Origin of the sequence: Pseudomonas tehranensis (genome assembly GCF_014268615.1) — a bacterium.
GTDB lineage: Bacteria > Pseudomonadota > Gammaproteobacteria > Pseudomonadales > Pseudomonadaceae > Aquipseudomonas > Aquipseudomonas tehranensis.
In genome coordinates this window covers 1-56,418 of record NZ_JABWQV010000002.1, presented here as the reverse complement: position 1 = coordinate 56,418, position 56,418 = coordinate 1, and the positions used below count along the sequence as shown (strand labels likewise).

Below are 56,418 nucleotides of genomic sequence, written 5' to 3'. Positions count from 1 at the left end.
AAGACAGGCCGTGGAAGGTTCAAGTTCGCTAGTGTAACGGCAGCGGCCACAAAAAAGGGCGGCCAAAGCCACCCTTTTGATGTTCGCATCGACGGATTAATCGAGCGTTAACGTTGCAAGAGATGTAAACCCTCACAACGCCCTGCCAACGGTCTTAGTGCAGGCCCTGAATGTAGCTGGCCACCGCCGCGATCTCTTCGTCGCTCAGCTTGCGGGCAATGGTGCGCATCATCGCTTCGCCATCATTGGAACGACCGTCTGCTTCCTTACGGAAATCAGTCAACTGCTTGGCAACGTACTGAGCGTGCTGGCCCCCAAGGTGAGGAAAGCCGGCCGCCGCGTTACCTTTGCCGTCAGGCGAGTGGCAACCGGTGCAGGCTGGAAGCCCCTTTTCCAGGTTGCCTCCGCGAAACAGCGCTTCACCACGTGCGACCAGATTAGGATCGGCGGCGCCAACGCTGCCCTTCTGGCTGGCGAAATAAGCCGCCATGTCCGCCAGGTCCTGATCGTTCAGGTTGGTCAGCAAGCCGGTCATTTCCAGCACGACACGCTTGCCGTCCTTGATGTCCTTCAACTGCTTGGTCAGGTAACGCTCGCCCTGGCCCGCCAGTTTCGGAAAGTTTGGTGCCATGCTGTTGCCATCCGGACCATGGCAGGCCCCACATACGGCGGCTTTCGCCTGGCCGGCGGCGGCATCGCCAGCGGCATGGGCTACGCCGGATATCCCCAATGTCAACAGCAGACTCACGATCAGTTTGTTCATCAGCTAATCCAACTACGGCTAAGGGTTAAAGAGTTATGGACCGGGTTTACTCGCTCATCCACTGGATGATGGCTCGGTAATCCTCGGCACTGCAGTCCATGCACAAACCACGCGGCGGCATCGCCTTGAAACCCTGGGTCACGTGTTGCACCAGCGTCTCCATACCTTTCGCCAACCTCGGCGTCCAAGCTTCCTGATCACCCTTGCGGGGTGCCATGGGGAGTTGGCCGGAATGACAGGCACCACAAACACGGTTGTACACAGCTTCCGGATCCTGTGTAGCCTGAGCGCTGTAAAGCGGCATCAAGACACCGGCAGCTAGCAGCCATTTCGTCATAAAACGACCTTTTCAGGGTTGAGAGCGAGCTGCGTTCTAGTGCGCAATTTCAGTCGGTCGCTCCCGTGCGCTTCATCCTACGCTGGGACAAAGCGCACACAAAATCTGCGGCATTATATACTGGCGTCACTGAAACGGAAACGAACAGCTTGCCGCGTCCATTCCTGACGCCACCCACATCGGAAATCCCATGCAACTGAAGAACCCCATCCTCGGCCTGTGCCAACAGTCCACCTTCATGCTCAGCGCCGCCAAAGTCGATCAATGCCCCGACGATGAAGGCTTTGAAGTGGCTTTCGCCGGGCGTTCCAACGCCGGTAAATCCAGCGCACTGAACACCCTGACCCATGCAAGCCTGGCGCGCACCTCGAAAACCCCGGGTCGCACGCAGCTCTTGAACTTCTTCAAGCTAGACGATGAACGTCGTTTGGTCGACCTGCCCGGCTACGGCTATGCCAAGGTGCCGATTCCGCTGAAGCAGCATTGGCAGCGCCATTTGGAAGCCTATCTGGGCAGCCGCGAGAGCCTCAAGGGTCTGATCTTGATGATGGACATCCGTCATCCAATGACCGACTTCGACCTGCTGATGCTGGATTGGGCCGTGGCCAGCGGCATGCCGATGCACATTCTGCTGACCAAGGCAGACAAGCTGACCTACGGCGCGGCCAAGAATACGTTGCTTAAAGTGCAGTCGGAAATCCGCAAGGGGTGGGGTGAGGCGATCACCATCCAGTTGTTCTCGGCGCCCAAGCGCATGGGCCTGGAAGAGGCCTACACTGTATTGGCCGACTGGATGGAATTGGCAGACAAGGGCAGCGAAGAGGCGGAATAAGCCAACTCGCAGGCAAAAAAAACCCCGGACTTCTTATGGGGAGGGGGAAGTTCGGGGTCCAAGTTCCGGACCGCTAGGGCGGGGTCCAGATATCTGCCAACACTTAACACAACATAGGAGCATTGAAGGGCTTCACCAGCCTTTCAGAAACTCTGAGTAGCGATTCACGGTTTTAGTTCAGATTATTTTTGGAAATAACCTTAGGAATTTTCCGAACTAAAGACATCGCTCGCGGGTTTTCAGTGAGCCAATGTGGCGAGGGAGCTTGCTTCCTCGCCACGGGACTTGCGCCAGCTTCAGAGCACTACGACTCAGTGCGCCTCGTCCCAGTTATTTCCCACGCCCACTTCCACCAGGAGCGGCACATCCAGCGTGGCAGCAGCGCTCATGTGCTGGCGAATTTCCTCGCGCACCTGATCGACCAGGTCTTCACGCACCTCCAGCACCAATTCGTCGTGGACCTGCAGAATGACCTTGGCATCCAGTCCCGACGCAGTCAGCCAGCGATCCACCGCCACCATGGCTTTCTTGATGATATCTGCCGCTGTGCCTTGCATCGGCGCGTTGATGGCCGTGCGTTCTGCCCCTTTGCGCAAAGCAGGGTTTTTCGCATTGATATCCGGCAGGTACAACCGGCGACCAAAAATGGTTTCGACATAACCCTGCTCGGCGGCCTGGGTGCGAGTGCGCTCCATGTAGGCCAGTACACCTGGGTAGCGGGCAAAGTAGCGGTCGATGTAAGCCTGGGACTGCTTGCGATCCACACCGATCTGCTTGGCCAGACCGAAAGCACTCATACCGTAGATCAGGCCGAAGTTGATCGCCTTGGCGCTGCGACGCTGGTCATGAGTGACGGCGTCCAGCTCAACGCCGAACACCTCGGCGGCGGTGGCCCGGTGCACATCCAGGTCATTGCGAAACGCATGGAGCAGGCCTTCATCCTTAGCCAGGTGCGCCATGATCCGCAATTCGATCTGCGAGTAGTCCGCCGCCAGCAGCTTGTAGCCTTTCGGCGCAACGAATGCCTGGCGAATCCTGCGGCCTTCGGCGGTGCGAATCGGAATGTTCTGCAGGTTGGGGTCGATCGAGGACAGTCGCCCGGTAGCGGCGACAGCTTGCTGATAATTGGTATGGACGCGGCCCGTGCGGCTGTTGATCTGCTCCGGCAGGCGGTCGGTGTAGGTGCTCTTGAGCTTGCTCAGCGAGCGATACTGCATCAATACCTTAGGCAGCGGATAATCCTGCTCGGCCAGCTCGGCCAGCACCGCTTCGGCGGTAGACGCCTGGCCCTTGGCGGTTTTACTGAGCACCGGCAAGCCAAGTTTTTCGTAGAGGATCACCCCCAGTTGCTTGGGTGAGCCCAGGTTGAATTCCTCCCCGGCGATGGCAAATGCCTCACGCTCCAAGGCCACCAGCTTCTCGCCCAACTCGACACTCTGCACCCCCAGCAGGTTGGCATCGACCAGCGCACCCTGGCGCTCAATCCGCGCCAGGACCGGCATCAGCGGCATTTCGATTTCGTTGAGCACCTTGCCCAGACTGGGCGTGGCGGCCATTCTTTCCTGCAGCGCCTGGTGCAGACGGAACGTCACGTCCGCGTCTTCGGCGGCGTAAGGGCCGGCCAGTTCGAGGGAGATCTGGTCGAAAGTAAGCTGTTTGACGCCTTTCCCAGCGATGTCCTGGAAATCGGTCTTGCTTTGGCCCAGGTACTTGAGCGCCAGGCTGTCCATGTCGTGGCGGGTCGCCGTGGAGTCCAGCACATAGGACTCAAGCATGGTGTCAAAGGCGACGCCTTGAACCAGGATGCCATTGTCCTGGTCACCACCGATGGCGCAGTTGGCCAGGATGTTGGTTTCAAACTTGGCATGCTGGCCGACCTTGAGCTTGTTCGGGTTTTCCAGCAGCGGCTTGAGAGCCCTGAGCACTGTGTCGCGGTCCAGTTGCTCCGGCACGCCCATGTAGGAGTGGGTCAGTGGGATGTAGGCTGCTTCAAACGGGGCGACGGCAAACGACAATCCCACCAGTTGCGAATGCTGGGCATCGCCGCCGTTGGTTTCGGTGACAAAGGCAAACAGCGGCGCTTTGTCCAGTTTGGCCAGCCACGCCTCGAAGCGCGCCTGATCGAGGATGACCTCATACCGGGCCTCGGCAGCGCCGGGCTGTTCTTCGGTGACTTCGACGATCTCCTGACCGGCACGCTTGGCATCGCGCTGGTTTTCTTCAAACCAGCTCTTGAACTCCAGCAGCGTATACAGCTCGGCGAGTTTCTCGTGATCCGGCTGGCCCATTTTCAGGTCGTCGAGACCGACATCCAACGGCACGTCGGTCTTGATGGTCGCCAACTCGTAGGAGAGGAGGGCCATTTCCTTGTGTTCTTCGAGTTTGGCGGCCAGGGTCTTGGCGCCACGAATCGGCAAGGTGGCGACGATGTCCAGTTGCGCATACAGCTCCGTCAGGCCGCCATTGACGCCCACTAGCAGGCCGGAGGCGGTCTTCGGCCCGATGCCCGGAACACCGGGGATGTTGTCGGAAGAATCGCCCATCAGTGCCAGATAATCGATGATCTGCTCCGGAGCGACGCCAAACTTCTCCTTCACGCCAGCCACGTCCAGCGCGCTACCGGTCATGGTGTTGACCAAGGTAATGTGCCCGTCGACCAGTTGCGCCATGTCTTTGTCGCCAGTGGAGATCACCACCGGACGGTCGGCTGCGGCGCTGCTGCGGGCCAGGGTGCCGATCACGTCATCGGCTTCGACGTTGTCCACGCACAGCAGCGGGAAGCCCAAGGCCTTGACGCTGGCATGCAGCGGCTCGATCTGCACGCGCATGTCGTCGGGCATGCTGGGGCGGTTGGCCTTGTATTCGGCGTACAGCTCATCGCGAAAGGTCCCACCCTTGGCATCGAACACCACGGCGAACGGGCTGTCCGGATACTGCTTGCGCAGGCTCTTGAGCATGTTCAGCACGCCCTTGACCGCGCCCGTCGGCAGGCCTTTGGAGGTGGTCAGCGGTGGTAGCGCGTGAAAGGCGCGATAGAGGTAAGAAGAACCGTCCACCAGGACGAGGGGGGCTTGGCTCATGAGCAGGATCAACCTTTTCGGCGGGTCCGGGGCTAGAATAGCGGGACCGTTGACGACAAAGGGACAAGGTTATCATGCGTACACTAAATCGCCTGTTACTGGCTGGCTTGTTTGCAATCACCCCGCTGGCCGTCATGGCGGCGGACGACGCCCCCTCGGCGGACCCGGATGTCACCATCCGCACCGAAGGCGATAGAACCATTCAGGAGTACCGGCAAAACGGCTTTTTGTACGCGATCAAGGTCACGCCCAAAAACGGCAAGCCTTATTTCCTGGTACGTGCCGATGGCAGCGACGGGAATTTCATCCGCTCGGATCAGCCGGATATGCTGATTCCATCGTGGAAAATCTTTGAGTGGTAATACCGCTCTCGACTTCAACCGGCGCTCGCTGATGGGCGCCCGTACTGGCAGTTTTTAACCATGTCTGTGTTCACTCCCCTGGCTCGGCCCGAGCTGGAAACCTTTCTCGCCCCTTATGGGCTCGGCCGCCTGCTTGATTTCCAGGGGATCGCCGCCGGCAGCGAAAACACCAATTTTTTTATCAGCCTGGAGCAGGGTGAATTTGTCCTGACCCTGGTGGAGCGCGGCCCGGTGCAGGAAATGCCGTTCTTCATCGAGCTGTTGGATGTACTGCATGACGCCGACCTGCCGGTGCCTTACGCCTTGCGTACCACCGACGGCGTTGCACTGCGAGAACTGGCCGGCAAGCCGGCGCTGCTGCAGCCGCGCCTGGCCGGCAAGCACATCAAGCAGGCCAACGCACAGCATTGCGCCCAGGTGGGGGAGTTGCTGGCCCATCTGCACCTGGCGACCAAGGACAATATGATCAAGCGTAAGACCGATCGCGGCCTGGACTGGATGCAGGAGGAGGGTGCGAAGCTGTTGACGCACCTCGATACCGAACCCCGTCGGTTGCTGGAAGCTGCGCTGGATGAAATCGCGCAACAAAAGGTAAAAATCCTGGCACTGCCCCGGGCCAACATCCACGCGGACCTGTTCCGCGACAATGCGATGTTCGAGGGTACGCACCTGACCGGGTTGATCGACTTCTACAACGCCTGCTCCGGGCCCATGCTGTATGACGTTGCCATCGCCCTGAACGACTGGTGTTCGGATGACAACGGTGTACTCGATGGCCCACGGACGCGGGCATTGTTGGGGGCTTATGCGGCGCTGCGTCCATTCACGGCCGCCGAGGCCGAGTCATGGCCGACGATGCTGCGCGTGGCCTGCGTGCGGTTTTGGCTGTCGCGGCTGATCGCCGCCGAATCGTTTGCCGGGCAGGACGTGTTGATTCACGACCCGATGGAGTTTCAGCAGCGCCTGGCGCAGCGGCAGACGGTCAGTGCGATGTTGCCGTTCGCCCTCTGACGCAATTGAATGCCTCTGTGGCGAGGGAGCTTGCTCCCGCTGGGCCGGGCTAGCGCTCCAGTGCACAGCAGCCCTAAGATTTTGCGGTCGCTGCGCAACCGAGCGGGAGCAAGCTCCCTCGCCACAGGTTTTGCGTTATAGCGACTCCAGGCACCCAGCCAAGTCATTCCCCAGCTTCTCCAGCAACTGCTCATACCCTTGCGCCGTCGCCGGGGTGTAGCCGCCCAGCGCATCCAGCTCCGCCAGTTTCACCGGCAAGCCGGCCACCAGGGTTTCGGCCAGGCGCGGACGCAGGGGCGGTTCGCTGAAGACGCATGTCTTGCCCACGGTCTGCAAGCGATTGCGCATTGCCGCCACATGCTGGGCACCCGGCTGGACTTCGGCGGCCACGGCAAATACCCCGGCGTGCTTGAGGCCGTAGTGGTCTTCGAAATAGTCGAACGCCTCGTGGAACACAAAATACGGCTTGCCCGCGACCCCGGCCAGACGGCTCTTCAAACGCCCATCCAACGCATCAAGACGCTGGTTGAAGCCCTTGAGGTTGCTTTGATAGCGACTGGCATTGGCCGGATCGGCCGCGCTCAGGTCGGCAGCCATTCTGGCGGCAATCACCCGGGCATTGGTTGGCGAGAGCCACAAGTGGGCATCAATGGTGCCGGGGCGATGGTCGTGATCATGCTCATCGGCGCCATGCTCATCTTCGGCGTGGGAATGACTGTCCTGGGCGAAGTGACGCAACGTGAGCCCCGGCACATCCTGTACCGCCACCGAAGGACGCGTACGACCGTTCAGCACACGCGGCAGGAAGCTTTCCATGTCGGGGCCAATCCAGTAGAGCAAATCCACCGACTGCACCTTCCGTACGTCGGATGGCCGCAAGGCGTAATGGTGAGGCGAGGCACCAGGCGGCAACAGCACCTCTGGAACGGCCACGCCGTCCTGCACGGCGGCGGCAATCAGTTGCAGGGGCTTGATGCTGGTAAGCACTTTGACTTCGGCCTGGGCCGGGCCGATCAGTAGAAAACTGGCGACAAAAGCGACAAAGATCGAAAAATTTCGGGACACGATGACCACTCGAAGAGGCGAGAACGGGTAACATAATAACGTCTCTCACTAAAATCGTCGCTGCCCATGCCTATTACGCCCCTTGCCAGTCGTCCCCATGATCACTCTCACTGCGTGCACACTGCGCTGTCCGAGGCCGACGCCATCTGCGCACGCCAAGGGTTGCGCCTGACCGCTTTGCGTCGACGCGTGCTGGAGCTGGTCTGGCAAAGCCACAAGCCGCTGGGCGCCTACGACATACTCGCAGTGCTCAGTGAGCAGGACGGCCGCCGCGCCGCGCCGCCCACGGTTTATCGGGCGTTGGATTTCCTGCTGGAAAATGGCCTGGTGCATCGCATCTCGTCGTTGAACGCTTTCGTCGGCTGCAATCACCCGGAGCACGCCCACCAGGGCCAGTTCCTGATCTGTCGCGAATGCCACGCAGCCATCGAACTGGAGCAGAAGTCCATCAGCGATGCCATCGTTGCCAGCGCCAAAGAAGTGGGTTTCGTGGTGGATACCCAGACCGTCGAAGTGGTCGGGCTCTGCTCCGGTTGCCAGGGGGCCTGATGAGCAATGCGTTGATCCGTCTCGAGCACGTAGCCGTGACGTTCGCCGGCCAGAGCGTGCTGGATAACATCCACCTGAGCGTCGAGCCGGGGCAGATCGTCACCCTGATCGGCCCCAACGGCGCCGGCAAGACAACCCTGGTGCGTGCCGTGCTGGGGTTGCTCAAGCCCGACAGCGGCACCGTCTGGCGCAAGCCGAAGCTGCGGGTCGGTTATATGCCGCAAAAGCTTCATGTCGACCCGACGCTGCCCCTGTCGGTACTGCGCTTCTTGCGCCTGGTGCCTGGCGTGGATCGCGAACGGGCCCTGGCGGCGCTCAACGAAGTCGGCGCCGAGCAGGTAATCGATAGCCCGGTACAAAGTGTTTCCGGCGGTGAAATGCAGCGCGTGTTGCTGGCTCGCGCGCTGCTGCGCGAGCCTGAGCTGCTGGTGCTCGACGAGCCCGTGCAAGGGGTCGACGTGGCCGGTCAGGCCGAGCTGTACAGCCTGATCACCCGCCTGCGCGACCGTCATGGCTGCGGCGTGCTGATGGTTTCTCACGACCTTCACCTGGTCATGAGCACCACTGACCAGGTGGTCTGCCTCAATCGCCACGTCTGCTGTTCCGGGCATCCCGAGCAGGTTAGCGGCGATCCGGCATTCGTCGAACTGTTCGGAAAGAACGCACAAAGCCTGGCGATTTATCACCACCATCACGACCATGCCCATGACCTGCATGGTTCGGTGGTCAGCGACTCATCTGTTTCTACCCATGTTCATGGAGATGGCTGCAAGCATGGCTGATTTTCTGTTGTACGCCCTGCTCGCAGGCCTGGCCCTCGCGATGGTGGCCGGCCCTCTGGGCTCGTTCGTGGTCTGGCGGCGCATGGCCTATTTCGGCGATACCTTGTCCCACGCGGCCTTGCTGGGCGTGGCCCTGGGCTTTTTGCTGGATGTCAGCCCTGCCGTGGCGGTGACCGTCGGCTGCCTGTTGCTGGCGGTGCTGCTGGTGACGCTGCAACAGCGTCAACCGCTGGCGTCCGACACGCTGCTGGGCATTCTGGCGCCCAGCACCCTGTCTCTCGGGCTGGTGGTACTAAGCTTCATGCATGACGTGCGGATTGATCTGATGGCCTACCTGTTTGGCGATCTGCTTGCCATCAGCCCCATGGATCTTTCGTGGATTCTGGGTGGCAGCGCGGCCGTCCTTCTGCTGCTGGTAGCGCTCTGGCGCCCGTTGCTGGCGGTTACTGTGCATGAGGAACTGGCGCGGGTCGAAGGCTTGCCCGTGGTGGGTTTGCGGCTGGCGTTGATGCTGTTGATTGCGGTGGTCATTGCCGTGGCGATGAAAATCGTCGGTGTGTTGCTGATTACTTCTTTGCTGATTATCCCGGCGGCCGCAGCACAGCGGCACGCCCGCTCCCCGGAGCAGATGGCTCTGGGTGCAAGCCTGCTGGGCATGCTCGCAGTGTGCGGTGGGCTGGCGCTGTCGTGGTTCAAGGACACCCCGGCCGGGCCGTCGATTGTGGTCAGCGCCGCCGCGCTATTTCTGCTGAGTTTTGTCCTGCCCCGTCGAGGGGTGTAGACTTGCTCGCTTTTTGCGCAAATAGAGAGTCGCAGGAATGAAGCCGTTCGCCTCCCGTTATCTGCTCCTTGTCGCATTTTCCCTGCTGCTGGGCGCCTGCCAGAGTTCGCCACCGGTCGCCGAAGCCCCCGATACCCGAGGCCCGGCCATCGCGCAGTTTGAACAGAGTCTGGCCGGCAATGAGCTGGCCACCGCTGAAGATCAACTGGCCGCACTGCAAGCCCAGACGCCCGAGGATCCGACGCTGGAACCCTATCAGCGGCGCCTGGCCGAGGCGTATTTGCGCCGCAGCCAGATCGATCTGCAAAAAGGCGACGTCAACGCCGCCGCCACCGCACTGAGCCGTGCCCGCGCCTTGATGCCCAAAGCGCCTGCGCTCACCGGTGAGGTCAACAGCGAAATTGCCGAAGCCCGCAAGGCCGAGCTGGAAAAAGCCGAGGCCGCCCTCAAGGCCGCCGAAGCCAAACCGGTTGCCAAAGTGATCGACCCGAGTGCTGAGAGCACGACAGTTGCGCTGAATATCGGCGATATCCAGAAAATGCGTCGACAACTGGATGCCATTGCCGCCGACGTGGTGAATTTTCAATGTGACGTCAGCATCCAGGCGCCGCGCACTGACGATTATCCTTGGCTGGCTACGCTGCTGACCAAGCGGGTCAAGAAGCTTGATCCCGGGTTTGATCTGAAAGTGCAAAAGCAGATTTTGCGCAGCGTGCCGGCGCAAATGGTGCTGACTCCACGCAGGCCTTGAAAAGCATCGCGGGCAAGCCTTGCTCCCACAGGAGATCGAATTAACCTGTGGGAGCAAGGCTTGTCTCCACAGGAGATCAATACCTGTGGGAGCAAGGCTTGCCCGCGATAGCGTCCTATCAGCAACAAAACTCTTTCAGACTACCCTCAAGCCGGAATCGCCTTGGCCTTAGGCTCCCGCGCCCACACCCGATGCTGGGCAATCGCGTCGAAGAACGTCTGGAACTTGCCAGCATCCGCGTCAGGAATCAGCCCCGCGTCCGCGTCCAGCTTCAACAACACCAGCAGTTGCCGCGCTTCGCCATTGAGGGCGATGGCCTTCAGGTGCTTGTAGGCCTCCAGCACGTAATGCAACGCCACGCCGTCAGCGCTCAACGCCTTGATCGATTCCGCGCCACCCGGCACGAATACTGCGTCAAAGGCTATGGACGGCATGCCTTCCATGGACGCATCCACCGGCAGCGTCTGCCCATCGGCGGTAGTGACCGGGGCAGAGGTTGGCCCCAGCACTTTGGCGTGAGCACCCTCGGCTTCCAGGGCCTGCTTGAACGCATCGATAATCGCCCCATCGACGCCGTTGGCCACCAGAACGGCCACCTTGCGCGTCTTGATGTCCCCGGACAGCAGGTTCGCCTGACTCAAGGCGGGGGATTGCTCCAGCGAAGGTTTCGGTACATCCACGGTGCAGGTGGTTGGCGCTGGCAGCCCAAGGTTTTTCGCCACCCGCGCAGCCAGTTCCAGGTCGATGTTGGCCAGGATCTCGTTAACCTGCCGCGCCCGAATAAACTCCCGCTCCACCTTGCCCAGTTCGAAGCTGTAGGCCGCGATGATGTGCTCCTGCTCGTGGGCGCTCATGCTCTTGTAGAACAGCCGCGCCTGGGAAAAGTGATCGCCAAACGACTCGCTGCGTTGACGGATCTTGTGGGCATCGATGCGCTCTGGATAACTTTCGAAGCCGCCGTCCGCAGGACCTGGCGGGGTTTCCTTCGGCCAGCCGCCATCGATAGAGTTCGGCTCGTAGGAAGCGCGTCCCTTGTCGATGGTGGTGCGGTGCATGGCGTCACGCTGGCCGTTGTGCACCGGGGTAATCGCCCGGTTGATCGGCAACTCATGAAAATTCGGCCCACCCAGTCGGCTGATTTGCGTATCGGTGTAGGAAAACAGCCGGCCTTGCAGCAGTGGATCGTTGGTGAAATCGATGCCCGGCACAATATGCCCAGGGCAGAACGCGACTTGCTCGACCTCGGCGAAAAAATTGTCCGGATTACGGTTCAGTACCATCTTGCCCAGCGGCGTGATGGGAACGAGCTCTTCGGGAATGATTTTGGTGGGGTCTAGGAGGTCGAAGTCGAACTTATGCTCGTCTTCCTCAGCGACAATTTGTACGCCGAATTCCCATTCCGGGTAGTCCCCCATCTCAATCGATTCCCAAAGATCGCGACGATGGTAGTCAGTATCTTTACCGGCGAGCTTCTGCGCTTCGTCCCACACCAGCGAACAGGTGCCAACTGTGGGGCGCCAGTGAAATTTGACGAAGCTGCTCCGTCCCTCAGCGTTGATCATGCGGAAGGTGTGTACGCCAAAACCCTGCATGGACCGCAGGCTCTTGGGAATGGCCCTGTCAGACATGGCCCAGATCACCATATGGGCTGACTCTGGCACCAGCGAGACAAAATCCCAAAAGGTATCGTGGGCCGAGCCGCCCGTAGGAATTTCATTGTGGGGTTCGGGTTTCACCGCATGGACGAAGTCTGGAAACTTCACCGCATCCTGAATAAAAAACACCGGCATGTTGTTGCCCACCAGGTCGAAGTTGCCTTCGTCGGTAAAGAACTTCACCGCAAAGCCACGCACATCTCGCACGGTGTCGCCGGATCCCCGCGGGCCCTGCACCGTGGAAAAACGCACGAACACCGGGGTTTTCTTACTCGGATCCTGTAGGAAACCAGCCTTGGTCAGCGCGGAATGCGCTTCATAGCATTGGAAGTAACCATGGGCCCCAGTGCCGCGGGCGTGGACGATGCGCTCAGGGATGCGCTCATGGTCAAAGTGCGTGATCTTCTCACGCATGATGAAGTCTTCCAGCAGCGAGGGGCCACGGGCCCCGACCCGCAGGGTGTTCTGGTTATCGGCGATTTTCACCCCCTGATTGGTGCGCAAAGCCTGTTCGGTGGCGTCGGAGCGAAATTGCTCCAGGCTCTCGAGCTTGGCGTTGGTGTTGCCGCGATCCAGGGTGTCGGTCCCGGCCAGTTGGCTCTTGTTGACCGTGGGCTTTTTGGTACTCATCAGGCATAACTCCTCTTTGCGATCCCGGAGGCCAGGACTCTTGAGTTCGATACCGCAGGTTCCATACCCGGGCATTTTCGAGTGGCTTAATGAGTGACCGATGCCGTTTGGCCGTGTTCCTTTTTTATGGCCTTTGATCGCCTTATTGCCAAATGGCTGATTCAATCGCAAATAAATGCTAAGAACCTCTATACGGACAGGCTAAAATGCGCGCCCGGCTAACCGCTGATCCTTTTCCAACGCGCCCCACAAGGTTCGCTACGTGATCGAGTTTCAAAACGTTTTTAAAACCTACCGGGTTGCCGGTAGGGATATCCCCGCCCTGCACCCGACCAGTCTGACGATTGAGAACGGTCAGGTCTTCGGCCTGATTGGCCATTCCGGTGCGGGAAAAAGTACCCTGCTGCGCCTGATCAATCGCCTGGAAGACACCAGCGGCGGCAAGATCATCGTCGACGGCGAGGAAGTCACCGCCCTGGACGCCAGCGGCCTGCGGCGTTTCCGTCAGCAGGTCGGGATGATTTTCCAGCACTTCAATTTGCTGGCGTCCAAGACCGTGGCCGACAACGTGGCACTGCCACTGACGCTGGCAGGCGAATTGTCCCGCAGCGAAATCGACCAGCGCGTCGCCGAATTGCTGGCGCGGGTGGGCTTGTCCGACCACGCCAAAAAGTACCCGGCGCAGTTGTCCGGGGGTCAGAAGCAGCGCGTCGGCATCGCCCGCGCCCTGGCGACCAAGCCCAAGATCCTGCTGTGCGACGAAGCCACCAGCGCACTGGACCCGCAAACCACCGCATCGGTGTTGCAACTGCTGGCGGAAATCAACCGCGAGCTGAAGCTGACCATCGTGCTGATCACCCATGAAATGGACGTGATCCGTCGCGTCTGCGATGAAGTGGCGGTGATGGACGCCGGCGTGATCGTCGAGCAGGGGCCCGTGGCCGAGGTGTTCTTGCATCCCAAACACCCGACCACCAAGCGTTTCGTCCAGGAAGACGAGCAGATCGACGAAAGCGAACAGCGCGACGACTTCGCCCACGTACCGGGGCGCATCGTGCGTCTGACGTTCCAGGGCGAAGCGACCTACGCGCCATTGCTCGGCACCGTCGCCCGGGAAACCGGCGTGGACTACAGCATTCTGGCGGGGCGTATCGACCGCATCAAAGACACCCCCTACGGACAACTGACCCTCGCCGTCACCGGCGGTGACATGGAGGCGGCGTTCGCCCGCTTCACCGCGGCCGACGTCCACATGGAGGTGCTGCGCTGATGGAACTGTTGAATTCATTCTTCGCCAACATCGATTGGCTGGAAATCTGGCTGGCGACTGGCGACACCTTCCTAATGCTCTTCGGTTCGCTGTTGTTTACCGTGCTGCTCGGCCTGCCGCTGGGGGTGCTGCTGTTCCTCTGCAGCCCGCGCCAGTTGCTCGAAGCCCGGGGCGTTTATGCGCTGCTGTCGCTGATCGTCAACATCCTGCGCTCGCTGCCGTTCATCATCCTGTTGATCGTGATGATCCCGTTTACGGTATTGATCACCGGCACCTCCCTGGGCGTAGCCGGCGCGATTCCGCCACTGGTGGTCGGCGCAACACCGTTCTTCGCCCGCTTGGTGGAAACCGCCTTGCGCGAAGTCGATCGCGGCATCATCGAAGCGACCCAGGCCATGGGCGCGACGACCCGGCAGATCATCGTCAACGCCTTGCTGCCGGAAGCCCGCCCGGGCATTTTTGCCGCGATTACGGTGACAGCGATTACGCTAGTGTCCTACACGGCCATGGCCGGTGTGGTCGGTGCCGGTGGTTTGGGTGACCTGGCAATCCGTTTCGGTTACCAGCGTTTCCAGACCGATGTGATGGTGGTCACGGTGGTCTTGCTGCTGGTGCTGGTCCAGGTCCTGCAAACCGTGGGCGACAAACTGGTTGTGCATTTCTCTAGAAAATAAGGCCTCGCGGCCAATAAACCATGAGCCGGCCATTCGCTGGCAGGCGCCGAGAGCGGGCGCCTAAAAAGGAGTTAGCTGAATGAAAAAATTACTGGTTGCCTTCGCTGCCGCCGCAGCATTTTCCGCCCACGCCGCCGACACCCTAACCGTCGCGGCGACGCCGGTGCCGCACGCGGAAATCCTCGAATTCGTCAAACCGGCGCTGGCCAAAGAAGGCGTGGACCTCAAGGTCAAAGTCTTCACCGACTACATCCAGCCGAACGTACAAGTCGCCGAAAAGCGCCTGGACGCCAACTTCTTCCAGCACCAGCCGTACCTGGATGAGTTCAACAAGGCCAAGGGCACGAATCTGGTCAGCGTGACCGGCGTGCACCTGGAACCTCTGGGCGCGTACTCCAGCAAGTTCAAGACACTGGCAGAAGTTCCAGGCGGTGCCAACGTGGTCATCCCTAACGACGCCACCAACGGCGGCCGTGCGCTGTTGCTGCTGGCGAAGCACGGGGTGATCACGCTGAAGGATTCCAACAACATCCTGTCGACTACTAAAGATATTGTTGAGAATCCGAAGGATCTGAAATTCCGTGAGCTGGAAGCCGCGACCATTCCGCGGGTGCTGACCCAGGTGGATCTGGCGTTGATCAATACCAACTATGCGTTGGAGGCCAAGCTTGATCCGTCCAAGGATGCGTTGGTGATTGAAGGTAGCGACTCGCCGTATGTGAATATTCTGGTTGCCCGTGAGGATGACAAGGACAGCGAAGCCATGAAGAAACTGGCGGCGGCGCTGCATACGCCGGAAGTGAAGGCTTTTATTCTTGAGAAGTACAAAGGCGCGGTTTTGCCGGCGTTTTGAGCTGATCGGGTGATGAAAAAACGGGGCTGCGTGGGAATGCAGTCCCGTTTTTTGGTTTGGAATGTCGATGGGATGGTGGGCAGAAAGTTTACTTCCACTCAGTGAGATGAGTAGATCAAGCTTCTTTGATTTATCTTCTATCACAGCCTGGGTGGTAAGACCAATGTGGCTTATCAGCCAGTCTGTCTTAACAGCCAAAAACGGCCAGATGCGTGCGATTTGCCCGCTCAATTAAATCTTTCGATTGTTGCGCCGGTCGCGCATAGTTACGCGGATGGTGGAAAAATTCCATACCAGGCACTTGCAACCCAAAATACACCTGATGTAAGACCCGTTAGTCCAGCCGTTACTCTGGTGAATTTATCCGGCGCTCGTATATTATCTCCTGGCTTTGGAGGTGAAAAATACTCACTACCGACACACATAATAGCAAGTATAGCCAATAAGCCTGCTCCGAGATTTAGCCAAGCTGCGGTTACACTTGAGGGAGGAAATGATTTAAAACAGACCAAAATTAACGCAAAAGAAGATAAAGCAATTGAAAGCAACGCTACTTTTTTTGAGCTTCTCATATGCGGTCCTTGCGACATCGTTTATTGCCGTTCGAAATGAGGCAAAATATAAATACAATTTTCCCCACCATAATCTACCTGCTCCATTTTCATTGCTAATCAGAAATCGGACAGGGCAACATTTTTCCAAATTATTCAATTATCGGTTTATAGACCATTTTTCTATTTGTTTGTACCCCACATACAGAAGTAGCCCCACGAAGGTCGAAGTGAGAAAAGCAATCCAGATAAACCAAGTTGCCCTTCGGGCAGCCTCATAGAAGCTCATCGTATCTGTGTAGTCGCGCTGATTCAAAATAATATTTGATAAAAGATTAGTCGCAAGACCAGCCGTGAAGAATGGAATAACATAAAGTGCTACTTGATACTCACTTTTTAAATCTCTATCACTAATAGTGTCCTCTGGTAACACATTAAAAATAGACTGTACCAAGCCTAAAAAAAGTGCCGCCAACAGCAGTAAGGTAATTGCAACTGCAACATCTAACCACTTTGGCGTTTTTGGATCACGTATAAGAAACATTAAGGATACGGAGCAGACACCCACACCAACAGTTGCATATACATGAAACGCATTGACTGAACCCCACGACATTTTGTACTCCCTATGTAATTTATCGATCTTTACGCAACCAAATAACTCACGCAGAATATCGGCTGCTTTGCGTTTAGCTTTAGTCCGAAACACCAAAAAATTCAATAAGTTTAACAACGCAAACCATCGCGACTCCGGCTTACTTTATTTTGAGGGTAGTCCCTGTCGGAGCTTACTTGATTTGGACAAGGACCCTGCAAACATGATGGTCTTCGAATTTAGTAGTCAAAAGCATCCTCGGCATTAAATAATGCTCTACGGATCTTAGAAGAAGCAAACAGTCCTGAGATTGTCGAGGCTGCGTGGCTGGCGCGGGCTGAGCCTCGGCAACTTTAGGAAAGTTACAGTACGCTGGTTGCCGGCCCGAAGCGGAAACGCTCTTTTTTGGCCGAAAATAGCTTCTCACAATCGCCCCTCCTCGTAGGTTAACGCTCCTTCATGCGAAGGTGAAAAAGGCGCGACACTCAGCTGAAAAAGGGGTGGCAGCTGTACGCAGGTTAGTAGACCGGGGACTAAGGGGCTAGACGGGTTTGCAATTGGGGGGTGAAGTGGGTGATACGGTTTTGTCTGTAAGAATTTTTCGGGGTGGGTGGGGCTGCTTTGCAGCCCAGCGGGAGCAAGCTCCCTCGCCACGAATATTTGACCGGCTTGGAGATGCCCGCTCGCTCGATACGTGATGGTTGCTTGTCTTTCGGTCCGAAAAAGGTGGGGAACGACGACGCAGCCTTTTTCAGCGATCACTTGCTCCCGAACCCCTATCAGCATGTGACCCTTGTTCGGGCCGAATGAACCATAGGATCCGCTTCATTGTTCTACAACCCTCATGATAAATTCCTCACCGCGACCTCTAATGGATAGAGGGCATTCAGGGAGTGAAGTGAGTGATCAAGTCTTTGTTGGTTGGGACATTGCTGGCAATGGCATCAGCATCGGCATCTGCGATGAGTTGCGATAACCCTAGAAACGCCTATGACAGGACCTATTGCGCGTCGCTGAAAATGGTTCAGTCGGATCAGGAAATCAACGAGCAATACAAGAAGACGATGAGCGCTCTGAACCCGGAGCAAAAGAAAAAAGTGAAAGCCGCTCAAATCCAGTGGATCAAGATTCGTGACAACGCCTGTTCCAACGATGGCCTGCTCTACCTGGACTGTGCCAATGAGAAGACCGAGGCGCGTATCGTCATACTCAAAGCTGTCGAGCGCGAGTGCCGTGCTGCCGGTTGCGACGACGCCAAGCTGTCGCAAGTCGAGTAACCCGTAAACAATGAGCGCGTTGGGCTTGCAGTCGTATCCCACGAAAAACCCGACGTAACGCGTCGGGTTTTTCTTTGGCGGGTTCACCCGCTATCGCGAAGGGGATGCTTCGCAGCCCAGCGCGAGCACGCTCCCTCGACACGGGGTTTTGGTTCAATCGGGGCCGTGGGTGTAATTCAGTTGTTTGCGTTGGTGGCAGGGTGCCACAATCGTTCTTTTTCAGTTGCGTCACGATCAGGTGGATCACATGCATGGCCCAAGATCTCGGAATGACCAGGCGCTTTTCATAGCCGAGCAGGTGCGAACTGACCGATTGCAGCAACTGTTTCGCCAATCCGTGTCTGCGGTTTTTGGTAGCTACCTCGCTGCCATCATGCTGAGTTGGCTGTGCTGGGATCGTTTTGAACACAACGTCATCTTTTGGTGGCTGGCCATATTGACCGGATCGACGTTGTTGCGCATCTCGCTGTTTATTGCCTATGTTCGCAGCGACGAAAGTGAGCGTACGCCTGAACGCTGGGAGCGCAAATACTGGATCACGCTCGTGTTGTCCGCCAGCATTTGGGGAGGCGGCGCATTCGTTGTCATGCCGGCAGACGATCTCTTGTCGCAGGCATTGGTCATGCTCTTTACTGTCGGGATGTCCGTCAGTGCGGTGTCTTGCTACTCCGCTTACCGCGACATGACCCTGGTCTCCATAGGCCTGGTCCTATTGCCGTGCACCGCCTGGCTGCTGTTTCAACCGTCCCCGATTCAAGTCGGCATGGCACTGTCAATCATGGTGTTCACCGCATTTGCTGCCCGCGCTACCAGCAAAATGTCCCAGGCACTGGAAACCGCTTTTCGACTCACCCGCGAAATGGAACAGGCGAACAGCATTTCAACCCGTGCCGCCCAAACCGATGAACTGACGGGCCTGAAGAGTCGGCGGGCCTTTTTCGAGCATGCCCAGCAGCTTTATGACGAATGTAAGACCAACCGGTTGGGGTTGTGCGCGGTCATGTTGGACATGGATCACTTCAAGCACATCAACGACACCTACGGCCATCAGGTCGGGGATCAGGTTTTGCGCAAGATGGGGGCGGTCATCAGTTCGTCGTTTCGGGCGACGGACATTCACGGCCGGCTGGGTGGGGAAGAGTTCGCCATTCTGCTTCCGGACACTTCCATCGAAGTCGCTACCCAGATTGCAGAACAGCTCATTGATACGATTGCAGGTTTGATGATCGAACCTGTTCACTGCATATCCGCCAGCCTTGGCGTCGCGTCTACGGAGGCCTGTAATAAGGATCTTCACAGCTTGATGAACGATGCGGATAAGGCCCTGTATCGGGCGAAGGCGCTGGGGCGCAACCGAGTGGCTGTGGCTTAGTCGGGTTGGCTTTGCCTCATCAGTCGGAATTGATCGTGTCCACGCTCTGCGTCACCTTCCAGAAGCGGGACGCGGAGCGTCCATGGCGGCATTCCCACGCAGCGCGTAGGAACGATCCAGAAGACCATCATGTGCTTTGACCCCCTCTCTCCGAAGGCCTGCAATTGGGCTGGCCCAGCTGATACCCCCTAGCTCCTCCTTCCCCTTGGTTCACCTCGGACCCACACAAGCTGGCGACACTGCGCCCCCTGAAAAATAAATATCTTTTAAGATCAAATAGTTAAATCAAAACTGATAAATTCTTAAAAATTTATCTTGCGCGCTAACTATTTGTCCGTTAATTTTATCTCAACTGGTTAGCGCACAAACATTTAGCGCAAATCAAAGTCGATCAAACCTAACAGCAAGAGAGGAAACACCATGAACGTTCTCTACACCGCAGTCGCAACCTCCACCGGTGGCCGTGATGGCCGTGCTGTTTCCAGCGACAAGATTCTCGACGTGAAACTGGCCACACCAAAAGCCCTGGGCGGCGCCGGTGGTGAAGCCACCAACCCTGAGCAGTTGTTCGCCGCCGGCTACTCGGCTTGCTTCATCGGCGCACTGAAGTTTGTCGCCAGCCAGAGCAAACGCAGCATTCCTGCCGACGCCTCGATCACGGCACACGTCGGCATCGGCCAGATCCCTGGCGGTTTCGGTCTGGACATCGACCTGCACATCAGCCTGCCAGGTCTGGATCAAACCGATGCTCAAGCGATGGTCGACGCGGCTCACCAGGTTTGCCCGTACTCCAACGCCACACGCGGCAACGTCGACGTCCGTTTGCACGTCACCGTCTAACTCACTTCATCTACGAATAAAAAGGATCAAGACATGAACACTTTCAGCAAAACGCTCGTTGGCTCGCTTCTCGCACTGGCGCTCGGCAATGCATTCGCAACTTCTTTTGTTCAACCTACGGTCGCTGAGGGTGGCTCGGACCGGCTGATCGAAAAACGTGTAGCCGAAGGCGGCTCGGATCGACTGATCGGAAAACGTGTAGCCGAAGGCGGCTCGGATCGACTGATCGAGAACCGTGTGGCCGAAGGCGGCTCGGATCGACTGATCGAAAAACGTGTTGCTGAAGGTGGCTCGGATCGCCTGATCGAAAAACGTGTAGCCGAAGGCGGCTCGGATCGACTGATCGGAAAACGTGTAGCCGAAGGCGGCTCGGATCGCCTGATGGAAAACAGAGTGGGCTGAACAATCCCTTCACCGCTCCGAAAATCGGTTGAATCAACCCATGTTGCTGCCAAAACAAAAAACGCCGCTTATCTCTCATGAGTAAGCGGCGTTTTTTTGCAATGTGTCATGGGATCCTAAACGATGCTATCCACCACCCCCCCATCAACACGCAGCGCCGCTCCGGTGGTGGCCGAGGCCTGCTCCGAGCTGGCATAAATGATCATGTTGGCAACCTCCTCGACACGCGCCGCGCGCTGGATGATCGAGGTGCTACGGTGCTCATTGACGAAATCCGCCGCGACTTTTTCCAGGCTTTCCCCCGTGCGCTCGACGTCTGCCTTGAGCATCTGGGCAACCCCTTCGGAAAGCGTCGGCCCAGGCAGCACCGAATTCACCGTAACGCCCGTGCCGGCAAGGCGCTTGGCCAAGCCGCGAGCAATGGAAAGCTGGGCGGTCTTGGTGAACCCGTAATGGATCATGTCGGCAGGAATATTCAGGCCAGATTCCGACGAGACAAACACAATCCGCCCCCAACCGCGCTCGACCATGCCCGGCGCGTACGCCCTGGAAACACGCACGCCCGACATCACGTTGGTTTCGAAGAAACGTTGCCATTCGCTGTCCGGTGTTTCGAAAAAATCTTCCTGTTTGAAAATGCCCAGGTTGTTGATGACGATATCGAAGCTTGGGTGTTTGGCGATCAGTGCCTGGCAGCCAGCCTCATGACTAAGGTCACCCACAAAGCCAGCGGCATTTGAAGCAAGGTCGCCCAACCGCTGCAACGCGTCCTCCACGCTACTCTCGCTGCGACCATTGATGAGCACGTGGGCGCCGGCTTCCAGGAAACCTTTGGCTGTGGCAAAGCCGATACCGCTGGTGGAGCCGGTGACTAAGACGTGGCGTCCGGTGAAGTCGATTTTCATGAGGGGACTCCTTGATTAATGAACCAGAGGGACTGTGCGATATGCCTGGCTGGACGGTCATCCGACGGATTCAGGCATGACTTTTCCATCCCAGCGTCATCGATATCGCAAGCCTTTAATCATGGACACGATTGAGGCTTTGCGCCTGTTCATGCGTTTTTTGCACGATGTCACTCACCGGTAAATTGCCTTCTCTTGACCGATTAGGATAAGCGTCCTACGATCAGATCCAACGATTAGGTCAATTGTCCTAATCACCCGCTAAAGTAATTGAGCGCATCTGGATGGCTGACATGACTACCCGCGAACGCATTGTCGCGGAGGCGGACAGGCTGTTTTATGAAAGGGGTTATGAACTGACCTCTTTCTCGGACATTGCCGATGCCGTGGGCATTTCCCGTGGCAACTTTTACTACCACTTCAAGAGCAAGGACGAGATTCTGGATGCCGTCATCGGGAAACGGATGATGAACACTTCAGGGATGCTGGAGACATGGGAGACCCAAAGTCATTCCCCCTCCGAGCGCATCAAATCTTTCATCCTCATCGTGGTCACGAATCGAGCGCAGATCATCCGCCATGGCTGCCCGGTCGGCACGTTATGCAGCGAGCTGGCCAAGATTGGCCACCCCGCGCAGCCACAATCCAACCAGCTCTTTGCCTTATTCCGCACTTGGCTATGCCAACAGTTTGTTCTGCTGGGGCATGAAACGGACGCGGATTCGCTAGCGATGCATGTATTGGCGTTCAGTCAGGGCATTGCCTTGCTTGCCCAGGCATTTCAAGACGAGCGCTTCATTCAACGCGAGGCCGAACGCATGTGTGCATGGCTTGATGGCGTCGCTGATGAAGTAAGGGTTTAGATCAAACCACCACAATGATTTTCAGGAAGGACAACCATGTACGTCGTTTTTCTAAGATTTTCAGCTGGACGTGATCAGGCAGGCCGGTTGATGCAAGCGCATAAAGATTGGCTGCAGCGCGGATTCGATGAGGGTGTTTTCCTCTTGGCCGGTAGCATCCAGCCACAGGCCGGAGGGATGATTCTGGCTAGTGGGGTCACGCTAGCCCAGCTTGAGGATCGGATCGGCAGCGACCCCTTCGTGGCGGAAGATGTCGTGCACGCCGAGATCGTGGCGGTAACACCATCTAAGGTGGATCCTCGCTTGGCGTTTTTGCTCAGCCATCAGGAAGCCGACCACACCGCCAGTTCATAGCCGTCCGGATCGATAAAGTGGAAACGTCGGCCACCCGGGAAAGCGAACACTTCACGACTGATGATCGCCCCTGCGGCTTCGAGCCTGAGTTGGGTACGCTCAAGGTCATCGGCGTACAGGATGATCAACGGGCCACCCGGGCGTACAAGTTCACCGGTCGTGAAACCACCGGTCAGGCGACCGTCGCTGAATTCGGTGTAGGTCGGGCCGTAGTCGACGAAACTCCAGCCGAATGCGCTTGCATAGAAGGCTTTGCTTCGGGCGATGTCGCTGACATTGAACTCGATGTTATCGATCTGGCGGTCATTACCTCGAATGCCCATTGACGCGTCCTTGGCTGATTGGGAAGAGGCAAGCTTAGGGCATTCGGCTCTCAACACTCCAAAATTTATCGCGTCTTCAACGACGGTTGCGGTGACAGTCCGTTAGATAGAACGAACCCTTGGTTGGGGCTGCTGCGCAGCCCAGCGGGGATAAATCCCCTCGCCACAGGAGGGGGAGGCGGTTGATTCAGCGGCCGCCGTCAGGGCGCAATCGTGAGCAGGCTCGCTCCCACAGTTTTTCCGGGTTGTTCACAAACATCGCATCCATCACAAATCCCTGTGGGAGCTGAGCTTGCTCGCGATAGCGGTGGGTCTGCTTGCATTGATGTTGCATGTGCTGCCGTCATCGCGAGCAAGCTCGGCTCCCACCTGGGTTTTTGGGGTCCCAGTCCTGCATTCACCACAAATCCTGTGTCGCTCATATGAAGCAACAAGCCTTTAATACCACCGCGCCTCGCCCGGCGGGCGTTTCTTGAAGCGTTTCATGCTCCACATGTACTGGCTCGGGTAGGCACGCACGTAACGCTCTACCACTTGGCTCATGGCGGCGCAGGCGGTTTCGGTGTCGGTGCTGTACATGGCGTCTGGCGCCGCTTCAAGGATGACTTTGTAGCCGGAGCCGTCCGGCAGGCGCAGGGCGTGGAGGAAGACGCCGACGGCTTTGCCGCCGGCGAGCATGTTCGGTACGAACTTGCTGGTCAGGGCCTGGGTGGCGAAGAAGGGCACGAAGATGCCGGCCGATTCGGACGGCTCCGGGTCGGCGGGGATGCCCACCTGGCCGCCCTTGCGGACCTCTTTGATGACGCTGAGGATGCCTTCTTTGGTGGAGGCCGCAACTTTGTTGCCCAACTGTACCCGCTGCTTTTGCAGCAATTCATCCACCGCCTTGAGCTTGGGCGGGCGGTAGAAAATGATTGGTTTGCACTGGCTGCAATAGAAGTGGTTGAGCACTTCCCAGTTGCCCAGGTGGCTGGTGATGCCGACCACGCCTTTGCCGGAGGCCAGTGCGTCTTTCAGGACCTCCAGGCCTTCGACTTCGCGCACCAGTTCAAGAGAGCGCTGGGCCGGCCAGATCCAGGCGCAGGCGCTTTCGGTCAGGGATTTGCCGATGTCCTTGAGGCTCTGGCCCACCAGGCGTTCGCGCTCCGCCGGGTCCATCTCGGGAAAGCATTTGGCGAGGTTGATCTGTACCACGTCGCGGGAGCGGTTGGGCAGCTTCCACATGAGCCAGCCAATGGCCGAACCCGATGCCTGCACCGCGCGCCAGGGCAGTAGCGCAAACAACCGCAGAGCGCCGACCAGCAAGGCGCCTTTCAACTTATCCACAGGTCACTCCTGAATTCATGGGCGTGTTGCGAGGCGGCTATTCTAACCACCGTTTGCCAGCTCGGCGTAACGGTCGCAGTCCTGGGTGTGGTCCATGACCATGCCCGAGGCCTGCATCAAGGCGTAACAAATGGTCGGCCCGACGAAGGTGAACCCGGCTTTTTTCAGGCCCTTGCTCATGGCAATGGCCTGGGGCGTGATGGCCGGCACTTCGGAGCGGTCCTTGAAGTGGTTGATGACCGGCTTGTCGTCCACGAACGACCAGAGGAACGCCACCGGATCCTCCAGGGCCAGCCAGGCTTGGGCATTGCGCCGGGCCGCATTGAGCTTGAGGCGGTTGCGGATGATGCCGGGGTCGAGCATCAGGTCGTCGATCTCGGCATCGCTCATCTGCGCCACCCGCTGTACGTCAAAGCCGAACAGCACTTGCCGATAGCGCTCGCGTTTGCGCAAAACGGTGATCCAGGACAGCCCGGCCTGGAACCCTTCGAGCAAAAGCAACTCGAACAAACCCTGCGCATCGCGCAGCGGCGTGCCCCACTCCTGATCGTGATAAGCCATGTACAACGGATCGTCAGAACACCAAAAGCAGCGTGGCATAAGGCTCCAGGGGGCGTGCGCACGAACGAATCGGGTATACTCCCGCTCTTTAAATCGCAGCCCAAGAAACAGGTGAATTTCGTGAGCCAGCCTACGCCAGCCGTGCGTACCTTCCAAGACTTGATCCTCGCCCTCCAGCAATACTGGGCCGAGCAAGGTTGCGTGGTACTTCAGCCCTACGATATGGAAGTAGGCGCCGGCACTTTCCACACTGCCACGTTTCTGCGTGCCATCGGCCCGGAAACCTGGAACGCCGCTTATGTGCAGCCCAGCCGCCGCCCGACTGACGGCCGCTATGGCGAAAACCCGAACCGTCTGCAGCACTACTACCAGTTCCAGGTGGTCCTGAAACCGAACCCGGAAAACTTCCAGGAACTGTACCTGGGCTCGCTCAAGCACGTGGGCCTCGACCCGCTGGTGCACGACATTCGTTTCGTTGAAGACAACTGGGAATCGCCAACCCTGGGCGCCTGGGGCCTGGGCTGGGAAGTCTGGCTCAACGGCATGGAAGTGACTCAGTTCACTTACTTCCAGCAGGCCGGCGGCATCGAGTGCTACCCGGTGACCGGCGAAATCACCTACGGCCTGGAACGCCTGGCCATGTACCTGCAAGGTGTGGACTCGGTCTACGACCTGGTATGGGCCGACGGCCCGTTCGGTAAAGTGACCTACGGCGACGTGTTCCACCAGAACGAAGTGGAGCAATCGACCTACAACTTCGAACACGCCAACGTCGAGAAGCTGTTCGAACTGTTCGATTTCTATGAAAGCGAAGCCAAGCGCCTGATCGAACTGGACCAGCCGCTGCCGTTGCCGAGCTACGAAATGGTGTTGAAGGCGTCTCATACCTTCAACCTGCTGGACGCACGCCGGGCGATTTCCGTGACCGCGCGCCAGCAATACATCCTGCGTGTACGCACCCTGGCGCGTTCCGTTGCGCAAGCCTACCTGCTGGCCCGTGCCAAGCTGGGCTTCCCGATGGCGACCCCGGATTTGCGTGATGAAGTGTTGGCTAAGCTGGAGGCTGCACAATGAGTGCTCAAGATTTTCTGGTTGAACTGGGCACCGAAGAACTGCCACCCAAAGCCCTGAACACCCTGGCCGATGCGTTCCTGGCCGGTATCGAGAAAGGCCTGCAAGCCGCTGGCCTGAACTTCGAAGCCAAGCAGGTCTACGCTGCGCCGCGTCGTTTGGCCGTGCTGATCACCGCCCTGGCGACCCAGCAGCCGGACCGCAGCATCAACCTCGACGGCCCGCCACGCCAGGCCGCGTTCGATGCCGATGGCAACCCGACCCAGGCCGCGCTGGGCTTCGCCAAGAAGTGTGGCGTGGACCTGAGCGAAATCGACCAGAGCGGGCCGAAGCTGCGCTACAGCCAGAGCATCAAGGGCAAGCCGACCGCCAGCCTGTTGCCGACCATCGTCGAAGACTCCCTCAATGACTTGCCGATCCCTAAGCGCATGCGCTGGGCCGCGCGCAAGGAAGAGTTCGTGCGTCCGACCCAATGGCTGGTGATGCTGCTCGGTGACCAGGTCATCGATTGCACGATTCTGGCGCAGAAGGCCGGTCGCGATTCCCGCGGCCATCGCTTCCATCATCCGCAGAGCGTGCGCATCACCTCGCCGGCCAATTACCTGGCCGACCTGCGTGCGGCCTACGTGTTGGCCGACGCCAACGAGCGCCGCGAACTGATCAGCAAGCGCACCGAAGAGCTGGCCACTCAGCAGGAAGGCACCGCCATTGTGCCGCCAAACCTGTTGGACGAAGTGACCGCGCTGGTGGAATGGCCAGTGCCGCTGGTGTGCTCGTTCGAGGAACGTTTCCTTGAAGTGCCCCAGGAAGCGCTGATCACCACCATGCAGGACAACCAGAAGTACTTCTGCCTGCTCGACGCCGAAGGCAAGTTGCTGCCGCGCTTCATCACGGTGGCCAACATCGAAAGCAAGGACCCGCAGCAGATCATCGCCGGTAACGAGAAAGTCGTTCGCCCGCGCCTGACCGACGCCGAGTTCTTCTTCAAGCAAGACAAGAAACAGCCCCTGGAAAGCTTCAACGAACGCCTGCAGAACGTGGTGTTCCAGGAAAAACTCGGCAGCGTCTACGACAAGGCCGAGCGCGTGTCGAAACTGGCCGCCTTCATCGCTCCACGCATCGGCGGCGACGCCCAGCGCGCGGCGCGGGCCGGCATCCTGTCCAAGTGCGACCTGTCCACCGAAATGGTCGGTGAGTTCCCGGAGATGCAAGGCGTCGCCGGTTACTACTACGCCCTCAATGACGGCGAACCGCAAGACGTAGCCCTGGCGCTGAACGAGCAGTACATGCCGCGCGGTGCCGGTGCTGAACTGCCGACCACCCTGACCGGTGCGGCCGTGGCCATCGCCGACAAGCTCGACACCCTGGTGGGCATCTTCGGCATTGGCATGCTGCCCACCGGCAGCAAAGACCCATATGCCTTGCGTCGTGCGGCGTTGGGCGTGCTGCGGATCCTGATCGACAAGCAACTGGACCTGGACCTGAACGACGCCGTGGCATTCGCCGTCAACGCGTTCGGCAGCAAGGTCAAATCTGCCGGCCTGGCCGATGCCGTTCTGGAATTCATCTTCGACCGCCTGCGTGCGCGTTATGAAGACGAAGGCGTCGATGTGGCCACCTACCTGTCGGTGCGTGCCCTGAAGCCAGGTTCGGCCCTGGACTTCGATCAGCGCGTACAAGCGGTGCAGGCTTTCCGCCAATTGCCGGAAGCGGCAGCGCTGGCGGCGGTGAACAAGCGGGTGTCGAATCTGTTGAGCAAGGTCGAGCCAACCATTTTCAGCGTACCTGAGGCGCGTTACTTTGATAACGCCGTGGAGTTCTCTCTTAACTCGGCTATCCAGCAGGCGTCTACGTCCGTGCAACCGCTTATGGAAAAGCGCGAGTATGCCGAAGCGCTGGCACGCCTGGCAGCACTGCGCGATCCTGTCGATGCGTTCTTTGAAGCCGTGATGGTGAATGCGGACAACGAAGACGTTCGCAAGAACCGCTATGCACTGCTGGCACGCCTGCGGGGCCTGTTCCTCAATATTGCCGACATTTCCATGCTGGGTTGAGGGGCTGCTGTTGAAACTGCTGATTCTCGATCGGGACGGAGTGATCAATCACGACTCCGACGCTTACATCAAATCGGTGGAGGAGTGGTTGCCACTCCCCGGTTCGATCGAAGCCATTGCGCAGTTGAGCAAGGCCGGCTGGACGGTGGCGGTTGCCACCAACCAGTCGGGCATTGCCCGCGGTTACTACGACCTGGCGGTCCTTGAGGCCATGCATGAGCACTTGCGCGAATTGGTGGCTGAGCAGGGCGGGGAAGTCGGGCTGATCGTCTATTGCCCACACGGGCCGGACGAAGGTTGCGATTGCCGCAAGCCCAAGCCCGGCATGCTGAAAACCATTGCCGCGCATTACGACATGGCGCTGGCGGGTGTGTGGTTCGTCGGCGACAGCCTCGGTGACCTGGAGGCGGCCAAGGCCGTCGATTGTCAGCCAGTTTTAGTAAAGACCGGAAAAGGCGAGAAGACTTTGGGCAAGACCCTGCCGGTGGGCACCTTGATTTTTGAAGACTTGGCGGCGATTGCCGCTGAACTTATCCACAATTAGAGCTCCCAAGACATCCTGATCAAGGACTGTTCGGGAAGCGCTTCAACAGGCGGGCATTGCCCGCAACGGTAAATGCCGCTATGTCGATATTGCAGGCCATCAGAACCTTCCTCTTTTACCTGCTGCTGGGCACCAGTTCCTTGCTGTGGTGCTCCTTGAGTTTTTTTGTCGCGCCTTTCATGTCCTTCAGGACGCGCTACCGTTTTATCAATGTGTACTGGTGCCGTTGCGCGCTGTGGCTGAGCAAGGTCTTTCTGGGTATACGGTATGAAATAAAAGGCGCAGAAAATGTGCCTGACCGGCCGTGCGTGATCCAGTCCAACCATCAGAGCACTTGGGAGACGTTCTTCCTGTCGGCTTACTTCGAGCCCCTGAGCCAAGTGCTCAAACGTGAGCTGCTGTTTGTACCGTTCTTCGGTTGGGCCATGGCAATGCTACGTCCAATCGCCATTGACCGGGACAATCCCAAGGTTGCCCTCAAGCAGGTGGCGAAAAAAGGTGATGAGCTCCTCAAGGACAAGGTTTGGGTGCTGATCTTTCCGGAGGGCACGCGTGTTCCCTACGGGACCATCGGAAAATTTTCGCGCAGTGGTAGCGCTTTGGCGGTAAACGCTGACCTGCCGGTGCTGCCGATTGCACACAATGCCGGTAAGTTCTGGCCCAAGGGTGGCTGGCTCCGGACCCCGGGCGTCATCACCGTGGTGATCGGCCAACCGATGTATGCCGAAGGTAGCGGGCCTCGCGCCATTGCCGAGCTTAATGAGCGCGTACAAGCCTGGAATGAACAGACACAACGGGAAATGGGTTCGCTTCCTCCCGGCCCTGTCGCGGAAGTGTCCACGGAACAAGCTGCTGTTTGATATCTGTGGATAACCTGTGTACCGTTTTTTCGTAATCCGTTACTTTTGTGTTTTATGTCTTTGTTTTTAATACATATTTCATAAACACATAAAACCCGCCTTCAGGTGCATAAGTTTTTATAGCAGCAAAAGATCGTCCCAAGGCTCGGGCCGCGTTCGGACGATCTTTTACTCTGCCAACAACGGAAATCGCAGGCTGAACGTTGTACCTTTACCTACCACGCTATGGCATTCGATTTTCCCCTCGTGATGGTCAACCACGGCCTTGACCATCGATAACCCCAAGCCAATGCCATCGACCCCTTGGGCCGACGAAAACCGACGATACTGACTGAACAGATCCGGCAGTTCTTCGGCACTGATGCCCTTGCCTTGGTCGGCGACGTTGCAGATCAACCACCCCGACGTGCAATGAACCTGCAGCGAAATGCAGGCGTCGGGCGTGCTGTACTTGATGGCATTTTCCAGCAGATTGAACAGGGCACGGGTCAGCAACGGTTGATCCGCCCTCACCATCGCCTCTTCATCCTCTATTTCATGAATCAACTGGATGCGTTTTACCTGGGCAATCGGCAGCGCTTGGTCAAGTACATCCAGCACCAACATGGCGAACAGCGTCGGCTGGAATTGGTAAGCCTCGGATTCGGCCTTGGCCAGTTGCACGAAGCCGTCGGTCAATTCCAGGGCGCGACGCACCTGGCGCTCGATCTGATCGAAGAGCGGATTATTCGCCCCCGTCTGATGCCGCTGCACATCCAGCAGCGCCAGGATCGCTGAGTGGGGCGCGCGCAAATCATGGGATAAAAAACGCAACATGACGCTGCGCTGCTCCTCGGCTTCGCGTTCTGCACTCAGGTCGATGAGGCTCAGTAACCAGCCAATCGGCGCCTCTCCATCAACAGGCAAGAGCGGTGCGCGTTCCAGACGCAGGCTGCGCTCCCGGCTGTCGCGAAACTCCACCAGTGGCAATGTGGATAACCGGTGAGGCTGCCCACGTTCCAATCCTGGGTAACCTAGCTGTGCGAGATGTTCCAATACATCACCCCCCGCCAAGCCATGGCCGAAGAGATCACGAGCTTTGCGGTTACCGAGCAATATTCTGCCTTGGGGATCGCTGATCATTGTGGCCACGGGCAGGTATTCGAGGCCATCGGCAATAAAACGGCGGGTGTCCCGAGTTCGCCCCATGGCTTGTTCCAGAGCCATGATCTGGCCCTGCAAGCGGTCGCTGCCCGTGTAGGGGGCACGACGCCGTTCGGGGAACACCTTGGGTTCCGCATCCAGGCGCGCCAGCTCCCAGCCAAAGTAGGCCAGCACCACGCTCAGGCGTCGCCAATTCCAGATCAGATAACCAAACACGATGCCCAGCACGCTCGCCATGGGCGACCACCACCAACCTTCAGCTGCGAGTACAACACTGATCAGCAGGGCCACACTCATGCCCCCCACTGTCGTCCATAGCGCCAGGCGAGGGCGCAGCAATAGCAACCCCAGCACGACGGCGACCACAAACACCGACAACAACGCCGCCCCTGGGCCGTGGCGAGTTGGTTGGGTACTGAACGACAACAACGCGGTGAGCGGTAACAGAAGAAGACTTATCCACAACCATTCCCGTACCAATTGGCGAAACATGCGTTGGACTTGGGTCGGTTCACGGCTTTCACGACGACGCTGGTTGCTCATAAGCACCCTGACAGAACATAGGAACGGGGGATTTTTTTCATGGGGGTCGCGTGTCGCACCAGCAGGCTGAAGACCAAAGACTATAGCGGACTCGATAGGTGGCGCGCTGCTACCTTTCCCTGCGCGTCATGAGCCGGTATTGTCACTGCCAGCGACAGGGGACCTGCAACCCGACAACTTATCGGTTCGTCGAAGCTACATCGGGCGAGTGGAATATTTGTTCAGATTGCATGGCCACCCTGGTGATGTCCGTTACTCTCGAGATCAAGGAATCGCATCCCATGCGTGTCGCCATACTGGATGACGAACCGGCCGAGCTGCGCCGGGTGGAACAGACACTGCAGCAGATCCCCGGCAGGGGCGAGCAAGCCTGGACCTTGCACAGTTTTGAGCGCGGCGAAGACCTGTTGCGGCAACTGCGCCGGGAAACCTTCGACCTGTTGATCCTCGACTGGCAATTGCCCGACATCAGCGGGTTGTCGCTGCTGCGCTGGACGCGCGAGCACATGGACTCGCCGCCGGCCGCCATCATGCTCACCAGCCGCGACGGCGAGCACGATGTGGTCCAGGCCCTCAATGCCGGAGCCGACGACTACGTGAGCAAACCCTTCAGGCCCAACGAACTCAAGGCCCGGGTCACCGCCGTGTTGCGGCGCCATAACCTGCAGCGCGCTCCAGCCAGCGACGTGCTGGTATTCAACGACCTGGAATTCGACGACGCCGAACTCACCGTCACCCGCGCCGGCATACCCATCAGCCTCACCGAACGAGAGTACCGTCTGGCCCGCTGCCTGTTCGCCAACCTGGGCCGCCCACTGTCTCGGGAGTATTTCTACGAACGCTTCTGGACCCACGAGGAAATGACCTCGTCCCGCCCCCTCGACACCCACATCTACCGCCTGCGCAACAAGCTTGGGCTGACGGCGGATCGGGGTTGGCAGTTGCTGACGATTTATGGGTATGGGTATCGGTTGGAGAGTGTGGCGGCGGGGAGTGAGGCTTCGGTGGCGAGTTAGGACCCTCGAGCGAAAAAAAAGGCCAACGCATATGCGTTGGCCTTTTTCGTTGGGGCAGGGTGGCCGGATCAGAAATCCAGGTTAGACACCGCCAACGCATTGCTTTCGATGAAGTCACGACGAGGCTCGACCGCATCACCCATCAGGGTGTTGAAGATCTGGTCCGCGCCAATGGCGTCTTCGATGGTGACTTTCAGCATCCGGCGCGAGCCCGGGTCCATGGTGGTTTCCCACAGCTGGTCCGGGTTCATTTCACCCAGCCCTTTATAGCGCTGGATGGTGTGGCGCTTGGTGCTTTCGGCCATCAGCCACTCAAGGGCTTCCTTGAACTCGGTGACGGCTTTCTTGCGCTCACCACGCTGGATGTACGCGCCTTCGTCCAACAGGGTGCTCAGTTGCGCGCCCAGGGAGACGACGGTCTTGTAGTCGTTGCTGCCGAAGAAGTCGCGGTTGAAGGTGACGTAGTTCGACAGGCCGTGGGAGATCAGTTCGACCTCTGGCAGCCAGACGTTACGCTCACGGTCTTCACGCAGGCTGGCTTTGTACACCAGGCCAGACTTCTCGACGGTACGCAGACGAACTTCGTACTGGGCCAGCCAATCCTGCATTGCAGCGTGATCGGACAGCTGTTCCATGCTGACAGCCGGCAGGTAGATGAAGTGCTCGGTCAGCTCCTGTGGGTACAGGCGCGACAGACGCTTGAGGGTCTTCATCACCAGGCGGAAGTCGTTAACCAGACGTTCGAGAGCTTCGCCAGAAATGCCTGGAGCCTCCTCGTTCAGGTGCAGGCTCGCATCTTCCAGGGCCGACTGAGTCATGTACTCTTCCATGGCGTCGTCGTCTTTGATGTATTGCTCTTGCTTGCCTTTCTTGACCTTGTACAGCGGAGGCTGGGCGATATAGATGTAGCCGCGCTCGATCAGCTCCGGCAACTGACGGAAGAAGAACGTCAGCAACAGGGTGCGGATGTGCGAACCGTCGACGTCGGCGTCGGTCATGATGATGATGTTGTGATAACGCAGCTTGTCGATGTTGTACTCATCGCGGCCGATGCCACAGCCCAGCGCAGTGATGAGCGTGCCGACTTCCTGCGAGGAGATCATCTTGTCGAAGCGCGCTTTCTCGACGTTCAGGATCTTGCCCTTGAGCGGCAGGATAGCCTGGGTGCGGCGGTTGCGACCCTGCTTGGCGGAACCGCCAGCAGAGTCACCTTCCACGAGGTACAGTTCAGACAGGGCAGGGTCCTTTTCCTGGCAGTCGGCCAGTTTGCCCGGCAGGCCGGCGATATCCAGCGCACCTTTGCGGCGGGTCATCTCACGGGCCTTGCGCGCGGCTTCACGGGCGCGGGCGGCGTCGATCATCTTACCGACCACCAGCTTGGCTTCGTTGGGGTTTTCCAACAGGAAGTCGGAGAAGTACTTGCCCATTTCCTGTTCGACCGCGGTCTTCACTTCGGAAGACACCAACTTGTCCTTGGTCTGGGAACTGAACTTCGGATCCGGCACTTTCACCGAAATGATCGCCGTCAGGCCTTCACGGGCATCGTCACCGGTGGTGGCGACTTTATGCTTCTTCGCCAGGCCTTCCTGTTCGATGTAGTTGTTCAGGTTACGGGTCAGCGCCGAACGGAAACCCACCAGGTGAGTACCGCCATCGCGCTGTGGAATGTTGTTGGTGAAGCACAACAGGTTCTCGTTGAAGCTGTCGTTCCACTGCAGGGCGATTTCCACGCCAATGCCATCTTCACGCTGGACGTTGAAGTGGAACACCTGGTTCACCGCAGTCTTGTTGGTGTTCAGGTATTCAACGAATGCACGCAGACCGCCTTCGTACTTGAACAGCTCTTCCTTGCCGCTGCGCTCATCCTTGAGGACGATGCCGACACCGGAGTTGAGGAAGGACAGTTCACGAATCCGCTTGGCCAGGATGTCCCAGCTGAAGTGGATGTTCTTGAAGGTTTCGCTGGAAGCCTTGAAGTGAATCTGGGTGCCGGTGGTTTCACTGTCGCCTACGATGGCCATCGGCGCCTGAGGCACACCGTGGACGTAGGTTTGTTCCCAGATCTTGCCACTGCGGCGAACAGTAAGGACAAGCTCTTCGGACAGTGCGTTCACAACCGATACACCTACGCCGTGCAGACCGCCGGAAACCTTGTAGGAGTTGTCATCGAACTTACCGCCGGCGTGCAGCACGGTCATGATGACCTCGGCTGCGGAAACGCCTTCTTCCTTGTGTACGTCTACCGGGATGCCACGACCGTTGTCACGAACAGTGATGGACTCATCCGGGTGGATAATGATGCTGATGTCATCGCAATGACCGGCGAGGGCTTCGTCGATGGAGTTGTCGACCACCTCGAACACCATGTGGTGCAGACCGCTGCCATCGTCGGTGTCACCAATGTACATACCGGGACGTTTGCGTACGGCATCCAGGCCTTTCAGCACTTTAATGCTCGTTGAGTCGTACGTATTTTCTTCGCTCAATGCCTTCACTCCCGATGGTCGTGGGTCTGGGTGATACGGCCCTGTTCCACGTGGAACAGAGCGACTGGCGTTTCCGTCTGCCAGCCTTCCCTCAATAATTCGTGATCTACACAGGTGATAAAAACCTGGCAGCGTAAGTCTTCCAGCAAGCGGCAGAGCGCGCGGCGGTGGGCTTCGTCCAATTCGGACGGCAAGTCATCCACCAGATAAATACACTGACCGCGCCGAGCCTGGCTGACCAAATGGCCCTGGGCAATACGCAATGCGCACACCACCAACTTCTGCTGTCCCCGGGACAAGATGTCCGCGGCATTATGTGCGCCCAATCTAAGCCGCAGGTCAGCGCGTTGCGGTCCAGCCTGGGTATGGCCCATCTGCTGGTCCCGCTGCAGCGAACCAGCCAGCACGGTGCTCAGTTCCCGGTCCTTGTCCCAGCCTCGGTAATAGCTGAGCGTCAGGCCCTCAAGCTCAACCAGTTCGCTCAAGGTCTGCTCGAAGACCGGTTTCAAGGCTTTGATGTAAGCGCGGCGGTATTCATCTATTTCAGCGCTGGCCTGGCACAGTTCCCTGTCCCAAACCGCTTGCGAAACGGCGTCAAGTGTACCATGCCGCAGCCAGGAATTTCGCTGGCGCAGCGCCTTCTGCAAGCGCTGCCAAGTGGCCATGAAACGCGGTTCCACGTGGAACACGCCCCAGTCGAGAAACTGTCGACGAATCTTCGGCGCGCCCTCCAGCAAGCGGAAACTGTCCGGGTTAATCAATTGCAACGGTAGGATCTCCGCCAGTTGCGCGGCGCTGCGGGCATTCTGCCCATCGATGCGGATCTGGAATTCGCCTTGCCGGTCCCGTGATATCCCCAAGGCACTGTGACCGCCTTGCGCCAGCTCCACCTGTCCGAACACGGTGCAGGCCAACTGATCGTATTGGATGACTGGTAACAGACGGGTGCTGCGAAACGAACGAGCAAGCCCCAGCAGGTGAACAGCTTCCAGAACGCTGGTTTTGCCGCTGCCGTTAGCGCCGTAAAGGATATTGATGCGGGGGGAAGGGGAGAAGGTCACCGGGTGCAGATTGCGCACCGCGGTGACCGAGACGCGACTTAAGGACATCTAGCTTCTGCTGGGCATGATTACAGACGCATCGGCATGACAACGTAGGCCGAGTCGTCGTTATCGGACTCCTGCACCAGCGCACTGCTGTTGGAGTCCGACAGGATCAGACGCACTTGCTCAGTGGTCATCACGCCCAGTACGTCGAGCAGGTAGCTGACGTTGAAGCCGATTTCCAGAGAGCCGCCGTTGTATTCAACGCCTACTTCTTCTTCCGCTTCTTCCTGCTCAGGGTTGTTCGCCTGGATTTTCAGCTGACCGTTGGCCAGTTGCAGACGAATGCCGCGGTACTTCTCGTTGGACAGGATCGCGGTACGGCTGAACGCCTCGCGCAGCGCCTGGCGGTCACCCAGGACCAGCTTGTCGCCGCCTTTTGGCAGCACACGCTCGTAGTCAGGGAACTTGCCATCGACCAGCTTCGAGGTGAAGGTGAACTCACCCGTTGTGGCGCGGATATGGTGCTGGCCCAATACGATGCTGACATTGCCGTCCGGCTCGGTCAGCAGGCGCGCCAATTCCAGGATACCTTTGCGCGGGACGATGACTTGGTGGCGGTCTGGCTGACCGATATCGGCCTGCATCGAGCACATGGCCAAACGGTGACCGTCGGTGGCGACGGCACGGATGATACCGGCGGACACTTCCAGGAGCATGCCGTTGAGGTAGTAACGCACGTCCTGCTGCGCCATGGCGAAGCTGGTGCGTTCGATCAAACGGCGCAATTTGCTTTGCTCGAGGCTGCAAGTCAGCGAGCCAGGGCCTTCTTCCACAGTCGGGAAGTCGTTGGCCGGCAGCGTCGACAAGGTGAAACGGCTGCGACCGGCCTTGACCACGAGCTTCTGCTCATCGACCTTGATGTCGATCAGCGCATCGTTGGGCAGGCTTTTGCAGATATCCATCAGCTTGCGCGCCGGCACGGTGATGGAACCCGGATCGGCCGGTTCTTCAAGCTGTACACGACCGACCAGCTCGACTTCCAGGTCGGTACCGGTCAGCGACAATTGCTGGCCTTCGACAACCAGCAGCACGTTGGAAAGTACCGGCAAGGTCTGGCGGCGTTCGACGACGCCTGCGACCAGTTGCAGGGGTTTCAACAGGGCTTCGCGTTGAATGGTGAAATGCATGGTCTAGTCCCTTGCCTTAATAAGCTGCGCTGGTGGTCATCAAGTGGTCAGTGTTCGCAGCAGGTTCTTGTAGTCCTCGCGGATGTCCGCGTCGGATTCCTTAAGTTCGTTGATCTTACGACAGGCGTGCAACACCGTGGTGTGGTCGCGTCCGCCAAACACGTCGCCGATTTCCGGAAGACTGTGGTTGGTCAGCTCCTTGGACAAGGCCATCGCCACCTGACGCGGGCGAGCCACCGAACGCGAACGGCGTTTGGAAAGCAGGTCGGATATCTTGATTTTGTAGTATTCAGCGACAGTGCGCTGAATGTTATCCACAGAAACCAGCTTGTCCTGGAGCGCTAACAAATCCTTCAAGGACTCGCGAATCAACTCGATGGTGATGTCGCGGCCCATGAAGTGCGAATGAGCGATGACCCGCTTGAGGGCACCTTCGAGCTCACGGACGTTCGAGCGGATACGCTGGGCAATGAAGAATGCGGCGTCGTGAGGCAGTTCGACCTTGGCCTGATCAGCCTTCTTCATCAGGATCGCCACCCGGGTTTCCAGCTCCGGCGGCTCGACGGCAACCGTCAGGCCCCAGCCAAAACGCGACTTGAGACGTTCTTCAAGACCTTCAATTTCTTTCGGGTAGCGGTCACTGGTAAGAATGACCTGCTGCCCGCCTTCAAGCAACGCATTGAAGGTATGGAAGAACTCTTCCTGGGAGCGTTCCTTGCGGGCGAAGAACTGAATGTCGTCGATCAGCAAAGCATCCACCGAACGGTAGAAACGCTTGAACTCGTTGATCGCGTTCAGTTGCAGCGCCTTGACCATGTCGGCCACGAAACGCTCGGAATGCAGGTACACGACCTTGGCATTCGGGTTCTTCTTTAATAAGTGGTTACCCACCGCGTGCATCAAGTGGGTTTTACCCAAGCCTACGCCACCATAAAGGAAGAGCGGGTTGTAGCCATGCTTGGGGTTGTCGGCGACCTGCCAGGCTGCCGCTCGCGCCAGTTGGTTGGACTTGCCTTCAACAAAGTTCTCGAAGGTGAAGGTGCGGTTCAGGTAACTGGTGTGCTTGAGCGCGCCTTCGACCTGGACGGTGCGTTGTTCAGCGCGCACCGGAGCTTGTTGGGAGCTGGCGCCGGCCATTGGGTCGAAGCTGTCCCGTGAGGGCTCCTCGCTGACTTCGGCCACTTTTTGTGCATTACGCTTGCTCGGTGCCGGCGTGGGGGCCGGTGCGGCATGGTTAACCGGCGCCGCGACAGCCTGGGCCTGGGAGGCCGCTGCGGCTAACGGGGCGTTGGGGGCCGCGCGCGGAGTCGAGCTGCGTTTGCTGCCTATTAATAAGGACAGCGCAGGCGCCATGCCATTGCCATGCTCATCAAGCAGCTCAAGGACCCGCCCCAGGTACTTTTCGTTGACCCAGTCAAGAACGAAACGGTTCGGTGCGTAGACGCGCAACTCGTCGCCTTCGGCTTCGACCTGTAGCGGACGGATCCAAGTGTTGAATTGTTGGGCAGGCAGCTCATCGCGCAAAAGCTCCACGCACTGCTGCCAAAGTTCCACTGACACGGATATCCCCTAAGTTGAAAGCCGGTGAGGCAAAAACAAGCGGCCATTGTAGCGAGCGGACGTCCACTTATCCACATGCAGGTTGCTCATCCACCATGATTTATCAATGCCTTAACCTAGAGCAAGACGACAGGCGGTCGGTGGATAAGGTCTGTGGATAACCTCCCCTAAGGTCGTTGCACAAGTGGGGGTTGAACTCGGTGGATAACCGTCCTGTGGATAACTGGCCATTCCACACACAGCTTATCCGACAGCGCAGCACAGGCTGAACACCGTTTTCCCCTGTAGTTGTCATTCTCTGTACATGGCGTAATACAAGGGCTCTGCACGGTTATCCACAGACACATGCCAGCCTTGCTTTTATAAGCTTTACAGAAAAGCTTTAAATAATCCCCTTCTTTTTATTTCTATATCTGGAGGTCTGAGATGAAGCCGCTATCCAGGCGGGACATCTATTTCAAGTAAACGCTGGTTGGAAATTGACCTAGAGGCTTGCTTTCTCTAGAATCCCCGGTCTCTTAAAACGGGGGCCATTCCGGCCCGTTGTGGACGAACCCAGGTAACACGACATGAAACGTACTTTCCAACCAAGCACTATCAAACGCGCTCGTACCCACGGTTTCCGTGCTCGCATGGCTACCAAGAACGGTCGTGCCGTCCTGTCGCGTCGCCGCGCCAAAGGTCGTGCGCGTCTGGCAGTTTGATAATCCGGCACTGGAGGTGAGTCAGGACTTCAGTCGGGAAAAGCGTCTGCTTACACCCCGGCATTTCAAGGCAGTCTTTGACTCCCCTACCGGCAAGGTTCCGGGGAAAAATCTCCTGCTCCTTGCGCGCAGCAACGATCTCGATCACCCCCGACTAGGGCTGGTTATCGGGAAAAAGAGCGTCAAGCTCTCCGTTCAGCGCAATCGCCTCAAACGTCTGATGCGCGAATCGTTTCGCCTGAACCAGGATTCACTGGTCGGTTGGGACATTGTTATCGTCGCGCGCAAAGGTTTGGGTGACGTAGAAAACCCCGAATTGATTCAGCATTTCGGCAAACTCTGGAAGCGCTTGGCTCGTAACAAGCCTGCACCGCCAGCAGTCAACACCGAAACTGTAGGGGTAGACAGTCCCGATGCGTAAACTGGCACTCGTTCCGATCCAGTTTTATCGCTACGCCATTAGTCCCCTGATGGCCAGTCACTGTCGTTTCTACCCCAGTTGTTCTTGCTACGCGTATGAAGCCATAGAAAATCATGGCCTTCTGCGCGGTGGCTGGCTGACCTTTCGTCGTTTAGGTCGCTGTCATCCGTGGAATCCCGGCGGTTATGACCCGGTTCCGCCTATCCCTACCTCCCGTTCTTCTTCGATGGCCGAGTAATCATGGATATCAAACGCACGATCCTGATCGTCGCCCTGGCAATCGTGTCCTACGTAATGGTTCTTAAATGGAACCAGGACTATGGCCAGGCTGCCCTGCCGACTCAGAATGTTGCAGCCAGCAATACCACCGCACCGAGCTTGCCGGACACCACCACTGGCAATAATACCGCCAGCAATGACGACATCCCGCGCGCGGCAAACGATACCACTGCTCCTGCCGAAGCCCCTGTGGCTGCAAGCAAGGATCTGATCCAGATCAAGACGGACGTGCTTGAGCTGGCAATAGATCCACAAGGTGGTGACGTTGCTCAGTTGAAGCTGCCGTTGTATCCGCGCCGCCAGGACCACCCGGAAATTCCATTCCAGCTGTTCGATAATGGCAATGAGCGGACCTATCTGGCCCAAAGTGGTCTGATCGGCACCAACGGCCCGGATGCAAACCCGGCCGGCCGCCCGGTTTACTCCTCCGAGAAGAAGACTTATCAACTGGCTGACGGTCAGGACCAATTGATCGTGGACCTGAAGTTCAGCAAGGACGGCGTCAATTACATCAAGCGTTTCACTTTGAAACGTGGCCTGTATGACGTGACCGTTTCCTACCTGATCGACAACCAGAGCGCACAGCCTTGGTCTGGTGCGATGTTCGCGCAGCTCAAGCGTGACGCCAGCGATGATCCTTCCTCCAGCACCGCCACCGGTACCGCGACTTACCTGGGCGCTGCCCTGTGGACAAGTTCGGAGCCTTACAAAAAAGTGTCCATGAAAGATATGGACAAAGCGCAGCTCAAGGAAACCGTCCAAGGTGGCTGGGTTGCCTGGTTGCAGCACTATTTTGTAACCGCCTGGATCCCGCAGAAAGGCGAGAACAACGTCGTCCAGACGCGCAAAGACAGCAAAGGCAACTACATCGTCGGTTATACCGGCCCGGCATTGACCGCTGCACCTGGTGCAACCGTCGAAACCAGCGCCATTTTGTATGCCGGTCCAAAAAGCCAAGCGGTGTTGAAAGAGTTGTCCCCAGGTCTGGAACTGACCGTGGACTACGGGTTCCTGTGGTTTATTGCCCAGCCAATCTTCTGGCTGCTGCAACATATCCACAGCATCGTCGGTAACTGGGGCTGGTCGATCATCTTCCTGACCATGCTGATCAAGGGGATCTTCTTCCCATTGTCGGCTGCCAGTTACAAATCCATGGCTCGCATGCGCGCAGTGGCACCGAAACTGGCCGCCCTGAAAGAACAACATGGCGATGACCGGCAGAAAATGTCCCAGGCCATGATGGAGCTGTACAAGAAAGAGAAGATCAACCCGTTGGGTGGTTGCTTGCCGATTCTTGTCCAAATGCCTGTGTTCCTGGCGCTGTACTGGGTGCTGCTGGAAAGCGTGGAGATGCGTCAGGCACCGTTCATGCTGTGGATTACCGACCTGTCGATCAAGGATCCGTTCTTCATCCTGCCGATCATCATGGGCGCAACCATGTTCATTCAGCAGCAGCTGAACCCAACGCCTCCGGACCCTATGCAGGCGAAGGTCATGAAGATGATGCCGATCATCTTCACCTTCTTCTTCCTGTGGTTCCCTGCGGGCCTGGTGCTGTACTGGGTTGTGAACAACGTGTTGTCGATTACCCAGCAGTGGTACATCACGCGTAAGATCGAAGCGGCTGCGAAAAAAGCCGAGGCGTAACTTGCTCTGTGGATAACCACACAAAACGCCCCCTAGTGGGGCGTTTTGCTATCTGCCACTTTTGTCTGGATACCGGTTTATGAGCGCACCTCGTGAAACCATCGCCGCCGTTGCAACTGCCCAAGGTCGCGGCGGAGTCGGCATCGTCCGTATTTCGGGACCTTTGGCCAGCGTTGCGGCCAAGGCCATCAGCGGTCGAGAACTCAAACCGCGGTTTGCTCACTACGGCCCTTTTTTCAGTGATGACCAGCAGGTGCTCGATGAAGGCCTGGCTTTGTATTTTCCCGGTCCCAACTCGTTTACCGGCGAAGATGTGCTGGAACTGCAAGGCCATGGTGGTCCGATCGTCCTGGACATGTTGCTCAAGCGTTGCCTTGAACTGGGGTGTCGTCTTGCACGGCCAGGCGAGTTCAGCGAACGCGCATTCCTCAATGACAAGCTCGACCTGGCCCAGGCCGAAGCCATCGCTGATTTGATCGAAGCCAGTTCTGCACAGGCTGCGCGCAATGCGTTGCGTTCCCTGCAGGGCGCTTTTTCCCAGCGTGTGCATAACCTCACCGAGCAACTGATCGGCCTGCGGATCTACGTCGAGGCAGCGATCGACTTTCCTGAGGAAGAAATCGACTTTCTCGCCGATGGTCACGTGCTGAGCATGCTCGATAAAGTCCGCGATGAGTTATCCACAGTACTGCGCGAAGCCGGGCAAGGCGCCCTGTTGCGCGATGGTATGACGGTGGTGATCGCAGGAAGGCCAAATGCCGGCAAATCCAGCCTCCTCAACGCCTTGGCAGGCCGTGAGGCCGCGATTGTCACCGAGATCGCCGGCACCACCCGGGATATTCTTCGCGAACATATCCACATCGATGGCATGCCCCTGCATGTGGTCGACACGGCCGGCCTGCGCGATACCGACGACCATGTGGAAAAAATAGGCGTGGAGCGTGCGCTCAAAGCCATTGGCGAGGCTGACCGCGTGTTGTTGGTGGTCGATGCCACGGCCCCGGAAGCGGATGATCCTTTCGCTTTGTGGCCAGAGTTTCTGGAAACCCGGCCTGACCCTTCGAAAGTCACGCTGATTCGTAACAAGGCCGACCTGTCCGGGGAACCCGTGACCCTGGAGGTCAGCGCCGATGGCCACGTCACCATTAGCCTTAGCGCGAAATCCGCGGATATGGGACTGGAGTTGCTGCGCGAACATTTGAAGGCCTGCATGGGTTACGAGCAGACATCGGAAAGCAGCTTCAGCGCCCGCCGTCGGCACCTTGAGGCGTTGCGCCATGCCAGCGCGGCGCTGGAGCACGGTCGCGCGCAACTGACCCTCGCCGGCGCCGGTGAGCTACTGGCCGAAGATTTACGTCAGGCCCAGCAATCTCTCGGGGAAATTACCGGGGCCTTCAGCTCTGATGACCTGCTGGGTCGAATCTTCTCCAGCTTCTGCATCGGTAAGTAACCCAATCCCTCAAGAACCGGGCTGCTATCGACCCTATAACGAGTCCATACAGCCGGTTTTCTCCCCTTTTCTGGAACGATTGCCCTGCATGGCGGCTTGCCTGTGGGCGGTGCCTGGATCAAAAGCCAATTTTTCGACGGATTAAGCCCTGTGAATAACTGACCCTGAGCTCAGTTGATAAACCCCCTTCAAAACTGAAGATAACGGCCTCTGTGGATAACCATCCCATTCATCCACAGGCTTACACCGGTTATCCAAGCCCCTCAGCCGTACCTGATCACAGGGTTTTGAATCTCTGTACATATTGAATATAAAGGCCTACAGAGATTTATCCACAGAAATGCGGGTCAGTAAGAATAAACATAAAAACAAAGGTTTTATAAATTTCTTTCTTTTTAATTTCTTTAACCTCGACTTCTCCACAGCTGGTTAAATTTTGTGCAAAGGGTTCTTTAGGAAAGGGGAAGTCCCTATACTTGCCGACCTGGCTCGAAAAACGCCCAAAGCCAGGCTCAAACCTATTTTCCGAATTACCTGAATTAAGCAGGCACGAGGTGCGTGGTGGATTTCCCTTCCCGTTTTGAAGTGATCGTCATCGGCGGCGGTCATGCCGGTACCGAGGCAGCACTTGCATCAGCACGCATGGGGGCTAAAACCCTGTTGCTGACGCATAACGTGGAAACCCTCGGCGCCATGAGCTGCAACCCTGCCATTGGTGGGATTGGCAAAAGCCACCTGGTCAAGGAAATCGATGCCCTTGGCGGGGCGATGGCCATGGCTACCGATAGAGGTGGCATCCAGTTTCGTGTATTGAACAGCCGCAAAGGCCCGGCCGTGCGGGCTACTCGTGCCCAGGCCGACCGTGTCCTGTACAAGGCCGCTGTCCGCGAAATCCTGGAAAACCAGCCGAACCTGTGGATATTTCAACAGGCAGCCGATGACCTGATCGTCGAGCAGGACCAGGTGCGCGGTGTTGTGACCCAGATGGGCCTGCGCTTCTTCGCTGATTCCGTGGTGCTGACCACCGGGACTTTCCTCGGTGGACTTATCCACATCGGCATGCAGAACTATTCCGGCGGTCGCGCAGGTGATCCACCCTCAATCGCACTGGCTCAGCGTCTGCGTGAGCTGCCGTTGCGTGTCGGTCGCCTGAAAACCGGTACGCCACCGCGCATCGATGGCCGGTCTGTGGATTTCTCGGTGATGACCGAGCAGCCGGGCGATACGCCGATTCCGGTCATGTCGTTCATGGGCTCCAAAGCGCAGCACCCGAAACAGGTGAGCTGCTGGATCACCCATACCAACGCCCGCACTCACGAAATCATTGCTGCCAACCTGGATCGCTCGCCAATGTATTCCGGCGTGATCGAAGGTATCGGCCCGCGTTATTGCCCATCGATCGAAGACAAGATCCATCGTTTTGCCGACAAGGAAAGCCATCAGGTCTTCATCGAACCCGAGGGCCTGACGACGCACGAGCTGTACCCGAACGGGATTTCCACCTCTCTGCCGTTTGACGTGCAACTGCAGATCGTCCAATCGATTCGCGGCATGGAAAACGCCCACATCGTTCGTCCGGGTTATGCCATCGAATACGATTACTTCGACCCGCGGGACCTGAAGTACAGCCTGGAAACCAAAGTCATCGGCGGTCTGTTCTTTGCCGGACAAATCAACGGCACCACCGGTTACGAAGAGGCCGGTGCCCAAGGCCTGCTGGCTGGCGCCAACGCCGCGCTGCGCGCCCAGGGCAAAGACAGCTGGTGCCCGCGCCGCGATGAGGCGTACATCGGTGTGCTTGTGGATGATTTGATTACCCTGGGTACCCAGGAGCCGTATCGGATGTTCACCTCCCGTGCCGAATATCGCCTGATCCTGCGTGAAGACAACGCTGACCTGCGCCTGACCGAGAAAGGTCGTGAGCTGGGGCTGGTCGATGACGTTCGCTGGGCCGCGTTCTGCAAGAAACGCGAGAGTATCGAGCTGGAAGAACAGCGGCTGAAAAGCACTTGGGTTCGTCCCGGTACCGAGCAGGGCGATGCCATCGCGACCAAATTCGGCACACCGCTGACCCACGAATACAACTTGCTCAACTTGTTGAGCCGCCCGGAAATCGATTATGCCGGTCTGGTGGAAGTGACCGGTCAAGGCGCGCAGGATCCGCAAGTGGCCGAACAGGTTGAGATCAAGACCAAATACGCCGGCTACATCGACCGTCAGCAGGACGAAATCGCCCGACTGCGCGCCAGTGAAGATACGAAACTGCCTGTGGATATCGATTACACGGGCATTTCCGGGTTGTCGAAGGAAATCCAGAGCAAGCTCGGTGCTACTCGCCCTGAGACTCTGGGTCAGGCTTCGCGCATCCCCGGTGTGACCCCGGCGGCGATTTCCCTGTTGATGATTCATTTGAAAAAACGCGGCGCGGGCCGTCAGTTGGAGCAAAGCGCTTGAGTTCGATGGTCACCTCGCAACACGCCGAAGAGTTATCCACAGGTGCCCGTCAGCTCGGCGTCAGCCTGACCGAAGCCCAGCACGCGCAACTGCTGAGCTATCTGGCCCTGTTGATCAAATGGAACAAGGCCTACAACCTGACCGCCGTGCGTGATCCGGATGAAATGGTCTCCCGGCATCTGCTCGACAGCCTCAGCGTCATGTCTTTCATCGAAGACGGTCGCTGGCTCGATGTCGGCAGTGGCGGTGGCATGCCGGGCATCCCGCTGGCGATCCTGTTTCCTGGCTCGCAAGTGACCTGCCTGGACAGCAACGGCAAGAAAACCCGCTTCCTGACCCAGGTCAAACTCGAACTCAAACTGGATAACCTGCAAGTTATCCACAGCCGTGTCGAAGCGTTCCAGCCTGTCCAGCCCTTCAACGGGATAATCTCCCGGGCATTCAGCAGCATGGAGAACTTCAGCAACTGGACTCGCCACCTGGGCGATGCCGATACGCGCTGGCTGGCAATGAAGGGCGTTCATCCGGCCGATGAGCTGGTAGCATTGCCGGCGGACTTCCACCTCGATAGCGAACACGCCCTGGCCGTACCCGGTTGCCAAGGCCAACGCCATCTGCTGATACTGCGCCGCACGGCATGATTGGGAATACAAGCAACAATGGCTAAGGTATTCGCGATAGCGAACCAGAAGGGTGGTGTGGGTAAAACCACCACCTGTATCAACCTCGCAGCATCCCTGGTCGCGACCAAGCGCCGGGTGTTGCTGATCGATCTCGATCCACAGGGCAACGCCACCATGGGTAGCGGTGTGGATAAACATGGCCTGGAAAACTCCATTTACGATGTCCTGATCGGCGAATGCGATCTGGGCCAGGCCATGCATTTCTCCGAACACGGCGGTTATCAACTGCTGCCGGCCAACCGTGACCTGACGGCGGCCGAAGTGGTTCTGCTGGAAATGCAGATGAAGGAAAGCCGCTTGCGCAGCGCCTTGGCGCCGATTCGGGAAAATTACGATTACATCCTGATCGACTGCCCACCGTCGCTTTCGATGCTGACCCTCAACGCCCTGGTGGCCGCCGATGGGGTGATTATCCCCATGCAGTGCGAGTACTTCGCCCTCGAAGGGTTAAGCGACCTTGTGGATAACATCAAGCGCATTGCCGAACTGCTGAACCCGGAGCTGAAAGTCGAGGGCCTGCTGCGGACGATGTATGACCCGCGCCTGAGCCTGATGAACGATGTATCAGCCCAGCTCAAGGAACATTTCGGCGAGCAGCTCTACGACACGGTCATTCCGCGTAACATCCGTTTGGCCGAAGCGCCGAGCTACGGTATGCCGGCCTTGGCCTACGACAAACAATCCCGGGGTGCGTTGGCCTACCTGGCCCTGGCGGGCGAGATGGTTCGCCGTCAGCGCCGAAACCCACGCACCGCTGCTGCCCAGCCAACTTAAGGAAACCCCATGGCCGTCAAGAAACGAGGTCTCGGACGTGGACTGGATGCACTGCTCAGTGGCCCCACTGTCAGTTCGCTGGAAGAGCAGGCCGTACAAGTCGATCAGCGCGAGCTGCAACACTTGCCCCTGGACCTGATCCAGCGCGGCAAGTATCAGCCGCGTCGGGACATGGATCCGCAGGCGCTGGAAGAGCTCGCCCAGTCGATCAAGAGCCAGGGCGTGATGCAGCCGATCGTGGTTCGGCCGATCGCCAACGGGCGCTTCGAGATCATCGCCGGCGAACGCCGCTGGCGCGCCAGCCAGCAGGCCGGCCAGGAAACCATTCCGGCGATGGTCCGCGATGTACCGGATGAAACCGCCATCGCCATGGCGCTGATCGAGAATATCCAGCGAGAAGACCTTAACCCGATCGAAGAGGCTGTGGCCCTGCAGCGTTTGCAGCAGGAATTCCAGTTGACTCAACAGCAGGTCGCCGAGGCGGTAGGTAAATCCCGCGTGACCGTGGCTAACCTGTTGCGCCTGATTGCGTTGCCGGAAGTCATCAAGACCATGCTGTCCCATGGTGATCTGGAGATGGGTCACGCCCGGGCATTGCTCGGTTTGCCGGAAAATCAACAGGTTGAAGGGGCGCGACACGTTGTCGCACGAGGTCTGACCGTGCGCCAGACCGAGGCACTGGTTCGTCAGTGGCTCAGTGGTAAACCGGCACCTGTCGAAGCACCGAAAACCGATCCGGATATCGCACGCCTGGAACAGCGCCTGGCCGAGCGCCTAGGCTCTGCGGTGCAGATTCGCCACGGCAAGAAGGGCAAAGGGCAATTGGTGATCGGTTATAACTCCCTCGATGAGCTGCAAGGTGTCCTTGCGCACATTCGCTGAAACAATTGCTCTTGTAGCGCGCAGTCGGAAATCACTACCTGGCAGTTGAATAGGGGCAGAACCGCCCCTATACTCTGCGCGCATTTTGTCGGCACAAATTATGCCAAGTTATTGAATTATGGCGGCCGATCATTGGAGAGCAAAAGCGATGGAAACACGCACGCCAAACCGCTTGCCGTTCCATCGTCTGGCTGTTTTCCCGGTGTTGATGACCCAATTCGTCGTTGTACTGATCGCTGCTTTGGCGCTCTGGCAATGGAAGGGAGTCGTCGCCGGATACTCAGGGCTTTGCGGAGGCCTGATAGCCTTGCTTCCCAATATTTATTTCGCTCACAGGGCATTTCGGTTTTCCGGCGCCCGAGCAGCCCAAGCCATCGTCCGGTCTTTTTATGCCGGTGAGGCGGGGAAACTGATTTTGACGGCAGTGCTGTTTGCATTGACGTTCGCAGGTGTGAAGCCACTGGCGCCGCTGGCTGTATTCAGCGTCTTCGTGCTGACCCAACTGGTTAGCTGGTTCGCTCCCCTGCTAATGAGAACAAGACTTTCGAGACCTTAGGGCGTTTGAGGCAACCATGGCAGAGACAACCGCTTCGGGCTATATCCAGCACCACTTGCAGAACCTGACCTTCGGGCAGCTACCCAATGGCGGCTGGGGCTTTGCTCACACCGCAGCAGAAGCCAAGGAAATGGGCTTCTGGGCCTTCCACGTCGATACCCTCGGCTGGTCGGTCGCACTGGGTCTGATCTTCGTACTTCTTTTCCGCATGGCGGCGAAGAAGGCGACTTCCGGTCAGCCTGGTGCACTGCAGAACTTCGTTGAAGTATTGGTCGAATTCGTCGATGGCAGCGTGAAAGACAGCTTCCATGGCCGTAGCCCGGTGATCGCACCGCTGGCACTGACCATCTTCGTCTGGGTGTTCCTGATGAACGCCATCGACCTGGTACCGGTCGACTGGATTCCTCAGCTGGCCATCCTGATCTCCGGCGATTCGCACATCCCGTTCCGCGCCGTGTCGACTACCGACCCGAACGCGACCCTGGGCATGGCGTTCTCGGTTTTCGCACTGATCATTTTCTATAGCATCAAGGTCAAGGGCATCGGCGGCTTCATCGGCGAACTGACCCTGCACCCGTTCGGCAGCAAGAACATTTTCGTTCAGGCCCTGCTGATCCCGGTGAACTTCCTGCTGGAGTTCGTGACCCTGATCGCCAAACCGATCTCCCTGGCCCTGCGTCTGTTCGGCAACATGTATGCCGGCGAGCTGGTGTTCATCCTGATCGCCGTGATGTTCGGCAGCGGTCTGCTCTGGCTCAGCGGCCTGGGTGTAGTTCTGCAGTGGGCGTGGGCTGTGTTCCACATCCTGATCATCACCCTGCAGGCGTTCATCTTCATGATGCTGACCATCGTCTACCTGTCGATGGCGCACGAAGAAAACCATTAAGGCCAGTCTCGACTAGTCTGATGTCCTTCCCGGTCACACGGGAAGGGGCCCGAACGGGCTTGATGAAACGATTTGTTTTACCGCTTTAATCTAAAAAACCTAAACCATACGACGTAAAAGTCGGGAGGAAAGATGGAAACTGTAGTTGGTCTAACCGCTATCGCTGTTGCACTGTTGATCGGCCTGGGCGCACTGGGTACCGCAATTGGTTTCGGCCTGCTGGGCGGCAAGTTCCTGGAAGGCGCCGCGCGTCAGCCAGAAATGGTTCCAATGCTGCAAGTTAAAATGTTCATCGTGGCTGGTCTGCTCGACGCCGTGACCATGATCGGTGTTGGTATCGCTCTGTTCTTCACCTTTGCGAACCCGTTCGTTGGTCAAATCGCTGGCTGATTACTCGGATGTCTCGAGTAGATTGGTGTGATGGACAACGTAACTGCGAGGTGTTGGCGTGAACATTAATGCGACCCTGATTGGCCAGTCCGTTGCGTTCCTGATTTTTGTACTGTTCTGCATGAAGTTCGTATGGCCTCCGGTCATTGCGGCATTGCACGAACGTCAAAAGAAGATCGCGGATGGTCTGGACGCTGCCAGCCGTGCAGCTCGCGACCTGGAGTTGGCCCATGAGAAAGTGGGTCAGCAACTGCGCGAAGCGAAAGCTCAGGCAGCTGAAATCATCGAGCAAGCCAAGAAACGCGGTACCCAGATTGTCGACGAAGCCCGTGAACAGGCTCGCGTCGAAGCTGACCGTGTGAAGGCTCAGGCTCAAGCCGAGATCGAACAGGAACTGAACAGCGTCAAAGACGCCCTGCGTGCCCAAGTGGGTGCCCTGGCTGTTGGCGGTGCTTCGAAGATCCTGGGTGCCACAATCGATCAAAACGCGCACGCAGAGCTGGTAAACAAACTGGCTGCTGAAATTTAAGCGAGGGCGATCATGGCAGAACTGACCACGTTGGCCCGACCTTACGCTAAGGCGGCCTTCGAGCACGCTCAGGCCCACCAGCAACTGGCCAATTGGTCAGCCATGCTCGGCCTGGCAGCAGCGGTGTCACAAGATGACACCATGCAGCGCGTGCTCAAGGCCCCGCGACTGACGAGCGCAGAAAAGGCCGCCACGTTCATTGACGTGTGCGGCGACAAGTTCGATGCCAAGGCACAGAATTTCATTCACGTCGTTGCCGAAAACGACCGTCTCCCGCTTCTGCCGGAGATCGCCGCTCTTTTCGACCTGTACAAGGCCGAGCAAGAGAAGTCGGTAGACGTGGAAGTGACCAGTGCTTTTGCATTGAACCAAGAACAGCAAGACAAACTCGCCAAGGTTCTCAGTGCACGACTCAACCGGGAAGTGCGTCTGGACGTTACGGAAGACCCTGCCTTGATTGGTGGTGTCGTTATCCGCGCCGGTGACCTGGTTATCGATGGCTCGATTCGCGGCAAAATCGCGAAACTTGCCGAAGCATTGAAATCTTGAGTTTGAAGGGGCAGCAGAGCAATGCAGCAACTCAATCCTTCCGAAATAAGTGAAATTATCAAGGGCCGCATCGACAAGCTCGATGTGACCTCCCAAGCCCGTAACGAAGGCACTGTCGTCAGCGTATCTGACGGCATCGTGCGGATTCACGGTCTGGCCGACGTCATGTACGGCGAGATGATCGAGTTTCCGGGCGGCGTCTACGGTATGGCCCTCAACCTGGAGCAAGACTCTGTAGGTGCCGTGGTATTGGGCGCGTACACGTCTCTGGCTGAAGGCATGAGCGCCAAGTGCACCGGCCGCATCCTCGAAGTTCCGGTTGGTAAGGAACTGCTGGGTCGCGTAGTCGACGCACTGGGTAACCCAGTTGACGGCAAAGGTCCGCTGAACAACACCGAGACCGATGCGGTCGAGAAAGTTGCTCCAGGCGTGATCTGGCGTAAGTCGGTAGACCAGCCTGTACAGACTGGCTACAAGGCTGTCGATGCCATGATCCCTGTCGGCCGTGGCCAGCGTGAGCTGATCATCGGTGACCGTCAGATCGGTAAAACCGCTCTGGCGATCGACGCGATCATCAACCAGAAGAACAGCGGCATTTTCTGCGTCTACGTGGCAATCGGTCAGAAGCAATCGACCATCGCCAACGTGGTTCGCAAGCTGGAAGAAAACGGCGCCCTGGCCAACACGATCATCGTGGCTGCCAGTGCTTCGGAATCTCCTGCGCTGCAGTTCCTGGCACCGTACTCCGGTTGCACCATGGGCGAATACTTCCGCGACCGCGGTGAAGACGCGCTGATCGTTTATGACGATCTGTCCAAGCAGGCAGTGGCTTACCGCCAGATCTCCCTGCTGCTGCGCCGTCCACCAGGCCGTGAAGCTTACCCAGGCGACGTGTTCTATCTCCACTCCCGTCTGCTGGAGCGCGCATCCCGCGTTTCGGAAGAGTACGTAGAGAAGTTCACCAACGGCGCAGTGACCGGCAAAACCGGTTCCCTGACCGCACTGCCGATCATCGAAACCCAGGCTGGCGACGTTTCCGCGTTCGTTCCGACCAACGTGATTTCCATCACCGACGGTCAGATCTTCCTGGAATCGGCCATGTTCAACTCCGGGATCCGTCCTGCTGTGAACGCCGGTGTTTCGGTATCCCGTGTGGGTGGTGCCGCTCAGACCAAGATCATCAAGAAGCTCTCCGGTGGTATCCGTACCGCTCTGGCTCAGTACCGTGAACTGGCGGCATTCGCCCAATTCGCGTCTGACCTGGACGAAGCGACCCGTAAGCAACTTGAGCATGGTCAGCGCGTTACCGAGCTGATGAAGCAGAAGCAATACGCTCCGATGTCGATTGCTGACATGGCGTTGTCGCTGTATGCCGCTGAACGTGGGTTCCTGACTGACGTCGAAATCGCCAAGGTCGGCAGCTTTGAACAAGCGCTGATTGCTTACTTCAACCGCGATCACGCCGATTTGATGGCGAAGATCAACGTGAAGGGTGACTTCAATGACGAAATCGACGCTGGCATGAAAGCCGGTATCGAGAAGTTCAAGGCCACCCAAACCTGGTAAGCCGCAGCGGGAGTCGCAAGGCTCCCGCTTGCTAACCTGATAGGTGTTACATGGCAGGCGCAAAAGAGATTCGCAGTAAGATTGCGAGCATCAAAAGCACGCAAAAGATTACCAGCGCCATGGAAAAAGTGGCGGTCAGCAAAATGCGCAAGGCACAAATGCGCATGGCTGCTAGCCGTCCTTACGCGGAGCGCATCCGCCAGGTAATTGGTCATCTGGCCAACGCCAACCCGGAATATCGCCACCCGTTCATGATCGAGCGCGCCATCAAGCGCGTCGGTTACGTTGTGGTGAGCAGTGACCGTGGTCTGTGCGGTGGCTTGAACACCAACCTGTTCAAGGCCCTGGTCAAGGACATGGCTGTAAACCGTGAACAAGGCGTCGAGATCGATCTGTGCGTGATTGGTAGCAAGGGTGCGGCTTTTTTCCGCAACTTCGGCGGTAACGTCGTTGCAGCTATCAGCCACCTGGGTGAAGAGCCGTCGATCAATGATCTGATCGGCAGCGTCAAGGTGATGCTGGATGCTTACCTGGAAGGCCGTATTGACCGCCTGTCCGTGGTATCCAACAAGTTCATCAACACCATGACGCAACAGCCTACCGTGGAGCAGTTGATTCCACTGGTGGCGACCCCGGAACAGGAACTCAAGCACCACTGGGACTACCTCTACGAACCGGATGCCAAAGAGCTGCTTGACGGCTTGATGGTCCGCTACGTGGAGTCGCAGGTTTACCAGGCGGTGGTCGAGAACAACGCAGCTGAACAAGCGGCGCGGATGATCGCGATGAAGAACGCTACCGACAACGCCGGTGATCTGATCAGTGATTTGCAGCTGATCTACAACAAGGCGCGTCAGGCTGCGATCACCCAAGAGATCTCGGAAATCGTCGGCGGCGCTGCCGCGGTTTAACGGTTCAAATATTCAGAGGATCCAGCTATGAGTAGCGGACGTATCGTTCAAATCATCGGCGCCGTTATCGACGTGGAATTTCCACGCGACAGCGTACCGAGCATCTACAACGCGCTGAAAGTACAAGGCGCGGAAACCACTCTGGAAGTTCAGCAGCAGCTGGGCGACGGCGTGGTTCGTACCATTGCGATGGGTTCCACCGAAGGCTTGAAGCGCGGTCTGGACGTGATTGACTCTGGCGCTGCCATCTCCGTACCGGTCGGTAAAGCGACCCTGGGCCGGATCATGGACGTACTGGGCAATCCGATCGACGAAGCTGGCCCGATCGCCACCGAAGAGCGTTGGGGCATTCACCGTCCTGCGCCATCCTTCGCTGAACAGGCTGGCGGCAACGACCTGCTGGAAACCGGCATCAAGGTTATCGACCTGGTTTGCCCGTTCGCCAAGGGCGGTAAAGTCGGTCTGTTCGGTGGTGCCGGTGTGGGCAAGACCGTAAACATGATGGAACTGATCCGTAACATCGCCATCGAGCACAGCGGTTATTCCGTGTTCGCCGGTGTGGGTGAGCGTACTCGTGAGGGTAACGACTTCTACCACGAGATGAAGGATTCCAACGTTCTGGACAAAGTGGCACTGGTTTACGGTCAGATGAACGAGCCGCCGGGAAACCGTCTGCGCGTAGCCCTGACCGGCCTGACCATGGCCGAGAAGTTCCGTGACGAAGGTAACGACGTACTGTTGTTCGTCGACAACATCTACCGTTACACCCTGGCCGGTACTGAAGTATCCGCACTGCTGGGCCGTATGCCTTCGGCAGTAGGTTACCAGCCGACCCTGGCTGAAGAGATGGGCGTTCTGCAAGAACGTATCACTTCGACCAAGGAAGGTTCGATCACCTCGATCCAGGCGGTATACGTACCGGCGGACGACTTGACCGACCCGTCGCCAGCGACCACCTTCGCCCACTTGGACGCCACCGTCGTTCTGTCCCGTGACATCGCTTCCCTGGGTATCTACCCAGCGGTAGATCCACTGGATTCGACTTCGCGTCAGCTGGACCCGAACGTGATCGGCCAAGAGCACTACGACACCGCTCGCGGCGTTCAGTATGTGCTGCAGCGCTACAAAGAGCTGAAGGACATCATTGCGATCCTGGGTATGGACGAGCTGTCGGAAACCGACAAGCAGTTGGTATCCCGCGCTCGTAAGATCCAGCGCTTCTTGTCGCAGCCGTTCTTCGTGGCTGAAGTCTTCACCGGTGCCTCGGGTAAATACGTTTCCCTGAAAGACACCATTGCTGGCTTCAAAGGCATCCTCAACGGTGACTACGACCACCTGCCAGAACAAGCGTTCTACATGGTCGGCGGCATCGAAGAAGCGATCGAGAAAGCCAAGAAACTGTAATCCCGGCGCCCGGCAACGGGCGCTAATTTAGGTTGAGGCAATCAGATGGCTATGACAGTCCATTGCGATATCGTCAGTGCGGAAGGGGAAATCTTCTCCGGTCTGGTCGAGTTTGTGGTTGCGCACGGTGAGCTGGGTGATCTTGGTATCGCCCTGGGTCACGCACCGCTGATCACCAGCTTGAAGCCAGGTCCGATTACTCTGACCAAGCAGGGCGGGGAAAGGGAGGTGTTCTACATCTCCGGCGGTTTCCTCGAGGTTCAGCCGAACATGGTCAAGGTCCTTGCCGACACCGTGCAACGTGCCGCCGACCTGGACGAGGCCTCTGCTCAGGAAGCCGTCAAGGCTGCCGAGAAGGCTTTGCACGAGCGGGGCGCGGAGTTCGACTACGGTTCTGCTGCCGCACGTCTGGCCGAGGCCGCAGCTCAGCTGCGCACCGTCCAGCAGATCCGCAAGAAGTTCGGCGGCTAAGCCGTCTGCTTTCTGTGCGATTGATTAAAAAGGGTAGCCTCGGCTACCCTTTTTTCTTTTCCCGACACTCATCATCTGGTCGCAGCCGCTGACCACCCAGGATTGGTAGCCAGTCATGTCTCTCGAAATCGTTATCCTCGCGGCGGGTCAAGGCACTCGCATGCGTTCGGCGCTGCCCAAGGTATTGCACCCGGTGGCCGGCAACTCCATGCTCGGTCATGTTATCCACAGCGCCCGGCAACTTGATCCACAGCGCATTCACGTGGTGATCGGCCACGGGGCGGATGCTGTGCGTGAGCGCCTGGCGGCGGATGACCTTAATTTTGTCCTGCAGGATAAACAACTGGGGACCGGCCACGCGGTGGCCCAGGCGGTGCCATTTATTACCGCCGATACGGTACTGATTCTCTACGGCGACGTTCCGCTGATTGAAGTCGATACCTTGCAGCGTCTGCTCAAGCACGCTGCTCCCCAGCAATTGGGCCTGTTGACCGTCGAGCTGGACGACCCCACTGGTTACGGCCGCATTGTGCGCAACGCCGACGGCCAGGTGACAGCGATTGTCGAGCAAAAGGACGCCAACGAAACCCAGCGCGCGATCACCGAAGGCAACACCGGGATCCTTGCCGTGCCGGCTGAGCGACTGGGCGACTGGATGAGTCGTTTGTCGAACAACAATGCCCAGGGCGAGTACTACCTGACCGATGTGATTGCCATGGCTGTCAACGATGGGCTGGTGGTCGCCACCGAGCAGCCGCAGGATGCCATGGAAGTGCAGGGCGCCAACGATCGCCGGCAACTGGCTGAACTGGAGCGTCACTATCAATTGCGCGCCGCCCGCCGCCTGATGGCGCAGGGCGTGACCCTGCGCGACCCGGCCCGTTTCGATGTGCGCGGTGAAGTCAGCGTCGGCCGCGATGTGGTCATCGACATCAACGTTATCCTCGAAGGCAAGGTCATCATTGAGGACGACGTGGTCATTGGCCCGAACTGTGTGATCAAGGACAGCACCCTGCGCAAAGGGGTGGTGATCAAGGCCAACAGTCACCTCGAAGGCGCCGTGATGGGCGAAGGCAGCGACGCTGGCCCATTTGCTCGCCTGCGTCCGGGTACCGTGCTGGAAGCCCGCGCCCATGTGGGTAACTTCGTCGAGCTCAAGAATGCCCACATGGGCGAAGGCGCCAAGGCCGGTCACCTGACCTATCTGGGTGACGCTGAAATTGGTGCACGCACCAACATTGGCGCCGGTACCATCACCTGCAATTACGACGGCGCCAATAAGTATCAGACGACTATTGGTGAGGACGTGTTCATCGGCTCCAATAATTCGCTGGTTGCACCGGTGACTATCGGTGATGGATCAAATACCGCAGCAGGTTCAACCATCAATCAGGATGTGGATAAGTCCCAACTGGCTGTGGCCCGTGCGCGGCAGCGCAACATCGATGGCTGGAAGCGCCCGGTAAAGATCAAGAAAAGCTAAGTTATCCACAGATCCTCTGTGGGAGCTGGCTTGCTCGCGAAAGTGGTGTATCAGGTAATCCAGTACCGCCTGACACGGCGCTTTCGCGAGCAAGCCCGCTCCCAC

General features: G+C 58.0%; 56 protein-coding genes. 41 read left to right on the top strand and 15 right to left on the bottom strand.

Translation table 11 applies throughout. The features are described 5' to 3' along the window. Nucleotides 1-154 precede the first annotated feature (154 nt). Both HU811_RS01430 and HU811_RS01425 read right to left on the bottom strand, forming a co-directional pair. Entirely contained in the window at nucleotides 155-763 is a 609-nt protein-coding gene (locus HU811_RS01430; RefSeq protein ID WP_186653425.1) for a c-type cytochrome, read from the bottom strand. Between the two features lie 46 nt (nucleotides 764-809). Next, a complete protein-coding gene (locus tag HU811_RS01425; RefSeq protein ID WP_003196231.1) occupies nucleotides 810-1,100 on the bottom strand; it encodes a c-type cytochrome in 291 nt (96 codons plus the stop codon). Between the two features lie 190 nt (nucleotides 1,101-1,290). Here HU811_RS01425 and yihA point away from each other — a divergent pair, with 190 nt between their 5' ends. Then, nucleotides 1,291-1,932, top strand: a complete 642-nt coding sequence (gene yihA / locus HU811_RS01420) for a ribosome biogenesis GTP-binding protein YihA/YsxC (RefSeq protein WP_092399677.1) — start codon at nucleotides 1,291-1,293, stop codon at nucleotides 1,930-1,932. Nucleotides 1,933-2,243: 311 nt separating this feature from the next. Here yihA and polA read toward each other — a convergent pair whose 3' ends face one another. Continuing rightward, nucleotides 2,244-5,012: a DNA polymerase I gene (polA, locus tag HU811_RS01415; protein ID WP_186653423.1), complete on the bottom strand. Its 2,769-nt coding sequence runs from the start codon at nucleotides 5,010-5,012 to the stop codon at nucleotides 2,244-2,246. A gap of 74 nt (nucleotides 5,013-5,086) precedes the next feature. Here polA and HU811_RS01410 point away from each other — a divergent pair, with 74 nt between their 5' ends. Together HU811_RS01410 and HU811_RS01405 are read left to right on the top strand one after the other, a co-directional pair. After that, a complete protein-coding gene (locus tag HU811_RS01410; protein ID WP_047229784.1) occupies nucleotides 5,087-5,374 on the top strand; it encodes a DUF2782 domain-containing protein in 288 nt (95 codons plus the stop codon). 60 nt (nucleotides 5,375-5,434) lie between these two features. Beyond that, nucleotides 5,435-6,385, top strand: a complete 951-nt coding sequence (locus HU811_RS01405) for a homoserine kinase (protein ID WP_092457934.1) — start codon at nucleotides 5,435-5,437, stop codon at nucleotides 6,383-6,385. 135 nt (nucleotides 6,386-6,520) lie between these two features. On the opposite strand, the gene znuA is transcribed toward HU811_RS01405, so the two are convergent. After that, nucleotides 6,521-7,450, bottom strand: a complete 930-nt coding sequence (gene znuA, locus HU811_RS01400) for a zinc ABC transporter substrate-binding protein ZnuA (protein ID WP_186653421.1) — start codon at nucleotides 7,448-7,450, stop codon at nucleotides 6,521-6,523. Between the two features lie 66 nt (nucleotides 7,451-7,516). Here znuA and zur point away from each other — a divergent pair, with 66 nt between their 5' ends. The 4 genes from zur to HU811_RS01380 are packed head-to-tail and all read left to right on the top strand — an operon-like array spanning nucleotide 7,517 to nucleotide 10,313. Continuing rightward, nucleotides 7,517-7,999, top strand: coding sequence for a zinc uptake transcriptional repressor Zur (zur, locus tag HU811_RS01395; protein ID WP_047229782.1), 483 nt, complete (start codon nucleotides 7,517-7,519; stop codon nucleotides 7,997-7,999). Beyond that, a complete protein-coding gene (znuC, locus tag HU811_RS01390; RefSeq protein ID WP_092399671.1) occupies nucleotides 7,999-8,781 on the top strand; it encodes a zinc ABC transporter ATP-binding protein ZnuC in 783 nt (260 codons plus the stop codon). The genes zur and znuC overlap by 1 nt, the downstream gene beginning before the upstream one ends. Beyond that, the gene (znuB, locus tag HU811_RS01385; protein WP_047229780.1) at nucleotides 8,774-9,562 is read left to right on the top strand and encodes a zinc ABC transporter permease subunit ZnuB; all 789 of its coding nucleotides are present in this window, start codon (nucleotides 8,774-8,776) and stop codon (nucleotides 9,560-9,562) included. Before znuC ends, znuB begins: the two co-directional genes overlap by 8 nt. Nucleotides 9,563-9,599: 37 nt before the next feature. Then, nucleotides 9,600-10,313, top strand: a complete 714-nt coding sequence (locus HU811_RS01380; RefSeq protein WP_186653419.1) for a PA5502 family lipoprotein — start codon at nucleotides 9,600-9,602, stop codon at nucleotides 10,311-10,313. 146 nt (nucleotides 10,314-10,459) lie between these two features. On the opposite strand, the gene katE is transcribed toward HU811_RS01380, so the two are convergent. Continuing rightward, nucleotides 10,460-12,598, bottom strand: a complete 2,139-nt coding sequence (gene katE / locus HU811_RS01375) for a catalase HPII (protein ID WP_186653417.1) — start codon at nucleotides 12,596-12,598, stop codon at nucleotides 10,460-10,462. A gap of 262 nt (nucleotides 12,599-12,860) precedes the next feature. Here katE and HU811_RS01370 point away from each other — a divergent pair, with 262 nt between their 5' ends. From HU811_RS01370 to HU811_RS01355, 4 genes are all read left to right on the top strand, one after another. Beyond that, nucleotides 12,861-13,868, top strand: coding sequence for a methionine ABC transporter ATP-binding protein (locus tag HU811_RS01370; RefSeq protein WP_092399665.1), 1,008 nt, complete (start codon nucleotides 12,861-12,863; stop codon nucleotides 13,866-13,868). After that, nucleotides 13,868-14,542 carry a methionine ABC transporter permease gene (locus HU811_RS01365; protein WP_092399663.1) on the top strand — a complete coding sequence of 225 codons (675 nt, stop codon included), beginning with the start codon at nucleotides 13,868-13,870 and terminating at the stop codon, nucleotides 14,540-14,542. The genes HU811_RS01370 and HU811_RS01365 overlap by 1 nt, the downstream gene beginning before the upstream one ends. A 79-nt stretch (nucleotides 14,543-14,621) precedes the next feature. Next, nucleotides 14,622-15,395 (top strand): MetQ/NlpA family ABC transporter substrate-binding protein, encoded by a 774-nt coding sequence (locus tag HU811_RS01360; RefSeq protein ID WP_186653415.1) that lies wholly within the window; start codon nucleotides 14,622-14,624, stop codon nucleotides 15,393-15,395. A gap of 165 nt (nucleotides 15,396-15,560) precedes the next feature. After that, nucleotides 15,561-16,007: a hypothetical protein gene (locus HU811_RS01355; RefSeq protein WP_186653412.1), complete on the top strand. Its 447-nt coding sequence runs from the start codon at nucleotides 15,561-15,563 to the stop codon at nucleotides 16,005-16,007. 99 nt (nucleotides 16,008-16,106) lie between these two features. Here the strand turns inward: HU811_RS01355 and HU811_RS01350 are convergent, their stop codons facing one another. Next, nucleotides 16,107-16,655, bottom strand: a complete 549-nt coding sequence (locus HU811_RS01350) for a hypothetical protein (RefSeq protein ID WP_186653409.1) — start codon at nucleotides 16,653-16,655, stop codon at nucleotides 16,107-16,109. A gap of 788 nt (nucleotides 16,656-17,443) precedes the next feature. Between HU811_RS01350 and HU811_RS01345 the strand changes: the two genes are divergently transcribed. From HU811_RS01345 to HU811_RS01330, 4 genes are all read left to right on the top strand, one after another. Then, a complete protein-coding gene (locus tag HU811_RS01345) occupies nucleotides 17,444-17,818 on the top strand; it encodes a lysozyme inhibitor LprI family protein (protein ID WP_080962942.1) in 375 nt (124 codons plus the stop codon). A gap of 247 nt (nucleotides 17,819-18,065) precedes the next feature. After that, nucleotides 18,066-19,190: a GGDEF domain-containing protein gene (locus tag HU811_RS01340; protein ID WP_186653406.1), complete on the top strand. Its 1,125-nt coding sequence runs from the start codon at nucleotides 18,066-18,068 to the stop codon at nucleotides 19,188-19,190. Nucleotides 19,191-19,610: 420 nt separating this feature from the next. After that, nucleotides 19,611-20,030 (top strand): organic hydroperoxide resistance protein, encoded by a 420-nt coding sequence (locus HU811_RS01335; RefSeq protein WP_186653404.1) that lies wholly within the window; start codon nucleotides 19,611-19,613, stop codon nucleotides 20,028-20,030. Between the two features lie 33 nt (nucleotides 20,031-20,063). Next, a complete protein-coding gene (locus HU811_RS01330) occupies nucleotides 20,064-20,432 on the top strand; it encodes a hypothetical protein (protein WP_186653401.1) in 369 nt (122 codons plus the stop codon). Between the two features lie 116 nt (nucleotides 20,433-20,548). On the opposite strand, the gene HU811_RS01325 is transcribed toward HU811_RS01330, so the two are convergent. Further along, nucleotides 20,549-21,337: an SDR family NAD(P)-dependent oxidoreductase gene (locus HU811_RS01325; protein ID WP_186653398.1), complete on the bottom strand. Its 789-nt coding sequence runs from the start codon at nucleotides 21,335-21,337 to the stop codon at nucleotides 20,549-20,551. 293 nt (nucleotides 21,338-21,630) lie between these two features. On the opposite strand from HU811_RS01325, the gene HU811_RS01320 reads away from it, so the two are divergent. Both HU811_RS01320 and HU811_RS01315 read left to right on the top strand, forming a co-directional pair. Continuing rightward, nucleotides 21,631-22,200 carry a TetR/AcrR family transcriptional regulator gene (locus HU811_RS01320; protein WP_202883604.1) on the top strand — a complete coding sequence of 190 codons (570 nt, stop codon included), beginning with the start codon at nucleotides 21,631-21,633 and terminating at the stop codon, nucleotides 22,198-22,200. Nucleotides 22,201-22,236: 36 nt separating this feature from the next. Continuing rightward, complete coding sequence (locus HU811_RS01315; protein WP_186653392.1) at nucleotides 22,237-22,554, top strand: YciI family protein; 318 nt, start codon at nucleotides 22,237-22,239, stop codon at nucleotides 22,552-22,554. Here the strand turns inward: HU811_RS01315 and HU811_RS01310 are convergent. From HU811_RS01310 to tag, 3 genes are all read right to left on the bottom strand, one after another. After that, nucleotides 22,524-22,877, bottom strand: coding sequence for a VOC family protein (locus tag HU811_RS01310; RefSeq protein WP_186653391.1), 354 nt, complete (start codon nucleotides 22,875-22,877; stop codon nucleotides 22,524-22,526). The genes HU811_RS01315 and HU811_RS01310 overlap by 31 nt on opposite strands. Nucleotides 22,878-23,315: 438 nt before the next feature. Continuing rightward, complete coding sequence (locus HU811_RS01305) at nucleotides 23,316-24,203, bottom strand: lysophospholipid acyltransferase (protein ID WP_186653389.1); 888 nt, start codon at nucleotides 24,201-24,203, stop codon at nucleotides 23,316-23,318. 42 nt (nucleotides 24,204-24,245) lie between these two features. Next, nucleotides 24,246-24,803 carry a DNA-3-methyladenine glycosylase I gene (tag, locus tag HU811_RS01300; protein WP_186653388.1) on the bottom strand — a complete coding sequence of 186 codons (558 nt, stop codon included), beginning with the start codon at nucleotides 24,801-24,803 and terminating at the stop codon, nucleotides 24,246-24,248. Between the two features lie 81 nt (nucleotides 24,804-24,884). On the opposite strand from tag, the gene glyQ reads away from it, so the two are divergent. From glyQ to HU811_RS01280, 4 genes are all read left to right on the top strand, one after another. Further along, nucleotides 24,885-25,838, top strand: coding sequence for a glycine--tRNA ligase subunit alpha (gene glyQ / locus HU811_RS01295; RefSeq protein WP_003177094.1), 954 nt, complete (start codon nucleotides 24,885-24,887; stop codon nucleotides 25,836-25,838). Beyond that, nucleotides 25,835-27,889, top strand: coding sequence for a glycine--tRNA ligase subunit beta (glyS, locus tag HU811_RS01290; protein WP_186653387.1), 2,055 nt, complete (start codon nucleotides 25,835-25,837; stop codon nucleotides 27,887-27,889). The genes glyQ and glyS overlap by 4 nt, the downstream gene beginning before the upstream one ends. Before the next feature lie 4 nt (nucleotides 27,890-27,893). Continuing rightward, nucleotides 27,894-28,433, top strand: a complete 540-nt coding sequence (gene gmhB / locus HU811_RS01285) for a D-glycero-beta-D-manno-heptose 1,7-bisphosphate 7-phosphatase (protein ID WP_186653483.1) — start codon at nucleotides 27,894-27,896, stop codon at nucleotides 28,431-28,433. An 80-nt stretch (nucleotides 28,434-28,513) separates the two neighbouring features. Beyond that, a complete protein-coding gene (locus HU811_RS01280) occupies nucleotides 28,514-29,293 on the top strand; it encodes a lysophospholipid acyltransferase family protein (RefSeq protein ID WP_092457895.1) in 780 nt (259 codons plus the stop codon). A 168-nt stretch (nucleotides 29,294-29,461) separates the two neighbouring features. On the opposite strand, the gene HU811_RS01275 is transcribed toward HU811_RS01280, so the two are convergent. After that, the gene (locus HU811_RS01275) at nucleotides 29,462-30,979 is read right to left on the bottom strand and encodes a sensor histidine kinase (RefSeq protein WP_186653386.1); all 1,518 of its coding nucleotides are present in this window, start codon (nucleotides 30,977-30,979) and stop codon (nucleotides 29,462-29,464) included. Nucleotides 30,980-31,260: 281 nt separating this feature from the next. Between HU811_RS01275 and HU811_RS01270 the strand changes: the two genes are divergently transcribed. Continuing rightward, nucleotides 31,261-31,995 (top strand): response regulator transcription factor, encoded by a 735-nt coding sequence (locus tag HU811_RS01270; protein WP_076386511.1) that lies wholly within the window; start codon nucleotides 31,261-31,263, stop codon nucleotides 31,993-31,995. A 68-nt stretch (nucleotides 31,996-32,063) separates the two neighbouring features. On the opposite strand, the gene gyrB is transcribed toward HU811_RS01270, so the two are convergent. Genes gyrB through dnaA form a run of 4 tightly spaced genes read right to left on the bottom strand, consistent with a single transcriptional unit; the run spans nucleotide 32,064 to nucleotide 38,274 of the window. Then, nucleotides 32,064-34,481, bottom strand: a complete 2,418-nt coding sequence (gene gyrB, locus HU811_RS01265) for a DNA topoisomerase (ATP-hydrolyzing) subunit B (protein WP_047230120.1) — start codon at nucleotides 34,479-34,481, stop codon at nucleotides 32,064-32,066. Nucleotides 34,482-34,486: 5 nt separating this feature from the next. Beyond that, on the bottom strand, nucleotides 34,487-35,590 hold the full coding sequence (gene recF / locus HU811_RS01260; RefSeq protein WP_047230105.1) for a DNA replication/repair protein RecF: 1,104 nt from the start codon (nucleotides 35,588-35,590) through the stop codon (nucleotides 34,487-34,489). Between the two features lie 20 nt (nucleotides 35,591-35,610). Next, the gene (gene dnaN / locus HU811_RS01255; protein ID WP_007903001.1) at nucleotides 35,611-36,714 is read right to left on the bottom strand and encodes a DNA polymerase III subunit beta; all 1,104 of its coding nucleotides are present in this window, start codon (nucleotides 36,712-36,714) and stop codon (nucleotides 35,611-35,613) included. A gap of 39 nt (nucleotides 36,715-36,753) precedes the next feature. Further along, nucleotides 36,754-38,274, bottom strand: coding sequence for a chromosomal replication initiator protein DnaA (gene dnaA, locus HU811_RS01250; protein ID WP_092399625.1), 1,521 nt, complete (start codon nucleotides 38,272-38,274; stop codon nucleotides 36,754-36,756). A gap of 569 nt (nucleotides 38,275-38,843) precedes the next feature. Between dnaA and rpmH the strand changes: the two genes are divergently transcribed. The 19 genes from rpmH (at nucleotide 38,844) to glmU (ending at nucleotide 56,313) form a co-directional block, all read left to right on the top strand. Next, nucleotides 38,844-38,978: a 50S ribosomal protein L34 gene (gene rpmH, locus HU811_RS01245; protein ID WP_003213577.1), complete on the top strand. Its 135-nt coding sequence runs from the start codon at nucleotides 38,844-38,846 to the stop codon at nucleotides 38,976-38,978. Between the two features lie 16 nt (nucleotides 38,979-38,994). Then, a complete protein-coding gene (gene rnpA / locus HU811_RS01240) occupies nucleotides 38,995-39,399 on the top strand; it encodes a ribonuclease P protein component (protein WP_047230119.1) in 405 nt (134 codons plus the stop codon). Further along, the gene (yidD, locus tag HU811_RS01235; RefSeq protein ID WP_010465488.1) at nucleotides 39,392-39,637 is read left to right on the top strand and encodes a membrane protein insertion efficiency factor YidD; all 246 of its coding nucleotides are present in this window, start codon (nucleotides 39,392-39,394) and stop codon (nucleotides 39,635-39,637) included. The genes rnpA and yidD overlap by 8 nt, the downstream gene beginning before the upstream one ends. A gap of 2 nt (nucleotides 39,638-39,639) precedes the next feature. Then, complete coding sequence (gene yidC, locus HU811_RS01230) at nucleotides 39,640-41,325, top strand: membrane protein insertase YidC (RefSeq protein WP_186653385.1); 1,686 nt, start codon at nucleotides 39,640-39,642, stop codon at nucleotides 41,323-41,325. A gap of 79 nt (nucleotides 41,326-41,404) precedes the next feature. After that, nucleotides 41,405-42,775 (top strand): tRNA uridine-5-carboxymethylaminomethyl(34) synthesis GTPase MnmE, encoded by a 1,371-nt coding sequence (mnmE, locus tag HU811_RS01225; protein WP_186653384.1) that lies wholly within the window; start codon nucleotides 41,405-41,407, stop codon nucleotides 42,773-42,775. 561 nt (nucleotides 42,776-43,336) lie between these two features. Next, nucleotides 43,337-45,229 (top strand): tRNA uridine-5-carboxymethylaminomethyl(34) synthesis enzyme MnmG, encoded by a 1,893-nt coding sequence (mnmG, locus tag HU811_RS01220; RefSeq protein WP_186653383.1) that lies wholly within the window; start codon nucleotides 43,337-43,339, stop codon nucleotides 45,227-45,229. A 5-nt stretch (nucleotides 45,230-45,234) separates the two neighbouring features. After that, on the top strand, nucleotides 45,235-45,870 hold the full coding sequence (gene rsmG / locus HU811_RS01215; protein WP_186653481.1) for a 16S rRNA (guanine(527)-N(7))-methyltransferase RsmG: 636 nt from the start codon (nucleotides 45,235-45,237) through the stop codon (nucleotides 45,868-45,870). An 18-nt stretch (nucleotides 45,871-45,888) separates the two neighbouring features. Further along, a complete protein-coding gene (locus HU811_RS01210; protein WP_003187199.1) occupies nucleotides 45,889-46,686 on the top strand; it encodes a ParA family protein in 798 nt (265 codons plus the stop codon). A gap of 9 nt (nucleotides 46,687-46,695) precedes the next feature. Further along, the gene (locus tag HU811_RS01205; protein WP_003207098.1) at nucleotides 46,696-47,568 is read left to right on the top strand and encodes a ParB/RepB/Spo0J family partition protein; all 873 of its coding nucleotides are present in this window, start codon (nucleotides 46,696-46,698) and stop codon (nucleotides 47,566-47,568) included. A gap of 148 nt (nucleotides 47,569-47,716) precedes the next feature. Continuing rightward, nucleotides 47,717-48,124: a F0F1 ATP synthase subunit I gene (locus HU811_RS01200; protein ID WP_047230099.1), complete on the top strand. Its 408-nt coding sequence runs from the start codon at nucleotides 47,717-47,719 to the stop codon at nucleotides 48,122-48,124. A gap of 16 nt (nucleotides 48,125-48,140) precedes the next feature. Next, nucleotides 48,141-49,010 (top strand): F0F1 ATP synthase subunit A, encoded by an 870-nt coding sequence (gene atpB, locus HU811_RS01195; protein ID WP_092399617.1) that lies wholly within the window; start codon nucleotides 48,141-48,143, stop codon nucleotides 49,008-49,010. Between the two features lie 132 nt (nucleotides 49,011-49,142). Beyond that, complete coding sequence (gene atpE, locus HU811_RS01190; protein WP_003097235.1) at nucleotides 49,143-49,400, top strand: F0F1 ATP synthase subunit C; 258 nt, start codon at nucleotides 49,143-49,145, stop codon at nucleotides 49,398-49,400. A 58-nt stretch (nucleotides 49,401-49,458) separates the two neighbouring features. After that, nucleotides 49,459-49,929 (top strand): F0F1 ATP synthase subunit B, encoded by a 471-nt coding sequence (locus HU811_RS01185; RefSeq protein WP_047230097.1) that lies wholly within the window; start codon nucleotides 49,459-49,461, stop codon nucleotides 49,927-49,929. 12 nt (nucleotides 49,930-49,941) lie between these two features. Further along, complete coding sequence (locus HU811_RS01180; RefSeq protein WP_047230096.1) at nucleotides 49,942-50,478, top strand: F0F1 ATP synthase subunit delta; 537 nt, start codon at nucleotides 49,942-49,944, stop codon at nucleotides 50,476-50,478. 21 nt (nucleotides 50,479-50,499) lie between these two features. Then, nucleotides 50,500-52,044 carry a F0F1 ATP synthase subunit alpha gene (gene atpA / locus HU811_RS01175; protein ID WP_025216279.1) on the top strand — a complete coding sequence of 515 codons (1,545 nt, stop codon included), beginning with the start codon at nucleotides 50,500-50,502 and terminating at the stop codon, nucleotides 52,042-52,044. 50 nt (nucleotides 52,045-52,094) lie between these two features. Further along, entirely contained in the window at nucleotides 52,095-52,955 is an 861-nt protein-coding gene (gene atpG, locus HU811_RS01170) for a F0F1 ATP synthase subunit gamma (RefSeq protein ID WP_092399613.1), read from the top strand. Nucleotides 52,956-52,982: 27 nt separating this feature from the next. Beyond that, complete coding sequence (gene atpD / locus HU811_RS01165; RefSeq protein ID WP_092399611.1) at nucleotides 52,983-54,359, top strand: F0F1 ATP synthase subunit beta; 1,377 nt, start codon at nucleotides 52,983-52,985, stop codon at nucleotides 54,357-54,359. 45 nt (nucleotides 54,360-54,404) lie between these two features. Further along, entirely contained in the window at nucleotides 54,405-54,830 is a 426-nt protein-coding gene (locus HU811_RS01160) for a F0F1 ATP synthase subunit epsilon (protein ID WP_060739915.1), read from the top strand. A gap of 115 nt (nucleotides 54,831-54,945) precedes the next feature. Then, a complete protein-coding gene (gene glmU / locus HU811_RS01155) occupies nucleotides 54,946-56,313 on the top strand; it encodes a bifunctional UDP-N-acetylglucosamine diphosphorylase/glucosamine-1-phosphate N-acetyltransferase GlmU (RefSeq protein ID WP_186653380.1) in 1,368 nt (455 codons plus the stop codon). Nucleotides 56,314-56,418 lie beyond the last annotated feature (105 nt).

Excerpts from the sequence above, each read along its gene's own strand:
- HU811_RS01430 (WP_186653425.1), bottom strand. The coding sequence starts at position 763 with ATGAACAAACTGATCGTGAGTCTGCTGTTGACATTGGGGATATCCGGC.
- HU811_RS01425 (WP_003196231.1), bottom strand. The coding sequence starts at position 1,100 with ATGACGAAATGGCTGCTAGCTGCCGGTGTCTTGATGCCGCTTTACAGC.
- yihA (WP_092399677.1), top strand. The coding sequence starts at position 1,291 with ATGCAACTGAAGAACCCCATCCTCGGCCTGTGCCAACAGTCCACCTTC.
- polA (WP_186653423.1), bottom strand. The coding sequence starts at position 5,012 with ATGAGCCAAGCCCCCCTCGTCCTGGTGGACGGTTCTTCTTACCTCTAT.
- HU811_RS01410 (WP_047229784.1), top strand. The coding sequence starts at position 5,087 with ATGCGTACACTAAATCGCCTGTTACTGGCTGGCTTGTTTGCAATCACC.
- HU811_RS01405 (WP_092457934.1), top strand. The coding sequence starts at position 5,435 with ATGTCTGTGTTCACTCCCCTGGCTCGGCCCGAGCTGGAAACCTTTCTC.
- zur (WP_047229782.1), top strand. The coding sequence starts at position 7,517 with ATGCCTATTACGCCCCTTGCCAGTCGTCCCCATGATCACTCTCACTGC.
- znuC (WP_092399671.1), top strand. The coding sequence starts at position 7,999 with ATGAGCAATGCGTTGATCCGTCTCGAGCACGTAGCCGTGACGTTCGCC.
- znuB (WP_047229780.1), top strand. The coding sequence starts at position 8,774 with ATGGCTGATTTTCTGTTGTACGCCCTGCTCGCAGGCCTGGCCCTCGCG.
- HU811_RS01380 (WP_186653419.1), top strand. The coding sequence starts at position 9,600 with ATGAAGCCGTTCGCCTCCCGTTATCTGCTCCTTGTCGCATTTTCCCTG.
- katE (WP_186653417.1), bottom strand. The coding sequence starts at position 12,598 with ATGAGTACCAAAAAGCCCACGGTCAACAAGAGCCAACTGGCCGGGACC.
- HU811_RS01365 (WP_092399663.1), top strand. The coding sequence starts at position 13,868 with ATGGAACTGTTGAATTCATTCTTCGCCAACATCGATTGGCTGGAAATC.
- HU811_RS01360 (WP_186653415.1), top strand. The coding sequence starts at position 14,622 with ATGAAAAAATTACTGGTTGCCTTCGCTGCCGCCGCAGCATTTTCCGCC.
- HU811_RS01340 (WP_186653406.1), top strand. The coding sequence starts at position 18,066 with ATGCATGGCCCAAGATCTCGGAATGACCAGGCGCTTTTCATAGCCGAG.
- HU811_RS01335 (WP_186653404.1), top strand. The coding sequence starts at position 19,611 with ATGAACGTTCTCTACACCGCAGTCGCAACCTCCACCGGTGGCCGTGAT.
- HU811_RS01330 (WP_186653401.1), top strand. The coding sequence starts at position 20,064 with ATGAACACTTTCAGCAAAACGCTCGTTGGCTCGCTTCTCGCACTGGCG.
- HU811_RS01325 (WP_186653398.1), bottom strand. The coding sequence starts at position 21,337 with ATGAAAATCGACTTCACCGGACGCCACGTCTTAGTCACCGGCTCCACC.
- HU811_RS01320 (WP_202883604.1), top strand. The coding sequence starts at position 21,631 with ATGACTACCCGCGAACGCATTGTCGCGGAGGCGGACAGGCTGTTTTAT.
- HU811_RS01315 (WP_186653392.1), top strand. The coding sequence starts at position 22,237 with ATGTACGTCGTTTTTCTAAGATTTTCAGCTGGACGTGATCAGGCAGGC.
- HU811_RS01310 (WP_186653391.1), bottom strand. The coding sequence starts at position 22,877 with ATGGGCATTCGAGGTAATGACCGCCAGATCGATAACATCGAGTTCAAT.
- tag (WP_186653388.1), bottom strand. The coding sequence starts at position 24,803 with ATGCCACGCTGCTTTTGGTGTTCTGACGATCCGTTGTACATGGCTTAT.
- glyS (WP_186653387.1), top strand. The coding sequence starts at position 25,835 with ATGAGTGCTCAAGATTTTCTGGTTGAACTGGGCACCGAAGAACTGCCA.
- HU811_RS01280 (WP_092457895.1), top strand. The coding sequence starts at position 28,514 with ATGTCGATATTGCAGGCCATCAGAACCTTCCTCTTTTACCTGCTGCTG.
- HU811_RS01275 (WP_186653386.1), bottom strand. The coding sequence starts at position 30,979 with ATGAGCAACCAGCGTCGTCGTGAAAGCCGTGAACCGACCCAAGTCCAA.
- HU811_RS01270 (WP_076386511.1), top strand. The coding sequence starts at position 31,261 with ATGCGTGTCGCCATACTGGATGACGAACCGGCCGAGCTGCGCCGGGTG.
- recF (WP_047230105.1), bottom strand. The coding sequence starts at position 35,590 with ATGTCCTTAAGTCGCGTCTCGGTCACCGCGGTGCGCAATCTGCACCCG.
- dnaN (WP_007903001.1), bottom strand. The coding sequence starts at position 36,714 with ATGCATTTCACCATTCAACGCGAAGCCCTGTTGAAACCCCTGCAACTG.
- rpmH (WP_003213577.1), top strand. The coding sequence starts at position 38,844 with ATGAAACGTACTTTCCAACCAAGCACTATCAAACGCGCTCGTACCCAC.
- yidD (WP_010465488.1), top strand. The coding sequence starts at position 39,392 with ATGCGTAAACTGGCACTCGTTCCGATCCAGTTTTATCGCTACGCCATT.
- yidC (WP_186653385.1), top strand. The coding sequence starts at position 39,640 with ATGGATATCAAACGCACGATCCTGATCGTCGCCCTGGCAATCGTGTCC.
- mnmE (WP_186653384.1), top strand. The coding sequence starts at position 41,405 with ATGAGCGCACCTCGTGAAACCATCGCCGCCGTTGCAACTGCCCAAGGT.
- rsmG (WP_186653481.1), top strand. The coding sequence starts at position 45,235 with ATGGTCACCTCGCAACACGCCGAAGAGTTATCCACAGGTGCCCGTCAG.
- HU811_RS01210 (WP_003187199.1), top strand. The coding sequence starts at position 45,889 with ATGGCTAAGGTATTCGCGATAGCGAACCAGAAGGGTGGTGTGGGTAAA.
- HU811_RS01205 (WP_003207098.1), top strand. The coding sequence starts at position 46,696 with ATGGCCGTCAAGAAACGAGGTCTCGGACGTGGACTGGATGCACTGCTC.
- HU811_RS01200 (WP_047230099.1), top strand. The coding sequence starts at position 47,717 with ATGGAAACACGCACGCCAAACCGCTTGCCGTTCCATCGTCTGGCTGTT.
- atpB (WP_092399617.1), top strand. The coding sequence starts at position 48,141 with ATGGCAGAGACAACCGCTTCGGGCTATATCCAGCACCACTTGCAGAAC.
- atpE (WP_003097235.1), top strand. The coding sequence starts at position 49,143 with ATGGAAACTGTAGTTGGTCTAACCGCTATCGCTGTTGCACTGTTGATC.
- HU811_RS01180 (WP_047230096.1), top strand. The coding sequence starts at position 49,942 with ATGGCAGAACTGACCACGTTGGCCCGACCTTACGCTAAGGCGGCCTTC.
- atpA (WP_025216279.1), top strand. The coding sequence starts at position 50,500 with ATGCAGCAACTCAATCCTTCCGAAATAAGTGAAATTATCAAGGGCCGC.
- atpG (WP_092399613.1), top strand. The coding sequence starts at position 52,095 with ATGGCAGGCGCAAAAGAGATTCGCAGTAAGATTGCGAGCATCAAAAGC.
- atpD (WP_092399611.1), top strand. The coding sequence starts at position 52,983 with ATGAGTAGCGGACGTATCGTTCAAATCATCGGCGCCGTTATCGACGTG.
- HU811_RS01160 (WP_060739915.1), top strand. The coding sequence starts at position 54,405 with ATGGCTATGACAGTCCATTGCGATATCGTCAGTGCGGAAGGGGAAATC.
- glmU (WP_186653380.1), top strand. The coding sequence starts at position 54,946 with ATGTCTCTCGAAATCGTTATCCTCGCGGCGGGTCAAGGCACTCGCATG.